Here is a 57671-nt window from a genome sequence, read left to right as displayed (position 1 = left end):
GCTTCGCCGCCAGCACATCACATACCGCGTCATTTCCCACCATTATGGATCTGTTCGGATTGATATGATTTCTGTCCAGAAGCTGCTGATAGAACGCTGCATCCGGCTTCATTGCACCGAAATCCGAAGAGAGCGATATATCTGTAAAATATCCCTCTATGCCAAGTGACTGAACCTCAGGGAAGGTGAAAACTCTCTGTGCATTTGACAGAACGTATAATTTCTTTCCGGCCTGCTTGAGCTGTTCGAGCATATCCGTCACGCCGTCATACAGTCTTATATATCCTGTAGACGCCTTGCGGAACTCCTGAGCCGCAGCCACTGTCAGCTCTGCACAATCGGACGGTGTCTGATCTTTTTTCAACGTGAGCTGCTCAAATACCTCAAGTATCTGTATCTCAGGGAATTTGAACCTCTTCTTTGCCATGGCCTGTTCTGCGCGTCTGATCTGTCTCTTGTACCTTGATCTGAGTCCTGCCGGATTGTATTTCACTCCGTGCTGCGCATAGAACTCACACATATGTTTCCACACAGCGATGTCCTCCTCATCAGTGTGAATGTCTATCAATGTTCCATATAAGTCAAATATAATATTGTCGTACACGTCATACCTCCGGGTAATTCTTTATTTTTTAGCGATAGCAGGCTCTCGCACCGCCAATGTATTTTGCACGGGTTCTCGCCATAACCACATGTGCACTTCCAACCATGCTGTGCTCAGATCTGACCGGAACGGCCACCGGCGCAAGATGCATGCCTATGAGAGTATCTCCTATATCAATGCCTGCCTGTGCCTGTATAGCCTCGATAGCCACTGGCTCCTTCATATCTGCGTATGCCGCTGTGGCAAATGAACCGCCCGCCTTGAGCTGTGGCACAACATTGACTATCGGTATCCTGTTCGCCTTTGCATATTCCTTCTCAACTATTATTGCCCTGTTCAGATGTTCACAGCACTGCGCCGCCATGTAGACACCTGTGTCTTTGAGTTCATCGAGTATTGCTCCCGCTATACATTTGCCGATCTCCTCACTGGAGAATGAGCCTATCCTCATATTTGCAACTTCGCTGGATGAGCAGCCGACCACCAGTGCATCGCCGGGTTCAAGTCCCGCAACTGCAAGAAGATCCTTCACAGCGCCGCGGACCTCATCTTCGATCTCCTTCAAATGGTCAAAGGCTTCTGTTGAAACGCCCTGTCCCGCAGGTCTGAGTCCTTCCTCAATGCTCGTAGGTTCAGCTTTCTCCGGCTCAGAAATATCCTGAACCTCCTCATATTCATCCTTATCTATGGACACCGGCACACCGGTCTTGCCGAGCACAGTCACGCCGCCGTACCATGTGCTGTCCACCTTGAGCACATCGCCCACTTCATATTCCATTGAGTATTCATCTTTCTTTTTTATTATCTTCACCATCTTTGCCATGTCACAGATCTCCTTTCCTGTACATTTGCATTTACATGCGCTTTATTATCTTATATAGAAGAGAGCCATACATAACTCTCATAACCTCTTCGTATTCGTCCCGTGTCACGTACTCTCCGTAGGTCATCATCTCATATGTAACACCGGCTTCTCTGACCTGGTAATCCAGGCAGGACAGGCCATTGCGCTCGTAGAACGCCTTTCTCCGGCACCTCTGGTCGTAATTCGGCGCATTCTCATCAAGGGGCTCGATATTCAGAAACAGCTTCTGATCCGGATACTCTGTTCTCACCCTTTTTAATATTGCAGAGCCGTATCCACCATCTCTTGCCGATTCATCTATCGCAAGGAACATGAGCGTTTTCACCCTGTCATCACCTATCACATATGTCAGTCCGACAAACCTGCCTGAGTCCACAACCGCACGAAACCTCGCCTTTCCCTGTCTGCATCTTCTGGTGAGCATCCACATAGGAGGTCTTTCTTCCCTTGGGAACGCAGTCACGAACAGGTGCTTTACCTGTTTTCTATAATCATCAATATCAACAAATTTTAATTCCATATTATAACCTTCCAAACTCAGTCGTTCTATCTGTCAACATATTTTATCTGGACATCTCCCGATGTGGTATCGACAATGCACTTGTTTTCATTTTCCATATGGGACTCAGGTATGTCCACCTCTCCGCTCTTGCTGTTCACAAGGAAACGTTTCTCCGACAAGAATGATATATCCACGTTACCACTCTCCGTCGCAAACCAGAGCATATGTCCATCGCACGCATCTACATTTATATCTCCTGAAGATGTCATGAACTGTCCAACCTTTGCCGCCTTTATATTATACCCCTCAAGCAAACCCTTGCCCGCAGATATTATGACATTGTCGCCGTGGACGTTCATTATCGAAAAGTCGCCGCTGCTGCCATTCACCTTCACACTATCCGCATCCACAGAAGCCATGGTGACCTCACCGGAATCTGTGACGACATTTACATTTTCTGCGGTTATATTGGACAGATACGCTCCGCCATTCACCTCAGTTACTTCAAATGTCCCACAGGATATCTGCACACTGGACACCAGAGTTCCCGTCTTCGAGGTCATGGATATATCTCCATACTCTCCCTCCGGTATACTCACCACGACATAAGGATCGTCTCCAAAGCCTATGTCTGAGCCAAATATCCTGTTGTCGGCACAGGTCATGACCAGCGCATCATCCTGCACCGTCACGGAATGTACGACGTCGGGCGAATCAAAATATGTGATGTGACATTTGTCATCGTCGGATTCCACCAGTTTCACATCCATGTCGTCTGCCACCTGTATGTTAATGTCCCGGAACTTCTCAGTTATGGTCATCTCTTTTTCTGTGTAAGAGCTTTTCGCTTTTGCCTTTTTTTCTTCTTTCATCGTCATACGCGCCTGTCTTCCAAGCCCGGCGGATATGATCACCGCAGTCAGCATGACTCCGACCACCAGAACAACTATGGCCCGCATGATCCATTTTGCAACTTTCAAATGCATTTACCTCAATACAAATATGTTTTACATCCACCCCATTATATATACAAAACGGATGTATTGCAAATCCTGCAATACATCCGCGTGTTGTAACTCTATAATTCTATATATCCAGTGCCATGTGGTTCATTATTTCTTAACCACAGTATTTTTTGCAGCACTCCATGTTGAATAATATGTCACCTTGCCGGTATCCTGTGCCCAGGCGGTCACTTCCGGCATATTCACCGTGGCCAGCATCATAGCCGCCGACAGTGCAAATGCCATAAATCGTTTCATCCTTCTCATAAGCCTCTCCTTTTATTCACATAATTTTTTTGACAACATTCCGGAAAAATTATACCGCCGATGGAACCAGGCCCCTCCACTATCTCTGCCTAAAATAGAAAAAATCCACAGGTCGGCTGACATTTGCCAGATATCCTGTGGATTCTTAGACTTCATTATCACTATACAATTATTTCCCCAGCGTGTTCGCCCTGTTGTCGATATTCTTCTGGAAGTTGATGACCTTATGGTCGTATGGCTCATCCATCAGCTTGGACTGGATCATAAAGTCCGCTGTGGCTTTGTTGTTCGCCATCGGTATGTCGTACACCTGAGCGATACGGAGCAGAGCCTTCACATCCGGATCGTGTGGAGCTGCGGTCAGGGGATCCGAGAAGAAAACCACGAAATCTATCCTTCCCTCAACAATCTTCGCACCTATCTGCTGGTCTCCTCCAAGCGGACCGCTGTTGTAGCCCTTCACCTGAAGATTTGTCCTGTCTGTTATCATGCGGGCTGTAGTTCCCGTTCCACACAACTCATGCTGGCTCAGTATGTTCCTGTTGTCCTCGCACCATCTGATGAGCTCTTCCTTCTTCGCATCATGGGCGATAAGAGCTATCCTTTTCTGCTTTGGTATGGTCATTGTGATGTAATCTGCACTCATGTCTGTACCTCCTGTTCCTGCTATTTGCGAGCAATACTCCCATACCCTTACTCTACCCAATCCATCCATCATTTTCAATATAAAACACTATAATACAGAAAAAATTTACTGCATTATTACATTTGCAATTTTGCCGAACTTTCCTCTGTTTTTTCTCCCATCTGTGTGGTATTCTCTTATAGGACGCTTTATAAATTTAAGTATTCTTACTTATTACATTATTTCATAAAGAGATACACAGACAAAACCATATGTCTGTTCAATTATAGTTTAAGGAGATTCACAAGATGAGAAAAATTGGCTTTGACAATGACAAATATCTGTCCATGCAGTCTGAGCATATCAGAGAGAGGATCGGACAGTTCGGAGACAAGCTGTATCTGGAATTTGGTGGAAAGTTATTCGACGACTATCACGCATCCAGAGTCCTTCCAGGATTCGCTCCGGACAGTAAGCTTCAGATGCTTCTCCAGCTTGCAGACCAGGCTGAGATGATCATATCTATAAATGCTGCCGACATAGAGCGCAACAAGATCAGACACGACCTCGGCATCACTTACGATCAGGATGTCATCAGACTTATAGGCGTATACAAAGAAAAGGGACTGTATGTGAGCAGTGTGGTAATCACCAGATACGCTGGACAGTCTTCTGCGGATGTTTTCCAGAAGAAGCTTGAAGCAATAGGGATCAAGGTTTACCACCACTATTCAATCGACGGATATCCAAACAACGTAGAAAAGATCGTCAGCGATGAGGGATACGGCAAGAACGAGTATGTTGAGACTACCAGACCTCTCGTCATCGTCACAGCACCTGGCCCTGGAAGCGGCAAGATGGCTACATGCCTCTCCCAGCTCTACCATGAGAATAAGCGCGGTGTGAAGGCTGGCTATGCAAAGTTTGAGACATTCCCTATCTGGAATATTCCTCTCAAGCACCCTGTAAACCTGGCATACGAGGCTGCAACTGCCGACCTCAACGATGTGAATATGATCGATCCGTTCCATCTGGAAGCATACGGTGAGACCACAGTCAACTACAACCGTGATATAGAGATCTACCCTGTCCTTGCGGCTATGTTCGAGGGAATCTACGGACACTGCCCATACAAGTCACCTACAGACATGGGTGTCAACATGGCAGGAAACTGCATCGTTGACGACGAGGCTTGTCAGGAGGCTTCAAAGCAGGAGATCATCAGAAGATATTATCAGTCCGTGAACAGATTTGTCAGAGACGAGGCTACAAAGGATGAGGTCTACAAGCAAGAACTCATCATGAAGCAGGCAAAGATCACCGTGGATGACCGCGCCGTTGTCCCTGTTGCTAACAAGCTTGCCGAAGAGACCGGTTCTGCTGCCGCTGCACTTGAGCTGCCAGACGGAACCATCGTCACAGGTTCTACCTCAGACCTTCTCGGACCTTCATCAGCAGTCCTCCTGAATGCCATCAAGATACTTGGCGGCATCGACAAGAAGACACACCTGATCTCAAGAACATTTATCGAGCCTATACAGAAGCTCAAGACTCAGTACCTTGGCAGCAAGAATCCAAGACTCCACACAGACGAGGTTCTCATCGCCCTGTCCATGTGTGCAGTATCAGATCCAAATGCCAAGCTTGCTCTGCAGCAGCTTCCAAAGCTTGCCGGATGCCAGCTTCACACATCTGCCATACTGTCGGCGGTTGATATGAACACATTCAAGAAGCTTGGAATCGAGTTCACGAACGAAGCGGTGTATGAGGGTAGGATGTAAGCGCATAATATTTTCGCATTTTTATGAAAAAACGGCAGAAAGATACAAAATAATTTAAAATTGTATCTTTCTGCCGCTTTTTTGCTGTTTAGCGATAATTTTGTGATATTTTGAACATCCAGCTACTCTTCAGATAAAAACAGTGCGTTATCTCTTCTCCTTATACATCATGAGATGTGCCACCATAAGAAGTGCACTGGATATCCAGATCGACTTGAACCCCAGATGCAGCGTGCACACGCCGCCAGCTCCGGCGCCAAGTGCGAATATGATGATGATTCCATAATAGTGCATGGCCTTTCTGAGTGCCCCAGGCTCTTTGTCCCTGAGGTATACCGACAGACTCTCCGTTCCGCTTCGGAGATTTCCTATACACATCGTGCTGGCATAGCCGTAGCCATTTACTTTTCTGAAAGTCTGAACCTGCATGGAGCAGGCAAATGACACAAGCATCGTGGCGAGCAGATTGAACCTCACCGGTATGAATCCAACCGCAAACAATATCACGATCTCCACCAGCACAACTATCTGTCTCCAATGTATGCGGGATGCATTCTTGTATCTATGGCTTATCCTCTCCGCCACCAGCACGCCAAGTGCAAATGCGATCAACGGAAAAAGGTATCTCAATGCAATCTTAAAATCTCCCATCATAAGATGCTGGCTCATGAGAACCACATTTCCTGTCTGGGCGTTGGAGAACACCTCATCTCTGGCATTGTATGTATATGCATCCTGAAAACCTCCTGACAGTGCAAGTATGGCACTTAACAGAAATGTCTCGGATGTCTGTCTGAGTTCTCTGTTCTTTCTTAGCATACGCATCGTCTCTTTTCTATCTATATTTAATATTTGCAGTCTGTCTCATGCAGTAGGTAGTTCCCTGATACAAACTGCAATCCAATTAAACAAGATAACACAAATTCTTTATTTTACAATATGTATTCTTTTATAAACATTCTGTTAAATATCCTTGGCTGTTATTGCATTTTTTACCATAACAAATTATTATACTTACACAACTTGACAAATGCAGGTTCTATGCTATTCTATAGTCATATGGAGAGTCCTGCCAATTATATAAGTGGACATTCAGCAGAATAGCGTCACCTTTCAGGTGAACTATAAAAAGGACTATGTACGCATAGTCCTTTTACATTTTATAAGGAGGCATATTGAAACACGAATTAAAATTATATTGGATAGATATGAAATATATCCGCAATCTACACGCCAAAGATGACAGAATATACAACTCAAGTCCACAACTAGCTAAACATACTCGACCATATATCGGAATTATAGTCACTTGTAATGGTCAAAAATATTGTATACCATTAACATCCTTCAAACCAAAACACGAAAACATGTCTGATAGGATTGATTTTTCTCGAATTATTATAAATAGCAAAATCATCGCCGCTCTCAATTTCAGCAGAATGATTCCAGTTGAAACATCCCAATTATCAAGAATAGATACCAAAATAAGAAAGCACGATACCTCTGAAATTGCCAAAAGAAAGCAACTCTACAGGCAGGAGCTCCAATGGTGTAATGAAAATTACGACAAAATAGTCAACAAAGCCAACGTTCTTTACAACAAATACATGTCCGGCGAATATTTTAAACGAAGGCATGATTGCTTAAACTTCGCAGAATTAGAAAAGATATGCAAGCACTATAATTCACAATAAAAACCGCCACAGTCGGAAACCCATCCGGCTGCAGCGGTTTGCTATCCTTTATATTACAATTTACATTGCCTTCTTATATATCTCAGCGATCTCCTCCTGTGTGAATACCACAGGGTTGTTAGCTATGCTGGCTGCCGAAACCTTCATACAGTTCTCAGCCATCCAAGGAATATCCTTCTCCTCTATGCCGAGGTCTGAAAGCTTGACGTCAAGATCAAGATTCTTCAGAAGAGTTCTGATCTTCGGTGCCAAATCATCCGCCGTGATACCTCCAAATATTCTGGCGATCTTCGCGAACTTGAAGTGATCTCCCTTGTAGGATGCCTCGATGATAACTGGTGTCAGAGCTGCAAGTCCCTTGCCGTGAACTATGTCCTTAAGGCCGCTGGCCGGATGCTCCATTCCGTGAGCCAATGTGACTCCGGCTGTGTTGATGACCATACCGCCTATGGTGCTGGCCAGTGTTATCTTCTCCCAGCTCTCCTGGGTTCCTCTGCCCTTATATACATCCACAAGATTGTGGGCGATAAGATCAATCGCATACAGTGCAAGCGCATCTGTAAATGGCTGCGAGATCTTTGATGTGTATGCCTCCATGCAGTGGCACAGTGCATCAAATCCAACTGCCGCAAGCACATGCTTTGGCATGGTCTTCATGCAGTCCGGATCCACGATGGATACCTTTGCCACGATGGCATTGCATCTGAGTGACTTCTTGTCGCCATTTTCCGGATTGGTGAGAACCGCAAATCCATTTCCCTCTGAACCTGTTCCACAGGTTGTAGGAATAAGTACAAGTGGAAGTGCCGTATCGCTGACCTTTCTGCCAAATATGTAATCGTTGATATCTCCATCATTGAGTGCCAGGAACGCTATAGCCTTTGCACAATCCATGATGCTTCCACCACCTATGGCAACGACCACATCACAGCCATTTGCTTTGGCAAATTCTGCACCTTCCATAGCTGTTGTAGTGAGCGGATTCTGTGCAACCTTATCAAACAGTGCAGTCTCAAGACCTGCTGCTTTCAGACTGTCATTTACCTTGTCATACAAGCCTGACTTCTTTGCACTGCTACGGCCTGTGACGATGAGCGCTTTCTTACCATACGGCTTAGTGAGTTCACCGGTCTGGGCAACCTTTCCGGTACCAAATGCAATATTTACAGGAAGATTGTAGTTGAAGGCAATAGGCTGAACAAATTTTGTCTCATCCTCCTCAGCCATAACAAGCTCGATAGCAGCCTTGACCTCTTCCTCTCTGTTCTCTTTCTCATCTACGATCTCATCATCAATGAGGACATCGACATGTGAAGCGAATTTTTCTTTATATTTAAGCTTACATATTATGAAGAATACCACACCAAGAAGTGACCAGCCACCCGCCATAGCCCATTCCTGCCATACGAGTGCACTTCCTGAATTTGGAACTATGTACATCACAACCATAAAACCAGACATGAGAACTGCCAGCGCACCAACGATCTTATAATGCTTAACCTTATATGGTCTCTTCATATCCGGTGCCTTCTTCCTGAGTATCAGGAACGAAATGGATACCATGCAATATGCAAGACAGCATCCAAAGTTACCTGCGTCAACTATCCATACCAGCATCTTACGGCCTGCAAGAGGTGCGAGAACTGAGAGGAAACCGATAAGGTAAAGTGCATTTACAGGTGTCTTGTGCTTCTTGTGAAGCTTTGCAAATGTCTTCGGGATCATGTATGACTCTGCCATGGAGTACATTGCACGGCTTCCTCCGATGAGGAATGAGTTCCAGCTAGTAACGATACCGCACATACCTCCTACAATAAGAACTTTCGACATAATACTGCTGTTGAACGCCTTTGCCATGGCATCCGCTGTAACAAGACCTGATCCATCCATGGATGCAGCTACCTCAGATGAATTCATGACATAACCTACACCTATGATGATAAGCGCATAGAAAAGAACCGCAAGAACAATTGAGAGTATCATGATCTTACCGATTTTCTTGAGAGGTACATTGATCTCCTCTGCAGCCTGTGGGATTACGTCGAATCCAATGAAGAAGAATGGTGTGGTAACAGCAACTCTGAGGATAGTCTTAAATATCTCCCCTGTGGAGTCTCCGTTGAACATCTGTCCGTCAAGGTTTGAAGCATCTCCTGTCACAACTGATGCAACTATGAGAAGAATACCAACACCGCCGATCACAACTGTAAGTATGGTCTGCAGAAGTGCTGCTGTCTTCGCGCCCTTTATATTGATATATGTTATAAATATCGCAACTATTATTGCAACCGCAAGCCACGATGCATAGATATCAAAACCTGCCACCGTGTACAGATATCCCTGAAGGAACTTTGGATATATATAAGTGATGATGGTTGGAAGTGCACACGCCTCGAAACATACAACACTGACATATCCAAGTACGATAGCCCATGTACATATGTAAGAACCTATAGGTCCCATAGCCTTATAGCTGAACACATGCTCGCCGCCGCACTGAGGCATGGCCGCTGTAAGCTCTGCATATGTGAGTCCAACGAAGAATACCATAACACCGCCAAGTGCAAATCCGATGGCCGCTCCTATTACTCCACCTCTCGTGATCCAGTCGCCTGAGGATACTACCCAGCCCCAGCCGATCATGGCTCCAAAGGCTATCACCAGTATGTCCCAGGCAGAAAATACTTTATCAAATTCTGATTTTTTTCCTGCCATAATATCATCCTTTCTAATACATCCAAGCACACCATCCACAGTTTGTTAAAATGTTAAAAAAATGGCGTCAGGAATCACACTTTCCGTGTTCATCTGACGCCATTGTCATTTTCTATATTCGCGATGTAGTTGGAATTGCATATATATGTTAATTCACAATTTCTTTTATGCTTAATCCTCAAATCTCAGATCTATCATCTGAAGTATGTACTTTGCAGTTTTCTCAAGGCCAAGTACACTGGAGTCTATCATCATGTCTCGCATGCTGCAGTCTCTCATATCTCCACCTGTCATGTAGTTATATCTGGAACTGAGCATTCCATCGTTGTACTTGACAAGCTCAGCCGCCTTGTCATGATCAAGCCCCTTCTTCTCCATGACATACTGTATCCTCTTTTCTGTAGGTGCATATATGAATACATTCAGACAGTCATCTCTGTCCTTGAGTATATAATTGCTGCACCGTCCTATGATGATACAGGAAGATTTCTCTGCAAATTTATTGATAACCTCAAACTGCTTATAAATAACCCTGTTTGTAAGGTTTGCATATCGCGGTCCAAAGCTTGTATCAAATTCATACTTGACTGTCTCGCCCTGATCCGCCTTCTTGACAAGATCTCTGTCAACGCCAATCTCCTCAACGACCTTATCTATCAGATCTCTGTCGTAATACTCAACTCCCAGAGATTTCGCTACCATCTTGCCAATCTCTATTCCACCGCTGCCATATTCACATCCAACGGTCACAACAAAATGTTTCATCTACATCGCTCCTTCCAGGGGCTTCGCGTTTCCCCTATTTACTTAATTCTGCCACTGCATCTGTGATGATCTCAACAGCCTTATCACACTGCTCTTCGTTCACGATAAGTGGTGGGATCATACGGATTATATGAGCTCCGATGGCTGTGATCAGAAGCTTTCTGTCAAGACATCCATGTTTTACATCCACACCGCCGATCGTATCATCAAACTCAACACCAACCAGGAGCCCCTGATGTCTTACTTCCTTTACATGTGGGATCTTCTCAAGCTTTGCTGCGAAGTAATCTCCCATCTTCTTTGCATTTCCTGCAAGATCTCTGTCAAGCAGCTCATTTACCTCTGCAAGTGCTGCTGCACATGATACAGGATGTCCACCAAATGTTGTTCCATGTGAACCAGGTGTAAATGCCTTTGCAACCTCAGCGGTTGCACATATAGCTCCAATCGGCATTCCGCCGCCGAGAGCCTTTGCCATGGACACGATATCCGGCTTGATTCCGTAATTCATGTATGACATGATATTTCCTGTTCTGCACCAACCTGTCTGAACCTCATCTATAAGGAGAAGCATGTCATTCTCATCACAGAACTCTCTGAGTCCCTTCATGAATTCCATTGTTGCAGGATGTACACCGCCCTCGCCCTGTACAGGCTCAACCATGATCGCTATAGTGTTCTCTGTACATGCATCCTTGAATGCCTGAAGGTCGTTGTAAGGTGCATATGAGAAGCCGTATGTCATAGGACCAAATCCCACCTGGCAGCCATTTCCCGGCTGACCTGTTGCTGACATGGCGCCGAATGTTCTTCCATGGAAGCCCTGCTTTGCAGTCACGATATGGTAACGGTTTGGACCATACTTCTCAATACCATACTTACGGGCCATCTTGATCATAGCCTCATTGGCCTCTGTTCCTGAGTTCTGGAAGAATATCTTGTCCATTCCAATAGTCGTACAAACCTTCTCAGCAAGCAGTGCCTGTGGAATTGTGTAAGGATAGTTGAATGTGTGCATGATGTCACCGACCTGATCCTTGACAGCCTCAACAACCTTCTCATTGCAGTTACCTGCGCTGTTTACTGCGATTCCGGCGTAGAAATCAAGATATCCGTTGCCGTTCTCATCATATATGTACATGTCCTTTGCTGTCTCAGCGAGGAAATCGAAACGCTCATATGTCTCGATCATGTACTTGCCTACCTTGTCCTTAATGTCCTGAAATGTTAATCCTGTGTCTTTTAATTTCATAATCCTTACCTCCACTACATTTTGTAAAATCAGAAGAATCATGGTGCCGGATCGTTTTTGTCCCCAAGCATCAAAAAAGGCAAAGGAGACTGCGGACGAATGTTCGTCCAGGCTCCTTTGCCTTAAATTCTTGTTCTTTATATTTGACACACTTAAGATACCACTCAATATAATACATGTCAACACCTTTTCTTAATTTTCTTAAGATTGGCTTATTATCTGACTTTATTTGTATTACCATGCACTTCAGAACATTATTTTATTGAACATTTTGTGCATTATATTGGACAGATGATAATCTTTTACAACCACATTGTATGTACATTATTTTACACTTAATACCGCTCATATTTCCATGTTAGTGATAGTCCAGGAATACACATATACAGCTCACCTTTTCATTCCCATCGTTGCTGTACACATGAACCTTATCAGTCTCAAACCTGTATATCTGGTTCTTGCCGACCTTCTGTTTTGTATCACCTGCCTCAACAGTCAGAACACCCTCTGTAACCGACAGGTATTCTCTTGTCTTCTCACCATGGGAGCCGCTGACATATGTGCCTCCCGGCTCAATGTCTATACGATATATCTCCACCTCATGGCTGTCCTCATACGGAAAACACGTCCACACTTTATACTGTCCCTTTGCCTCCTTGATTGGAACAAGCTCCTCTGGATTCACAAGACAGGCCTCCATGGGCGGCGGATCAATAAGTTCATGAAACTCAACTCTGAGGCCGCTGGCTATCTTGCCCATGACACCCAGAGACGGATTCGCAGTGCCCTTCTCAATCTGCGCCAGCATGCTCTTGCTGACACCCGTCTGCTCAGACAGCACATCCAGGCTCATACCTTTGGAGGTCCTCATTCTATTCAGATTCACAGCAACATTATGTGATAAATAATCCATCGTACCCCTCCCGCTCAACATTATCACAAGGCATTTCCCGCTTTCGCGGGTCCTCCTTGTGATATATTACTGAGCGGGCGCATTCCTATGCACTCCGTGCGGCGCCCGCATTATCTCAAGGCATCTCCCGCTATCGCGGGTCCTCCTTGTGATATATTATGTCGTGTATCTTCTAATTTTTCAAGCGTCTACTTAGACGCCGCCTCCACTGCTGCCTCGAAGATATCCAGGCCGGCGGCAAGCTGCTCATCTGTGATGACAAGCGGTGCAAGGAATCTTATGACATTATTGTAAGTTCCTGCGCCCTCAACCAGCAAGCCACGTTTCCAGCACTCGGTGATGACCGCAGAGGTAAGCTCAGGAGCAGGCTCCTTGGTCTTCTTATCCTTGACAAACTCTATTCCTACCATTCCACCGAGTCCTCTGACATCGCCAACGCACTCATACTTCTCCTTGAGCTCATTGTATCTTGCCACAACCTTCTCACCAATCTCACATGAACGTCCTGCAAGATCATCTCTCTCCATGATCTCGATAGTCTTGAGGGCTGCTGCACAGGCAAGCGGATTTCCACAGTATGTACCGCCTATTGTTCCAGGAGCGACAGCCTCCATGATCTCTGATCTTGCGATGATGGCTGACAGCGGAACACCTGCTGCTATAGACTTGGCTGTTGCTATGATATCAGGCTGTACGCCTGCCTCCTGCCAATATACACTGGCAAATATTCTTCCTGTTCTGCAGAAACCGCTCTGTACCTCATCCGCAATAAGAAGGATTCCATGGTCATCACAGAGCTTTCTGACAGCCTTTACCCACTCGATAGGTGCAGGTATGAAACCACCCTCGCCCTGAAGAGGTTCAACAACAACTGCCGCAATGGTATCTGCCGCTGCGCACTGTTCAAATACATCTGTGAGCGAATTCATATAGTAATCAAGAGCTGCCTCCTGTGGCATTCCCTCAGGATTCCTGTAGTAATATGGGAACTGTGCCCTGAACACTCCATTTGCAAGCTCACCCATCCCCTTTGCATAAGCCTTCTTGGATGTCATGGCCATTGTGTAATGTGTTCTGCCGTGGAAAGCTCCCGAAAATACGATGATATTCGGTCTCTTTGTAAAGCTCTTTGCAACCTTTACAGCATTCTCATCAGCTTCAGCACCACTGTTTGCGAAGAACACCTTCTTCTCGTCGCCCTTTACTGGTGCAATGGACGCAAGCTTCTCAGCGAGTGCCACATATCCCTCATGGGTTACCACATTGAACATGCCGTGGAAATATTTGTCAGCCTGTGCCTTGACAGCCTCAACGACCTCCGGCTGTGAGAATCCGATATTCAGGACTCCGACACCACCTATCCAGTCTAGGAACTTGTTGCCATCCACATCCTGTATCATGGCACCCTCACCCTTGTCTATAACAACCGGATACGCACACCTAATGGCAGATGGCACTGCCTTCTCTCTTCTCTTTATTACCTCCGCTGCCTTTGGTCCCGGCAGTGTCTCTGTGATTATCTCTGGTAAATCTGTTCTAAGCATAATTTTGTCCTCCTTTATTTTTTCAACCAGCAGCCTGTGCACCAGTGTCAGGCTTCCTTTCTGAAACACCGGCTGTCTTTTTTACTCTGCATATAGAATCGCACAACCGTAGGTGTTATGCCATATTCCCCAGGCACAAAATATTAGAACGCATTTGTGCTCATAGCACATTTTCCACCATTGACACAGGTCTGATATGCAGTAATAATAATATATAATGTGCTTTTCGCAAGACTATATATGTGCGCGTAATACAGGAGGGAACACTGACATGGCCATTTTTCTGAGAGATTTGTACTATGATACCAAACGAAAATACAACCTTAACCTGATATCCGGTGGAAAGGGAATGGAGAACATCGTAAGCTGGGTATACATATCAGAGGATATATCCACATCCACATTCTTGAACGGAGGGGAACTCATCATCACAACCGGCGTGACCTCCGGTGAACGCGAGGACTGGCTCAGGGCATTTATCAAAGAGCTCATAAAGAGGGGAACCTGCGGACTCATTCTGAATACCGGCAGATATATATTTGAGGAGGACATAACCGATGAGATCGTCAGACTGTGCTACCGCTATTCGTTTCCTCTTTTTACCATGCCATGGGATACAAGGATATTCGATATCACCCACGACTACTACAACAGGATATTTGAAGACTCCAGGGATGATGGCAACATGACCGCAGCATTCCAGAATATCCTCATGGGGAATTCCCTGACCGATGAGCAGACTGACACAATAAAAGGCTCCGGATTCAACAATGGCTGCTACAACGTTCTGTCCATCGATACAGAAGCAACAGATGAGTTCATGTATATCCTGCAGAAGGTCTGCAACAATACAGATCTTGTCTTCCATGCATTTGTATATGATGGCAATCCGACAGTTATCCTGAGATGCCCTTCCTCTGGATCCATCGCAGACAAATGCAGTGACATCGCAGAGGCTCTGGCGGCAAGATTCCCGGACCGCAGCATACATATGGGTTCCGGAAGCCCGGTTCTGTCCCTGACAGAACTCCCCTTGAGTTACCGCCGTGCAGTTTCTGCAAGGGAATTTACCGCAGACAACATATATTGTGATTACAACAGTCTCGGATTCCTGCGTATTCTTCTGGAAGTTAATGATGCCCAGCTCATACACTCATTTATCGCAGAGCAGCTCGGTGGTGTCATAGAGTACGACAAAAACCATCACTCAGCTCTGACGGACACTCTGTACGAATATCTTAAGTGCAGCGGCAGTGTTCAGCACATCTCTGAGAAAATGTTCTGCCACAGGAATACGATAAATTACAGGCTCCGGATAATAAAAGAAGAGCTGGAATATGATCTCTCCAATGCGGAGGTCAGATTCCAGCTCATGGCTGCATATAAGCTCAGAGAGATACGAAAAGTATAACTCTCTCCAATTATATCCATTACATAAAATGTGCATACACCGATGCAAGTATAACCGTAAGTATTCCCGTAACTGCAATCGACAGACTGCTCATGGCTCCCTCAACCTCGCCGATCTCCATAGCCTTGGCAGTTCCGATGGCATGGGCTGATGATCCCAGGGCAAGTCCCTTTGATATAGGTTCTTTAATACGGAATATCTTGAACACGATCTCTCCGATTATATTGCCGATCACTCCGGTCACAACTATGACTGCAACCGTGATGGTCACATATCCGCCAAGCTCTTCCGAGACACCCATTCCGATAGCTGTGGTTATGGACTTCGGAAGAAGTGTCACATAATCTTTATGGGAAAGTCCCATGACCTTGCACAACACAAGGACTGTAGTCAGACTCGTTATAACTCCGGCAACTATACCGCCGAGCACAGCCTTATAATTGTGCTTTAAAAGCTCCCACTGCTCATAGAGTGGGATTGCAAGACACACTGTAGCCGGTGTGAGGAACCAACTCAGATACTTTGCGCCTTCATTGTACACATCGTAATCCACATCAGCCACAACCAGCACCACTATAGTCACTATGATGGACACCAGCAGTGGGTTAAGTATAGCTATCTTAAGTTTCTTTTTAAGTACACTTCCAAACATATATGCCAGAAGGCTTATAGTCACCCCTGCAAATATGGACGATTCAAACATATCACTCATTTTCAGTCTCCTTCTTCCTGTCTCTCCTTATTATAAGCTGTGATACCCAGCCTGAAGCAAGCATGACCGTTATGACGACAACCACCGTTATGACGCTGACTGGCACAAGCACAGGCTTAAGCGTTCCCCACGACGACATAAGGCCCACACCAGCTGGTATGAACATGACCGGCATGATCTCTATAAGAAACTTGCCCACACTCTTCACATCTTCCAGCTTGAGGATCTTGGTCTGTAGGCAGATAAACATGATAACCATACCATATATACTCGCCGGAATCGGTAGTGGAACTATGTACTTAAGTATCTCACCGATAAAGGATATGGCGAGGATTATAAGAAACTGCTTCAAATATTTCATCTTTTTTGTCTTCCTTCTATATATTTATCATACACATATGGAGCAACGATTCACAACCTTGGTATACATGCCTGTATACAACCTCCACATATCGAGCCTTTTTCATAAAAAAGGAGGTTCGATACACAGATATAGTTACTCTGTATATTCAAACCACCCTTTAACCCTTTGATTATTATATTCTCACTTTGATTTTATTCAATAGAATATTCTGCATTTTTTTAATTTTGATAAATATAACAATTTTTTTAATTCAATCTGAAAATATTTCGTAAATATTTCTATTGACTATTATTTTTGCAGGAATCTCATCCTATGAATTTTTCATGATCACTGTGTTCACAATATCCGCTGCGTGCTCGCACACATCCATACAGTTCTCTATGCAGGCATATATGTTTTTCCACACGACCACAGTCCTAAGGTCACTCTCACCGTACAGTCTGTGCATATTCTCCACATACAATCTGTCTCCCTGCTCCTCAAGATCATTTACCCTGATTATGCTCTGCTCAATGGTCTTTGAACTCTTGAATCTCTTCAATTCTCCGATCACATCCTGCAGTGCCTTGATGCACTCGAGGAGCAGTTCTACCATCTGGGGTACATCCTCTCTGATAGTATCCACATTGCACATATAAATCTGCAGGAACACATCCTCAACAGCATCGGTAATATCATCCAGATAGTTAGACAGGGCAACCAGATCCTCCCGTTCTATAGGTGTTATGAATGCCTGACTGAGCACAGTCATCATCTTATGTTTCTTGCCATCGGCCTTCTGCTCAAGCTCATGCATACGATCAAGGTCTTCCTTGATGGTGTCCACCGAAAAATCCACGACTACATTCTTCAGAAACTCCGCGGCCTGATACGAGATCTCCACACATGTATTCAGATTCTTAAAATAAAACTCGTCCTTTTTCTTCTTCACAATATTCTCTCCTTATAATCAAAACTCTATATTCGTAGGTGATTGAAAAACTCATAAGCTGTAATAGTGTAAGTGATTTTTGCATTACCAAATCAGGGGAATACGCAGCCGCCGGTCCTTAGGTGGCGCCTGCATTTTCAACCACCTACAACCTACCCCAGCCACACGATCAGCAGCTTTGCCATGCCATATCCTATGACACCACAGCCCGGGAATGTGAGCACCCAGGCAAGCACCATATCGCGCACCACCTTGAGGTTGATCGCAGATGCCCTCTTCTCAGCACCCACGCCCATGATGGCTGTCGTCTTCACATGGGTGGTGCTGACCGGGATTCCACATACCGTCGAGAGCAGGATACAGAGTGCTGCCGACAGATCAGCCGCAAATCCCTGGTATTTCTCAAGCTTTACCATATCCATTCCAACAGACTTGATGATCTTCTTTCCTCCAATTGATGTTCCAAGTCCCATGACAACCGAACAAAGTATCATCATCCATATTGGTATCGTTACATTTTCTGCACTGCTCTGTCCATTTACGAGAAACAGCCCAAGCAGGAGAACTCCCAGGAACTTCTGGCCATCCTGGGCTCCGTGCATGAATGCCACCGCCGCCGAGCCGGCCACCTGTGCTTTTGAGAAGAAAGCATTTGTCTTTCTTCTGTCAAAGCGGTAACAGATAACCGTGAGCAGCTTGCACACCACAAATCCGACTGCGAATCCGAGAACAGTCGACAGCACAAGACCATATATTACTTTTATCCACTCTGAAGGATTTACACCGTCCAGTCCTCCCTGAAGTGCTATGGCTGCCCCCGTAAGTCCGGCAATCAGTGCATGGCTCTCACTTGTCGGTATGCCAAATGCCCATGCACCGATTGCCCATATTACGATCGCCGTCATTGCCGCACATAGAGCGATCATCGCTGAGTCTGTGTCACCGCCGAAATTCACCATGTTCTTGATAGTCATGGCTACCTTTGAATTGACAAGCGACATGATAAGAACCCCAAGGAAATTGCAGGCAGCCGCCATAATTATCGCCTTATCCACATCTATGCATCTGGTAGACACACACGTCGCTATGGCATTTGGTGCATCCGTCCATCCATTTACCAGAATTACTCCAAGTGTCAGCAGAACGGCGATCAAAAGCGCCGGATGGCTCACAACCTGCTCTGCAAAATATGAAAATGTAATATTCTCCAGCATGTCTATCTCCTCTTGTCTTGTATGGCCTTAATGATCTGTATTATCGCAGTTGGTGCAAATGCAAGTCCCGCTATCTTCAGCACATCCGCCGCTCCAAGACTTACCACGCTGAACAGACTGTGAAGTCCCGGTATGAACAGGACCGCAGCCAGAAATGCCACTCCGGCTAAAAATGCATATACGCTGTATTTATTTGATCTAAATCCAAGCTTAAACATCGACTCCTCACTTCTGCAGTTAAAACCGTGGAACAGTCTGGCGAGTGTCAGTGTTGCAAATGCCATGGTAGTGGCTTTTGCCGAACTCACCGGCAGGCCAAGATGGAATGCTGTCATGGTCGCTATAGCGATGAGAAGGCCCTCCGAGAGCATCTTTGCCATAAAGTCAGATGTCAGTATTCCCTTCTTAGGATCCCTCGGTTTTTCTGAGAGCAACGATGGATCAGCCGGCTCCATTCCTATCGCGAGCGCAGGAAGAGAATCTGTGAGCAGGTTGATGAACAACAGATGTACAGGTGCAAACGGAACAGGCAGGGCCGCTATCGAGGTATAAAGCACCGCCAGTATTCCAGCTGTGTTTCCCGACAGCAGGAACAGTATCGCATTCTTTATGTTCCTGTATACATTTCGTCCATTTGACACCGCCTTGATGATGGTTGCAAAGTTGTCATCTGAGAGGATCATAGCCGCCGCATCCTTGGACACCTCCGTGCCGGTTATTCCCATGGCAACACCTATGTCTGCCTTCTTGAGTGCAGGGGCATCATTGACACCATCGCCTGTCATGGCTACTATATTGCCGTTCTTCTGCCATGCATCGACTATCCTTATCTTATTCTCCGGTGACACCCTGGCATATACAGATATCTTTGTTATGTCACGTGCAAGCTCCTCATCAGACAGAGCGTCAAGCTCCTCTCCCGTGAGTGCCATGTCCCCATCTTCGTATATTCCGATCTGCTTCGCTATGGCAACCGCTGTGATCTTGTGGTCTCCGGTTATCATGACCGGCTTTATGCCCGCACGCCTTGCATCGGCAACCGCTGCCATAGACTCCGGGCGTGGCGGATCCACCATGGACACAAGTCCAAGGAATGTAAATCCATACTCAGTATCAACTCCCAGTACCTCATCACTTTCCTTATATGCAAATGACAGTACACGGAGGCCATTCTCTGAGAATGCCTTGTTCTGAGCCTTGATCTTCGCTTTTTCTTCATCTGTCATAGGCTTTACGCCATCGCTGTATCTCACGCTCACGCATCTGTCAAGCAGCACATCCACAGCACCCTTGGTGAGTATGGTCGGAACCCCATGAAGCAGATACTTTGTACTCATAAGCTTTCTGTCCGAGTCGAACGGAACCTCCTCCATTCTGTCCATGCAGTCCCTGAGTACATCCTCCTTCAGACTCCATTTTACAGTCTCCGCAGGAACAGAGATACCTGTACCATCCGTCTCCATGCCTGGCATCATGTGGACCTGACGGAACATCTCAAGCAATGCATATTCCGTCGGATCTCCTATTCCTTTTCCATCCACTATGCTGGAATCATTGGTGAGAACCGCATCATATAGCAGATATCTGTGGAGCTGGTTATGGGAATCAAGCTCCTCCGGCTTGTAAAGTTTTCCATCCAGATATATCTCCTGCACGGTCATCTTGTTCTGTGTAAGTGTTCCGGTCTTGTCTGAGCAGATGACTGACACGCATCCAAGGCTTTCAACCGCCTTGAGGTTCTTGATGATCGCATTCTCCTTCGCCATCTTCTGGGTGCCAAATGCCTGCACGATGGTAACTATCGAACCAAGAGCCTCAGGTATAGCTGCAACTGCAAGGGCAACTGCGAACATCATAGAATCAAGCACCGCCATCTTCCTGTAGATGCAGAGGACAAATACTAGCGCGCACACAATCATGATAAATGCCGCAAGTCTTGCACTGAACTTGTCAAGGCTCTCCTGAAGCGGAGTCTTTCTCTCCTTTGCAGCGTTCATCAGTCCTGCTATCTTACCTAGCTCCGTATCCATTCCTGTTCCAGTCACAAGCACCTCTGCTCGTCCGTATGTAACAAGACTTCCTGAATACACCATATTTATCCTGTCTGCAAGTGGCACAGAACCTTCTATTATTGCATCATTCTTTTCCACATTTGTAGATTCTCCGGTAAGTGAGCTCTCATTTACCTGGAGTGAGAAGTTCCTGAGTATCCTTCCATCGGCAACTATCATATCGCCCGCCTCGAGCAGCACGATATCACCCGGAACTATCTCGCGGGACGGAAGCTCCTGCTTCACACCATCTCTCATAACTTTTGCATTTGGGGATGAAAGCTGTTTCAAACTGTCAAGCGAACGCTCAGCTTTCACATGCTGCACCGTTCCAAGCACAGCATTCATGACGAGTACCGCCAAGATTACTATGGTACTCTCGATATTGTCAGAAAACATAGAAATGACCGCTGCTATGATCAGTATGATCACCAGCAGGTCACAAAACTGGCTGAGGAACACCTGTAATGTGCTCTTTCTCCTGCCTTCCTGGAGAACATTTTCTCCCTTCTCATTGCGGATCTCCTCTGCCCGCTCCATCGACAGTCCGCGGCTGTCTGTCTTGAATTCTTTTAGTAATTCATCACCGGAACAGTTCCAAAAATTTTTCTCTGTCATACACACCAGACTCCTTTTCTTCTTAATCTCTGTAAACAGGTTGTGTGTGTCATGCAAAGGAAAAGGAACGAGACCTTCATTGCATGATAAACACACAATAAAAGTCTCGTTCCTTTCAAGTTCTATATACACTACTATATATACTCCGAAAGCGTGCGTCCCGGTTCCCTGCACAGGTATGTCCCAGCCAGAAAACGTGATGACGAGATCGCACAACATCTTATAACCGATGTGAACTACTCCCTGATATTTTCGACATAATAACACGGGAACCCTTTGATTGTCAAAGGATTCCCGGCTAGTATTTGGTAAAGAATTTATAAACTTTTAATTCAGCGCATCATATCCGCTCTCCTTTGTACGGATCTTAGTTGCAGTACGGATCTCATAGCTGAATATCTTGCCATCTCCAACCTCACCTGTATATGCCGCCTTCTGGATAGCCTCGATGGTCTTCTTCTCCCATTCCTCAGATGACACAACTATCTCAAACTTGATCTTCGGCTGCATCACCACATCTACCTCAGTACCACGGACAAGCTTCTTATATCCTCTCTGTGCTCCGCATCCCATAACCTGAGACACTGTAATTCCATTTACATCTATAGCGTTCAGTGCTTCCTTGACGTCCTCAAAGACCTCCTCGCGCACGATAGCCTCAACCTTTATCATCATATCAGATCTCTCCTTCCTTATTCTAAAATCTATCTATACCAATAAACATGCAATTCGAACCTCATAACATATACCTAGTTGAGATTGTTTAGCTAAACAATCTCAACTATCAATACATATCAAGTTCGACATTGCTGTCCTACGAATCAAGTCCATTGAATGTTGGATATGCACTCTCACCGTGCTCTGAGATATCCAGACCTACCTTCTCTTCTCTGTCTGTTACACGGAGTGGTGTGAAGAGTCTCACGATCCCAAGACAGATAAGTGTTCCGACTATGGCTACCGCGATCGTTACAACGATACCTAAAAGCTGCACCAGGAACAGATGTACATCGCCAAATACCAGACCATCCCAACGAGCTACACTGTTGATCGAGCTCTTTGCAAATAAACCTGTTGCGATACCTCCCCAGATACCTCCGATACCATGACATCCAAATGCATCAAGTGCATCGTCTATCTTCAGCTTACCCTTCAGGAATGAGATTGTAAAGCAGCAGATCGGGCTGACAAGTGCACCGATGATGAATGATGACCAGATCGGTACGAATCCTGCACCAGGTGTTATAGCCACAAGACCAACTACAAGACCTGTTGATGCACCGACCAGAGTAGGCTTTCCGTCCTTTATAACATCTATTATCATCCATGAGAGCATTGCGCTGGCACTGGCAATCGCTGTTGTCATAAATGCATGTGCTGCAAGGCCATTTGCACCGAGGGCACTTCCGGCATTGAAACCGAACCATCCAAACCAAAGAATGAATGCACCGAGTGCGACAAATGGAATGTTGTGAACTCTGTATGCTGTGTTCTCGTATCCCTTTCTTCTTCCAAGGATGATAGAGAATACAAGGGCGCTCACACCTGAGCTTATATGCACTACATTTCCTCCCGCGAAATCAACTGATCCGATCTCTCCGAGGAAACCACCCTGGCCCCATACCATGTGAGCCATTGGGTAATAAACGATGATCGACCAGAGCATGATGAAGAAGAACAACGCCTTGAACTTCACACGTCCGACCAGTGAGCCGGTGATAAGCGCCGGTGTGATCATGGCGAACATCATCTGAAATGCAACGTATACAAGGTGAGGTATATTGTCCGCATAAGGACCAGCCTCATCCATCTTTATCCCGTTAAGTGCAAACCACTTGAGATCTCCTATAACACCTCCGTGGTTCGTGCCAAATGAGAGTGAGTAACCGAACAGCACCCACATGACAACTGAAAGTCCCATGATGGCTGTACATGCCATGATGGTATTTACAACATTTTTCCTCCTGACGAGGCCTCCGTAGAAGAATGCAAGTCCGGGTGTCATGAAGAACACCAGAGCCGCACAGATCATAATAAAACCAGTATCTCCCGTATTCATAGTTTCTTCCTCCTTAACCTTTATTCACCCGAAGGATGCGATATCTCATTCTCCCGGTACTACATACGCGAAAAGGCGCCAAACGAATCTTTTCGATTCATTTGACGCCTTTGTCGTGATTTATAATAGCAGACTTCAGAAAATAATGCAAGAGGTAATTTTAAATTGTTTTTCTCAAGCTGTTTTGTTGTTTTTATGAAGTTTCTTAACCAAGTCTTTGTTGTCGGCTCAATTTCGATATACTGGACTTTTTTACGGCGTGCTATCCTATGCCACCCCTGTAGACTCCATTCCAATCTTGCCAGCTGCTGCCATACTTGCATTTGCCGTAACCGGCATATGTTCCTTACATGCAATTGCAACATCACGCATGGATGGCACTGACACACTCTCTGTCTGCCAGAACCGCTCTGTAACCACGGATATTGCATGTGTGATATGTCTGTAATCATTCTCGCATCCCAGAGCCTCACTGACATATCTGTAATGAATTTCCTCAAGATATTCAACTATATCTATTCCATCATCAATACTATCTAAATTTACATTATCGGATGATATCATCTGATTCACATAGTCATGCAGCTCTGTCTCGTATTGGCAGTGTTCTCTAAGATTCCCAGAAAATATACTGTTGTGCGGATATGTGAATGAATCCGCCACATAGTGAACAAGCTTTCCGAGAAGAAAGCTCTGTCTGACAGTTCCCATTCCGCCTTTCTCAAGTTTCTTTGTAAGTTTTTCCATATACTTCATGACATTTTCGTAATTGTGTCCTCTAAGTTTCTCCTCGTCACGGATGCTGCCCCTGAAATAAGTCAGCATATTGATATCCGGCTCTATGCTGCCAAATATGAACGCCGCCTTCTGCAGCTTAGATGCGCCGGCATCCATGTGATCCATAATATATCTGCTCAGATTCATATGGTCTGCTGTTCTCATATTTAACGCCTCCTGCCTGTTCTGCCATCAAGCACAGCTTGATAAGCTTCTCATGTACAAATGTATCCTCTATATCTTTTTCGTTGTATATAGTGTAAACGATAGATATAAAATCCACAGGAAGAAACTATAAATACTTTCTAAATAGACCGTAAAATATTCAGAAATTCATGGCAATTAAGAGAGTTCCAGCAGTGATGCATACCACGCCAACAGCCGCTTTCTTGGTCAGCTTTTCGTGGAACACGATTCCTGAAAATGCAATGGTGATGAGCATGCTCAGCTTGTCTATCGGTACTACCACGCTTGCCGGTCCGTCCTGAAGTGCCCTGTAATAACACAGCCAGGATGCTCCCGTGGCTATTCCGGAGAGCGCAATAAACAGCAGCTCCTTCTTCTCTATGCCCTTTATCTCATGCTGTTTTCCTGACACAAACACCATAAGCCAAGCCATGACAAGAACCACCGTTGTCCTGATCGCCGTGCCCAGATTTGAGTTGATATCCGATATCCCTACCTTGCCGAGTATCGCTGTCAAACTGGCAAAGACAGCTGAGAGCACCGCGTACAGCAGCCAGCTGCCATGCAAAAGTCCCATTCCCCGCTGTTTCTGTGCCACACTGCCACCGTCTGTTGACATATATTCGACATCTTTCCCTGACATCTCCTGATCATCTGCAGTTTTCTTTTTGGTGATCATAAGCATGGTGCCCACACCTATCATAACTATTGAGATACCCTTAACCCAGGTGATCCCCTCATGTAGGAATATGAGGGCAAGCAGAATCGTGAGCACGGTGCTTGATTTGTCTATGGGAACGACCTTGTTGATATCCCCTTTCTGCAGCGCCCTGAAATAACACAGCCAGGATGCTCCAGTTGCAAGGCCGGAGAGGATCAGAAAGAGAAGTGTCTTACCGCTGATATGTGTGTCTGCAGTCCAGGCTCCTGTGACAAGAACCATCAGCCAAGCAAACAGCAGAACCACAACTGTCCTTATAGCCGTCGCCACATCAGAATCCGTCTTTCTTATACCGCATTTTGCAAGTATCGCCGTGATCCCCGCAAATGACGAAGAACTCACTGCAAATAATATCCACATTTTACGCGCCTCCCATTTATATGTGACCGTAAGCCATACTTACATTTATCATTTTGTATCATCTTTACTATAGGGTAACACTATTTTGGCTCCAAATCCATCCTTGCGGCAACCCCGCTCAAAGCCGCATAAAAGGCAGGCTCACATAAGGACACTTTCAAAAAGTGACCGATTGAGAGCAGCACAACGCCACAGAGATTTAAAACTCTGTGGCGTTGTGCTTTTTTATAGCTAACAGGAAAATGATTAGAAAAAATTTTGATCTTTGATTAAGGTTTCGGACGGCAAATTGGCACAGGCTGTGTTTTATACTCCCCAAAGCAAAGCCAAGCACCATACCGCAGGCGATAATGAGTCCGTACCAAGCGATATTCAGCCCTTCAATTCCGAAAAGATTTTCTATTGCATATCGGTTCAAATCCTTGTTCCCTCGCTTTTCTCAGTCTACCCGCAGCATACGGTAACCGACGCCGATATGCGTCTGAATGTATTGCGGACTGTCCTTTTGCGACTCCAGCTTTTTGCGCAGGGTCGCCATAAACACCCGCAGAGAAGCAATATCTTTTTCCCAGCTGCTGCCCCAAATCTGCTGCGTGATATAGGTGTGCGTCAGCACCTTTCCGACATTATGAGAGAGCAGACACAAAAGCTTGTATTCAATCGGGGTCAGGTGTAATTCCTCCCCATTTAGATAAGCGCAGCCGGCAGCATAATCAATTTTAAGCTTGCCGTTTTGGAAAACGGGTGAGTCGGCGTCGCCGCTTGCCTGAAGCAGCAGCAGCCGTCTTTGCGTGACCCGAAGGCGTGCCAAAAGCTCCTCTATGGAAAAGGGCTTTGTCAGATAGTCGTCCGCCCCGGCATCCAGCGCCGTGATTTTGTCTTTATCCTCGCTGCGCGCACTGATCACAATAATGGGCATATTTGACCATGAGCGGATGCTTTCGATCACCTGTGTGCCGTCGATATCCGGCAGCCCCAGATCCAGCAGAACGATATCCGGGTTATGGGAGGTCGCTTCTATAATAGCGCTGTGTCCGTTCTCCGCGGTCAGGTAGCGGTAATCGTGCGCCTTTAATGTTGTTACGATCAGATTGCGGACGGGACGGTCGTCCTCCACAACGAGAACAAGGGGTTTATTCATTCAGAGTCACCTCGCTGAGCGGTAAAGTAAAGGTAAATATGCAGCCGTGCGGTACGTTATCCGTAAGCGTCAGCGTTCCGCCATGCAGCTCTACGATAGATTTACACAGGGTAAGCCCGATCCCGAAGCTTCTGCGGCTGTCTGCGACGGTATTTTTTCCGGTGTAAAACATCTCAAAAATATGCGGTTTCATATCGTCTGCAATTCCGTTTCCGTTATCGGTGACTCGGATCACGGCATCACCGCCCTGTTTTTCGGCACTTACGCAGATCTCGGAGCCTTGTTCGGTATATTTCAAAGCATTATCAATAAGGTTGACAATGACCTGCACGATAAGATGTGCGTCCATACGGGCAAGGATCAAATCGTCGCACCTTACCGTCACCTTGTGTCCGACGGATTTTTTCTTCAAGTGCGAAACGGCTTCGTTGACCACTTCGTCTACAAGCTGGTCGGTAAGCTCCAGCTTCAGGCGTCCGTCATTCAGCCGTGTAACATACAGCAGATTTTCCACCACGCCGATCAGCCATTCGGAATCGTCATAAATATCTTTATAGATCTGCTGCTTGGTTGCTTCGTCCAGGCAGTTTCCGTTATGCAAAAGCGTGTCCGCATTACCCGAAACGGAGCAAAGCGGCGTGCGCAGATCGTGTGAGATCGACCGCAAAAGGTCGGCGCGCAGCTGCTCGCTTTTTGCAAGATCTGCCGCCCGTTCCTTTTCGGCGGCGTTGTGAGCATTATCCATTGCCAGCGCACATTCGTTCACAACCGACAGTACAATGCTGCTCTCAAATGAATCGGGCTTTTCGGGTTTCATCGGTATCCCGATTACACCGTAGACTCTGCCACCTGCACGGATCGCAAGATAAAGACATTCGGATTTGCCAAACTGTGCTGTCGCTGCTCCTGCACGGCGACCGTTTTGAAGCACCCATTCTGCGGTCTGCCGCTCTGCATCGCTTAGCAGCTTTTCAGCGTGTGTATCCTTTTTTTCGGCATACAGCCGCCCGGACAACATTCCGTTTTCGCCTTTCGTATAGGCAACAATACTGCGGTCAAGCAGCCGCGAGAGCTGCATACAGGTCACGCTTAAAACATCATCGTTGCTTTTTGCTTTTTGCAACAGACGGTCAGTGTCGAACAGCACCTGCACACGGAACGCGGAGCGAGCCGAGAGCCTTGCATGATCTTTCAGCTTCGAGGCAAGCGTGCCGGTGAGAACGGAAGACGCCAGCATGACTGCAAAGGTAACGGGATAGCCTACGGCATATGTCTGAAAGGACAACCTGGGTTCGGTAAGGAAAAATCCGAACAATACAACACTTAGAAGTGAGCCTGCCATACTGCAAAGGTATCCTTTGGTCAAAACGGAGATCATCAGCACACCTAGGATGTATACCGTAACGATATTGGTATCGGGAAAGTCGAGATGGTCGAACAGAAACCCGATCGCCGTACATACGGCAAGCGCCAGGACGGTCACGGCAATATCCCGCAGCGACGGTATCTCTGCACCTAAGAACAGACGGCGTCTGTGCGGCTTTGTGTAGTTCAGTGCATCGGGAATAATATGAATGTCAACATCGGGGGCGGAGGAGATCAGCTTTTCAGTGAGAGTCGGTCTTCCGAACAGCCATCTGCGTCTGGCACTGCTTTGCCCGATCACAATTTTTGTGACATCGGAAAGCCTGACATATTCCGAGATCTGCAGCGGTACATCCTCGCCGTGCGTCATAACGATCTCGGCGCCGAGCCTTTGCGCGAGCTGTATGTTCTGCGAAAGTCGGGACTGATCCTCATCATTTATGACCGTATCCGTCTGCACATAGATGGCGGTAAATCTTGCATGAAGGGTCTTAGCCATCTTTGCGGCGGTGTGTATGATCCTTGCATTGGATGGCGAAGAGGATAGGCAGACAAGAATATGCTCGTCTGTATCGAATTTTGACTGTTCGTTTTGTACTTTCATCGGTTTCACCGCCATTTTTATTTTATTATTATACAGTAAAACTGTAAAAAAATCTACCGCAGTCTAAAAATCATTCTTCTGCCCATCGGAAAGAATAATATCGACATTTCCGTGCGTTTCACGAAAACGGCGGATCTCACATAATATTTCACTTTCGGACAGCCCCTGCGGCAGCAGAATTTCGGAAGGCTCACGGGATTCGTTTTCCTTTAACAATGCTTTTCTGTTTTCTTCAAGAAATCGATCCAGCCTGCTCATAAGATAAAATCCGAAAGCAAATATGCCAAGCAGGCTGACGATCAGCAATAGTTCAGCCATCCTCACTCACCTCTGTTAAATGCGAAAACACTTTTGCAGTTCTTTGTAAGCACCGAGAACCAAAAGAGTGGTCTTGTTCGTAAGAACGGTTTCCGGTGAAACTGCCATATTTATCTTTCCGTTCTCCTTGGTCGCCATGATATTGATGCTGTATTTTCTGCGGATATCCAGCTCTCCGACGGTTTTTCCGATCCACCCCTCCGGAACCTCTACCTCAAAAATGGCATGAGCCTCATCGACCTCGATGTAATCCCGTATGTGATCGGCGGTGTACCGAATAGCAGCCCAATTTGCTACCTGTTTTTCTGGGTAAACGACCTCGTCCGCTCCGTTACGCAGAAGAAATTTCTCCTGCACATCACGCTCGGCACGGGATACAACTAATTTTGCGCCGAGTTCTTTCAGCAAAGAAGTGGTTTCCAGCGAATTTTGAAAATTTCCTCCTATGGTGACTATGCACACATCAAAGTTTCCGATTCCGAGCGACTTTAAAAATTCCGTGTTTGTGCTGTCACCTATCTGTGCGTTAGTAACGATCGGCAGAATTTTATTGACCCTTTCTTCGTTGCTGTCTACCGCCATCACCTCATGCCCGAGCTTATTCAGCTGCAAAGCGATATGCCTACCGAATCTGCCGAGACCTATCAACAATATGTTTTTCATAATATAATAACTCCTTTATCCGACTGTGATATTTTCGAGCGGCAGCTTTGCACCGCTCTGATTTTTATTGGAGATCGCCGCATAAATCAGGGTAAGTCCGCCGACTCTGCCGAGATACATCAAGACGATCAAAATAAGCTGAGAAAGAACACCGAGCTGCGGTGTGATCCCAAGGGTAAGCCCGACCGTTCCGACAGCGGACGCCGTTTCGTAAAGGCAGGTGCTAAGCGGCAGACCTTCTGCCGTGCTGATAACAATGCCGCCGACAAAAAACAGCAGGAAATACATTACGGCAACGGCTGCGGCGTTTTTCACTGCCGAACCGTCAATGCGCCTGCCGCAGACTTCGACATCGTCCTTTTTGCAACAGACGGAGAATGCACTCAGAATCAGAACGGCAAGCGTGGTCGTTTTCATACCGCCTGCCGTGGAGCCGGGCGATCCGCCGACGAGCATCAGCAGAATCATAATTGCCTTGGAGGAACCGGTCATAGCGGGAAGATCGGCGGTATTGAAACCGGCGGTTCTCGGTGTGACAGACTGAAAAAGCGACGCAAGAATCCTTTCGGCGAGCGGCAGTCCCGTAAAATCGCAGAAGAAAAAGAATACTGCGGGAGCGATAATGAGGATTGCCGTTGTTACCAATATGACCTTGCTCTGCATCCGGTATTTTTTGAAATGCCACTTGTTTGTGCAAATATCGTCCCAGGTCAAAAATCCAATACCGCCCACAATAATTAAAAGCATAATTGCAATGTTTATTGTAGGCTCTCCGATGTATCCCGTAAGAGACGGGTATTTGTTTTCTGCGGTGCCGAGTATGTCAAAGCCGGCGTTGCAAAAGGCGGAAATTGAATGAAATGCCGCCATCCAAATTCCCTTGATACCGAAGTTTCTGCAAAATGTCGGCAGCATGACAATCATTCCGATAAGCTCGATCAAAAAAGTCCCCCGTACAATAAAGCGGGTCAGGCGGACGATCCCGCCGACCTTCGGGGCAGAGATGGCGTCCTGCATGGTACTGCGCTGCATCAGCGATATTTTTCTGCCGGACAGCATGGCGAAAAATGCCGCAACTGTCACAACACCGAGCCCGCCTATCTGGATCATCAGCAGTATTACCGTCTGCCCAAAAGCGGACCAATAACTGCCCGTATCCTGCACGACCAGCCCCGTAACGCAAACGGCCGAGGTCGATGTGAACAGCGCCTCGTGAAACGGCGTAACAACTCCGGCAGTCGATGAAAACGGCAGCATCAATATCAGTGCTCCGAGCAGAATAACCCCGGCAAAGCCCAAAACGATCAGCTTAAAGGATGACAGTCGCTTTTTTCTATGTGTAATTTCAGACATATATACTTCTCCTGTTTTTGTTTGTTTATAAAGAGTATATTATGAAATATAAAAAAACGGTGTAATGATCCGGTGTGCTGTATTAAGATTGCATTAAGATGCTCATTCTTTGAAAAAACAGTGCAGAGTATAGCAAACGCCGAAGGTGCTATATCCATTCTGACAGAACGCGGCATCATATCATGATCAGACATTCGAATAAAATATCCCCATATAATTTCTGGAAATAAAAAATTTCAGAATTATATGGGGCATTTTATGTCTGTTCTATATTTCTACTAATAAATTATTCACACAAACATATATATCATAGATAATCATACACTTTACAAAAGTCCCTTAACGTCCTCCGCGACCATCTCTGCATCAAGACGATTATCCTTAAGAACCTCTTCGACATCGTACCTGTCAAGGAATTCCTTCTTAAGACCATAATTCAGCACCTTCATATCTGAATCGCCATAGAATCTTGCAATCTTCTCACCGAATCCGCCGTCCAGTATACCATCCTCGATGGTGACGACAACTGAGTGGTCTGCCTTGAGGCTTTCAAGAAGTTCCTCATCGAGACCTGTGATATAGTAAGGATTGATGACAGTGGCATCTATACCAAGCTCACTCTTCATCTCGTCTGCTGCAGCATTTGCCATACTGTAGAAGGTTCCAAGGCCGAGTATGGCAACCTTGCTTCCCTTCTGTGTCACCTCATATTTATTCAGATCTCCAAAGTTCTTCGTCACAGGGCTTCCACTTACCATTGCACCGCCTGGGAGCTTGATGGCCACAGGATGCTCATTCTGCTCTATGCTCCAGTCAAGCATAGCAATATACTCTTCCTTTGTTGTCGGAGCAAGATATACAAGATTCGGGATATTTGAAAGCATAGGGATATCCTGAAATCCCAGATGTGTCACATCATTCATTCCATATACAGATCCTGCAAATGTCACTATAGTGGCTGCATTGTTGTTGATACAGAGATCCTGGGATATCTGGTCAAATGTTCTCTGCACAAATGAGCTGTACACACCGAACACCGGTTTTCCGCCGCCTGCTGCAATTCCCGACGCAAGTGCCACCGCTGTCTCCTCTGCGATTCCCACGTCGACAAACTGCTTTCCGGCCTCACGTCTCTTATCCTCTGTAAATCCTATAATCGTCGGTGTTCCCGCTGTGATGGCAACGACCTTTGGATCCTTCTTCATCTTGTCAAGCAGGTAATCACAGGACACGCTTGAGTAGTCCTCCTCGTCACCTTCAAATAATGATCTTCCTGTCTCTATGTCAAATGGTCCGCTGTAGTGCCACTGCTCCTTGTGCTCCTCAGCTGGGGCATAACCCTTTCCCTTGAGGGTTCTGATGTGGACCACAACAGGCTTCTTTGAATCTTTTACCTTCTGGAATGTGTCTATGAGGGCTGCCACATCATTGCCTTCATGCACGTAATAATAATCAAGTCCCATGGCGCGGAACAGATTGCACTCTGCTGTTCCATTAGTGTCTCTGAGTAATTTGAGATTTGTATAGAGTCCTCCGTGGTTCTCGGCTATGGACATATCGTTGTCATTTACAACTATGATAAGGTTGCCATCCAGTTCTTTAGCGTAGTCCAAGCCTTCAAGGGCCTCTCCTCCTGACAGGGAGCCATCGCCTATCACCGCTATCACATTGCCCTCTGCCCCCTGGAGATCCCTTGCCTTTGCAAGGCCTGCAGCCAGACTGATGGATGTTGAAGTATGTCCAACCGTGAAGAAGTCGTGCTCGCTCTCATGCGGGTTGCTGTAACCAGTCACATCATCATAGTTCTCCTCATAGAGGTATGCATCCTTTCTTCCAGTAAGCATCTTGTGCGGATAGCTCTGGTGTGACACGTCATACACAATCTTATCCTTAGGTGACTCAAATACATAGTGAAGTGCTATGGTTGCCTCAACCATACCAAAGTTCGGTCCAAAATGTCCGCCGTGCTTGCTGGCTCTGATGAGAAGTGCATGTCTCATCTCGTCTGCAAGTGTTCCCATCTCGTCTACTGTCAGTTTCTTTACATCCTGTGGTCCGTTGATATTTTCAATATACATTTTTTCTTTATCCTCCTGTTTTTACATAGTGCATTCGCCATCGGTAATTTTCCCGTCCCATACAAGCTTGCCGGTCTTCACGGCCTCCTCATATTTGGATATCTTGTAATGTAATCTATCCATGGTGGCTTCAATCTGTTTTCTCTGCTCCTCAAGTTTCTCATACTGCTCCTTAAGGAGATCCAGCCTCGCGCCAAATGTAGCATCTCCCATCTGGAAGAGTTTTACATATTCAATAAGCGCCTCTATCGGAACACCAGCATTTCTCATGCATACAGTGTGTTCAACCCAATCGACATCTTTTTCCTGATAATCCCTGTTGCCACTAGCATTTCTAGCGACAGGAGGGATAAGCCCGACTCTCTCGTAATACCTGAGCGTATCAGCGGTGATATCAAACTTTTCACTTACTTCTTTGATAGTCATATTGCCACCTCTTTCCTAATTTCAAGAAAACCTTTCTATTTATAGCTATATGCACTCACACAATACCTATATGTTACATTGAATATATCACTTGGAGCTCACTCCAAGTCAACCCCCAATTTTCTCCCCCCTGGGGACGGAGGTACCTGCCCCATACAGTGTCCCCCTGGGGACGGAGGTGCCTAACCCCATACAGGATATAAAAGAGGCGGGCAACGTAGTTACCGCTGTCCGCCTTTATATACATGAATATGTAAATTTTTATGCTACGCACTGATTCCAACTGTCGAGCAGATGTTTACTGCAATGATATCATCCACTGTTACACCAAAGATGGCGGCCAGAATGATCAGGTTGTCTACGGTTGGCATAGCCATACCCTTCTGCCACTTGTATATCGCATTTGGAGTGGCAAATCCAAATATATCCTGCAGATCCTTTACAGAAAAACCTGCATTCTGTCTAAGCTTCACAATATTTCTGCCTGTTCCTGTCATGTCAATTGTTGGTACATTACACATAATACTTCCCTCCCAAAATTCTCATCTCATCTGCATTGTTAAAATTGTGGACCGCGCAGAGCGCATCCCCTGGCGCCCCTAACGATCCGACACATACAATCTCTGCCATGTCTATCCCTTTCTTTTATCTCTAAGTTCTGGCAGATTTCTTCTTCAAAAAGACGAGTTCAAAAACACGAAAAAAACGCCCATCCACATGAATACTTCTACAATACTCACATAGATGGACGTTTTTTCGCACATCATGATTCCAATCTATAAATGCTGATAGATCTGGCTGATCTCAGTCTATCGAAACCTATCTGATCTGTTATGTATTTGCTCAGATCATTCAGGTCAGCATATTTGTATGATCATGTTCCGTACGCTCTCGCCCTGTACCATATGAGTACATATGTTCACGCAGCTTATCATCTGTATATAAAGTATTCCCTGCCACATCACTATTAAACTCCCGGGTTATGTATTTAGCGAAAACTATACTTAACATGATTCTTTCCTTTCCTGACTACCCTTCCGGGTTCCTTTTCCTAAGTCATTTTTTATTGGTGTGTCCTGATTTTCTTCTTTTATTTGACCACCTAAACTGTACTCTACCACAAATATAATTATTTGTCATTACACTACTGGTAGAAAACATACATTTTTATGGCCTTTTTATATCATTTGACATCTCTTTTCTGGCCTGCAACGTCACCGCCTCATCTGCCATCACTTTTCCAGTCTGCGATGTCACTGCATCTTCAGTCGCTGTTTCTTCTGCCACTTTCTCTTCCGCAGCTGCCAGCTCCCTCACTATCCAGGTCATGATAACATCCACCAGATACTCCTGCTGTCTTGGACCAAGCTCCACTCCCGGGGCAAATGTATGCCACTTACGTATGCATTCCCGGCAGCATGTAGCCGTGGCATGCTGTGCCACAAACACCGGATGTCCCCGCATGGGAGTCTGCTTTCCGTCATTTGGTATGAATGCCGGAGCTTCCCTCTGCGCTATGAAATCCCGTGCATGCTGTCTTATGGTATCCAGCCCCTTTTCATGTATATAGTCGATATCTTTCTGTGTCAAATGAAATCCACTGCGAAATTTCGACCTTCCCAGACGCTCAAAAAGCCGGGCGTACCATTCTTCCTTTGTCAACCCTATCATCTCCATTTATAAGTGCCATCGTATTTCCTCCGTATGAAAACTGATTATAGAAGCTGATTAAGCCTCTGTGTCTAATATATATCTAATCCGTACATTTTCCAAGTTCATTGTTCACTACCTCACGAATCTTATAAAAAAAATTTTTTAAAGACCATAAAAAAACTCTTGATACTCGTATATATATTGAGAGTTAATGATATACCAGTTACAATAAATCATCGGGACGATACGATGGGCTTTACAATAAGGAGGTTTCAACTATGAAAAAACGAATGACAGCTTTACTACTCAGCGCCTGTATGTGTGCAGGTCTTGCCGGCTGCGGCACAAATACACCGGGGAATAATCCCGGTCACACCAAAACTGATTCGTCGGTCACTTCCCTCACTGACAACATCACTGTGACTTCGGTCAAAACGGATATAACATCATTTGACCAGCTAAAGAACGGAATCAATGAATTCTCTATGAATATGTATTCTGCACTTCCAGCTGACAAGAACATATTTTACTCACCTTACAGCATTGCAAGTGCACTGTCCATGCTGGATGTAGGTGCCGGCGGTACAACAAAAAATGAGCTAGAAAACGCTCTCGGCATAACAGACCTTGATGAGTGGAACGATGAGATGAAGGCATATCTGTCAAAAGACTGGTCTCAGAATACATTTGTCAACACAGCAAATTCAGTATGGATGAACAAGGGAACGACTTGGGCGGCCAATATAAATTCCGACTTTCTTACACCTGCCAAGGATTATTACTCCGGTGAAATCTACGAGGCCGACTTCGATGGTCAGGCAGACAAGGTCGTTCAAAATGTCAACAACTGGGTGAGTGACAACACCAACAAGATGATCCCTGAAATCTTAAAGGAGATTCCTGGTGGAACCGTGATGATGCTCATAAACGCAGTTTATTTCGAAGGAAAATGGGATACTCCTTTTACCGAGGATAAAACTTTTCAGAGCAGTTTCTACGGAACCGATAAGGAAAGCGTTGTTGATATGATGCATCTCTACGGTGAGCACTTCGCATACATGGACAACGGCGAGATCAAGGGAATCACACTTCCATACGACGGCGACAATGTTGTCATGAAGGTGTTCATGCCAACCGCCGATGACGGAGACATAAATAAACTCTTTGACAAACTAAGCAACGAAGAAAAACAGAAACTCATCGACTCTCTGGATGATGCCAGCAACGTAGAGATCGATACCCTCCAGCTCCCAAAATTCACAGATGAGCAGAGTATCGACGGTCTTGACGACATTCTGAAAAACATGGGAATCCAGTCGGCATATTCGGAGAGTGCTGACTTCTCCAAGATCGCCGATGGCATAGCCGTTTCATCAGTCAACCACAAAGCAAAGGTGATCGTGGACGAGAACGGAACCAAGGCCGCAGCAGAGACAGACATCATGATCAAGGAAACAGCAATGATGCCAAGTGAGGAAACATATAACTTTATTGTGGACAAGCCATTTGTGTATGTGATTGAAGATCAGAGCACTGGCATGATCCTGTTCATGGGCAGGGTGAATTCGCTGTAATTTTTGATTATCGACACATACTAGGACTTGCTTCAGCAGCTTTTACTCGCAAAGGAATGGAACATTTTCACTTTTCTTTGCGAATATCAAAAAAGCACACAAGATCTCAAAATCTTGTGTGCTTTTTTCTATAGACCCACTATTCCGACTTTCTCTCTGAATTCTCATTGGATTCTGTCGTGTCACCTGTTTCTCTGAGATTCTTCTCCCGTATATACTGGATCGCCTCTTTTACAGCTACTTCCTCCTCATCCTTTGCTATCTTTCTTGCATAGGATACAGTCTTTACTAGGTTGGCTATGAGTATAATGGCAAGCGGAACAAGAATTATGGGTACAAATATAAGTGGATTGGACACAAGCCTCACTATCTTGCCAAGTATGAGTGATGACCACACCACCCTGCCAAGCAGATCTCTTGAGTCCACATCGTAACGGTCCACCACATTATTGGCATCGCCTTTTGTAATATACCTGTAATTATTACCATCCGTCTCTATCGAGACAACTCTATGTGTATTTACCGCACCAGAAAGAGCCGGATCCGATGAATAAAATGATATGACATCATTCTCATGTATGGATGCCGGATCTGTCTGCTTAACAAATGTCTGGTCTCCCCCATTTTTCAAATAATACAATATTGTATATCATAATGACGTATTATTATATGGGAAAATGACAAGTATTCATGTATTAGTAATCTGTTTTTGTGCATATTGCAATATTGCATATGTGCACTATGTTCTACATTCTATCGTCTTGTGAAAATATCGGACCTACTGAGCGGTTGTCACACGGCACCAGTCAAGTACAGCCGAGTAAGAAGCCATCACACTCTCATGCATCTTGCAGATCATATCCACATCAAGTTCTTTAACCGCATTCTCCAGCTCCTGCGCCTCATCGCCCAGCTCCATGGCTCCGATCGTTCTGGATGTACTTTTTACCGTATGTATCAATATCCTGTAGCCGTCCCAATCTTTTTCATCAAAAGCCTTCTGTATCTCTGTGCGCTTGTCGTCAGCTGCGTACATTGAAATTATTTCCTTCAAAAAGCTTTCACTGCCCCCGCAGTATGTAAGACCCTTCTCATGGTCAATGTTAACTTCTTTACAGGATGTGTCTGAATCCTGTTTTCCCATAACGTCTAAATCCAACACATCCCTCACCAGCTTCTTTTCCAAAGTCGTCCCCCCCATCTGTATTTAACCGATAACTCCGTACAAGGTCTCAAGGAAAACTATTGGAAGAAACGGCTTCGTAATATAATCCTCAACCCCCATCTGTCTCGCTCTCTCTATCAGCTTATAATCCTTATAAGCTGTTACGAATATAACCGGTACGTCTGTGATCTTGCGTATCTCTTCCAGCGTCTGGAATCCATCCATGTCTGGCATCTCGATGTCGAGCAATATCAGGTCTATCTGCTGATTTCCCACTATGTCTATGGCCTGCTTTCCGCTCTCTGCCGCAATAACCTTGTAGAGAGGCTCATTTTTGCAGATATTCTCTATAAGTCTGATATTTATCTTCTCGTCATCTACAACAAGGATATTGCTTACCATCTTCTCGGCTTGTCTCATGTGGTAGTCTTCATCCTCGTCTATCATCCTGAGCATGACTTCTGCAATGTCCGGATCGAACTGACTGCCCTTGCCCTTCTCCATCTCATCGCGCACTATCTTCTGCGGCAGGGCGTATCTGTAACTTCGGTTGGATGTCATGGCATCATAGCTGTCTGCCACCGCTATAATCCTTGCACACCTTGGTATATTTTCTCCCTTGAGCCCACTTGGATATCCTGTTCCATCGTATCTCTCGTGGTGATACTTCGCGCCCACCGCCAGGTCCGGAAATGCATTTATATTCTTGAGAATATGGTATCCATTTACACAGTGAAGCTTTATCATGGAGAATTCTTCATCTGTAAGTCTTCCCGGCTTGTTGATTATGTTGTCAGGAATACGTATCTTGCCCATATCATGAAGCAGTGCTATCTGATATATCTCGTCCTGCTCCCTGATTGTTCCGCCCATCCGCTTCACCAGCTCACGGCTGTATCTGGCGACTCGCACAGAATGGCCTTTTGTGTATTTGTCCTTTGCATCTATCGTCTTGGCAAATGCCTGCATAACCATATTATTCAGGTCTGTGAGTTCGTTATTTGTCTCATCGAGCCGGCTCATGATCGCATCCGTACTATTCTTGGATCTGGTACAGAAGAACACTATAATTATGTATAGAACTATTCCAACGCCTATATCGTGGCCTATCAGTTTTCTTATTCCGTGGTACAGCTTCTCATTCGTGATGACCATGACCACATACCATTCATCTACTATGGAATAGCTGAAAACTGTCACCTTCTTATCATTAACAACTGTTTGAAACGGTTCGCCGTCATTGTCCGCTATCCCCTTCATGAGTACAGACATTTCTCCCTGAGTGTAGTTCTGGCCTACCTCTTTCTTGTCCGAGTGGGTTATCACCAATCCTGACTTGTCGCAGACGAATGCATATCCCTGACCATTTAATTTGATATTTTCCGTCTCTGACTGTATTGGATCCAGTGTTACATCCAGAGATATTACACTCTCGCCATCGTAGAGTAACTGGCTGACTGACATCAGAATATCTCCTGTCTGCGCATCGATGTACGGCTGGCCCAGGGTTGGCTGGCCGTCTGCCGCCACTGCTGCTTTGTACCATGCGCGCTCCTGAGGCACATAATCACCGCCGGGAACCCAGCCTATGCCATCCAGGTATTCGCCGTTTATAACGCCATATACACCTGTGAACGCCGCATCTATATCCTGGAGATAATAGGCTGATTCATTCGTGAGAAAGTTCAGGATATCCTGCCCCGGCCTGCCTTCTCTCATCATATGCTCCACAGTGATCTTCGTAACTTCCACCGCATCCACGGCTCGATTCAGATACGAATTCATATATTCCTGCTCCTGCTTAACAGTCTCTGCCGCCAAAGCCAGAGTATCATTCACTGACTTCCTATAAAATGTCATGATCGTACACAACGACAGTACCACAATCGCCACAAAACTCACTATCAGTGTCAGTATATAGTGCCTCTTGCTTACATTCTTCATACCGAATCCCCCCATTTCACGCACATTATTCCGGTCCCAGATCAGCTCAGGTTTATACTTACATATAGATATAATTGTAACATACTACCAACATTAATCAAATATTTAATGGGGACGGAGGTGCCCGCCACCTCCATCCCCAGAGATAAATGACACCCGTTAGAGCGCGCCCATGGCGCGCAAACAAAAACGACCTCCTGGCGGTTTCCCACCAGAAGGTCGTCAATTCCTACCCCGAATAGGCAGGCCATTGCATACATGTTGTCAAATGTAGGAAGGCATTCGCCCCTCTGCCACTTGTAGATCGATACAGGTTCATTGAACCCGAGAAATGCCTGCAATGCTTTTACGGTGATTCCTTTCTGCTCTCTCACTTCTTTGATCCTCTTGCCTGTTGCGCAAAGGTCGATCATTGGAAAATTGTTCTGTGTCATAAATGATACCTCCCATTGTAAATGCTATAAACTATCTGACTACCAATATCTCCAATAGTCTTATAACTGGGTCAATATCCCGAACACTAATAATAAAATATGTCAGAAGGAATCTACAGATACTATAACACAAATAAACCACAGGTTAAAAGTAAACCTGTGGTTTAAAATTTTTTATTCAGTTTTCCCGTTCTGCTTCGCAAGCTTGTACTGGGTCATCTTCCTCTTGGAAGCTATGCGCTTATGCTTCTTTGCCTCAGCCCGCTCCGCAGACCGGTCAGGAAGAATGCCACAGGCCTCAAGGGCTCTCGGCCATGGCCCAAGGTAGGATTTTATCCAGCCAACCTGCTCCGGTGTAAAGTCTGACTTTTTCGGATATCTTCCAAGTGAAATATATGCGTCCAGAAGCATCTGACAACATTCTTCACGTGTATAGCCAGCTCTCTTGTTCTCCATACCTCTTTCCTCCGGATCATCTCTGCGTTTCTATGGCCTGAGAATTATTTTACTTTGACAGACTTCACTGAGCTGCCAAGTCCCATGTATCTCTTGCCATTTATTGTCTTGTAAGCTCTTACTCTCACATAGTATCTCTTGTTCTTTGCTAGATTCTTGATAGTTGCACTGCCATACTTTGCGCTCACATACTTTGTCTTTGCAGACTTAAAGTTCTTGTTTGTAGCATATGTTATCTGATATCCGGTAGCACCGCTTACCTTCTTGTAGGTCACCTTAAGACTTCTGCTGCTGTTTGATGCAAGCTTTGTTATTGATGACTTTGCAGGGGTAACTATCAGAGTTACGATTCCGCTTGCCTTGTTGTAATTGCTGTTGCCTGAGACAGTGATCTTTATCTGTACTCTGCCCGGCTTCTTGGTTCTCACAAGACCTGACTTGCTGTTCACTATCGCAATATTCTTGTTTGTTGATGAGTAAGTTACAGTTCCCTTACCGGCAGCCTTAACGGTTATATATCTGTTGTATACATATAATGTGTTGCCTGTCACTGTCTGGTCTGCCTTATTGATCTTGAAGGTCTGCTCAACACTGCCTGTATAATCGTTCTTACCTGTTATAGTTACCTTGGCTGTTCCGGCGTTCACGTTATTTGCATACGATGCTGTATAATCAGCCGCCTCAAGTTTCTTACCGTCAACTGTTACTGTAACCTCAGGCTTCTGTGCCTTGCCTGTATATGTCACATCTGCAACTTCTATAACTGTGTTGTCCTTTGTGAGTGTAACCTTTGTATCCGGCTCCTCTGGCTCTACAGGAACCTCCTTGACTGTTATCTTGATAACGATCTGTCCAGCCTTGTAGTTCTCTGTTCCCTCAGATGAAACTGTGATCTCAGTCTCACCGACAGCCTTGACTGTCACACGTCCTGTCTCAGGATCTACCTCTGCCACCTCTGGTGCAGATGATGCAAATGTAAGTGTACCCTGTCCTGTAACCTTGAGATCAAATGGCTCTGCATTTTCAAGAACCTCGATCTCAGTCTTTTCTGTAGTTATCGTCTTTGTAGACTTCTTTATCTCGAACTCGCCCTGAATTGTACCAGAGAACTTACCAGTTCCCTTTACTGTACAAGTACCCCTTCCGGCATTTACGTTATCACTGTATGTAACCTCATAGCTGCTTGGATCAAGCTTCTTGTCATTTACATATACGGTAACTTCCGGTGTGAGCTCCTCTCCAGTGTACTCTGCGTCTGCTATCTCAAGCTTTGTATTGTCCTCAGTGAGTGCTGTCACTGCCATGATCTTGTACCATGCAGTCCTTCCACCTCTTGATGTGATCCTGCACACAACATCATTTGTCAGGTTGATCTTGGCTGAAAGTCCGTCAACCACAACATAATGGCCATCCGCAGTTGTCTTGTATGTCATGTCAAGCTTTACAAGATCTGCGCTCTCCGGCAATACAACACCGACCTCAAATGGATCAGCCTTTGTTCCTGTTCCATTCAGAACTTCTCCATTTGCCTTGTATGTGTAGATAGAATTCCAATTCTCATCGTATTCTGTCTCTGTGGTAAATGTTATCTCTGTTCCATCTATTGTCATGGACTCAAATGTAGGAAGTCCTGAGAATGATGCTGCTACATCTGCTCCTGTGAGCTCATAGTGAAGCTCGATAGTGTCGTTATCCTTTGCATCCAGTGAACCAAGCCCACCGTTGTCAAAGTCGTCTCCGTTGTATGACAGCATCCATCCTGACATTGAGTAGTCAGCAACTGATGCAAGTCCGTTTACAGATACGATATATGGGCCATAAGCTGACTCTTGAATATCGTAGGCTATTCCGGCATTATCCAGTGCACGCTTTACAGCGTCAACCGCTGAAGCTGCCTCAACCTTTGTGTTCTCAAGGATAACTCCATCCTTTGATGCACCATTTATTCCGGCTGCACTTGCTGTGTAGTCATATACACCTATGTTGAAGATAGTAACTCCGTCAATTACAGTTCTTACCTTCTTGTATGTCTCTACAAATTCTCCATCTTCTGCTGTCAGAGGAACATTTGCCATGATCTCTGCTGCAGGTGCCACGTTCAAGATGGCCTCTCCGTCATTGATCTTGGTAACTGTGTCAACTGTGAGCTTCTTGACTGCCTCTATATTAGCAGCCGATACATATGAAGCCTGATTCTCTGTGATGCTCTCATCTGCTGCGGCTGTGCATGAATATGCAGATCCTGATATTGTCAGATCCTCTGAATAACCTGCAAATACGCCTGTTGTGGCTGCGTCACTGCCATTTACAGTTCCTGCGCTGTAGCAGTCTGTGATCTCCACGCCTGCGTCATTTGACGTATTACCCTTGAAAACACCTGCAATACCGCCTGCATTTGTCTGGCCTGTGATCGTTCCTGCATTGTAGCATAAAATGATCTTGCATCCAGGATCCTGTGGATAGTATTCATTGTGGCTTCCGAGTATTCCACCAACATTTGTCTTGGCTGTGATGTCACCATAGTTTGTCGAATTCTGTACGCAGATATTTCGGCTGCTCATAGATCCTATGATTCCGCCGACGGTACCACCGTTTTCTGCCTTAATAGTTCCATGATTTACACAGTTCTCAATCACTGTGTTGCTTATTTTGTTCGTGTTACAGTATCCTACCAGACCACCTATCGAAGCTGATGTATTTGTGCCTGTGTAAGTGATATTTACTTTAGATGTACAACCTGCTACTCTTGCCGGTGCATCTGTGGTTCCCTGATACAGGTATCCCACAACCGCTCCTGCTGCAGTCTTGGTGCTCATGATGATAGTTCCCTCTACTGTGAGGCCGCTGATCCTTGCACCCGCCTGTCCAAATATTCCTGAGTAGCCTATATCATTCTGATACAGATTGCTGATAGTATGTCCCTGGCCGTCAAATGAACCCATGTATATGGCACCCGATGTACCTATTGGTGTCCAGCTATATCCTGCAAGGTTGATATCCGCTGTGAGCACTGCATTTATGTCGACCTTCTTATTGACATTTACCTCATTTTCAAACCAGTACAGCTCTGCACCTGTGCTGATCTGGTATACTCCGTCAACCTGTTCGGGCTCGGTCTTGCTCTCGCCATCCCAAGCAGTTGCACTTGACGCTGTGAGGCTGATGGTCTGTGACATCTCGCCGGAAGTATCCTCCGGGATCTCAAATGTTCCCTCGGCATACATGTATCCGGCACACTTCATAGTGTAATTGTACTGTCTGCCTGCAAGACCATTGAAGCTGCCGTCATTTACTGTTACGGCATTTCCTTCAGTATCCTTTATGCTTACCTTATATCCTTCTACTGCTTCGTTTGTAGCACCATCCACTACATCAAGCTTTACCTGGACAAAGTCTGTCTTTGCCAGCTTAAATGACATATCCGGGAGACTTCCAAGGTATGCCACACGTACGCTTGCTGCCATCTGTACAGGCTTTCCTGTTGCATGGCGGACCTCTCTGTGTGAACCGTATGGCGAACCAAATCCGCCCTCATACAGAACTCCGCTCAGCGTGTACTCGTCACCTGCAAAATACTGAGGTATCTTGACTGTAACTGTCTGGGCAGCAGGATATGATGCAAATGCATACTGGTTGCTTGCTCCTGAGAATTCATTTCCCTCACCATCTGACAGTTTTATAGTTCCGGCCATGTTGTAAATTCCTGCAAGCTTGTTGGCCGGAATATACAGACCGTCGTATGCCTTCTTGCCATCCTCTGTACGCTTACCATATGAAACCTCTATGGTATCACCGGCTCTGAGTTCATCTGCTGAGATCTCGTCACCATCAGCGTTCTTATATGTGTATGATACCGGGACTTCCTTTGCACGTACTACCTGATATGTGCTAACTCCGTCCTTTGTCACCTTTATTATGTTTGATCCCTCTGTGAGACCGCTTACAGTGTAGCTTCCATCATCATTCTTCTTGACATCTGCTGTTGTAAATCCACTGTATGTAAGCTTGTTTCCCGTGATCTGTGGATGAAGAACTGATACTGCCACTCCATCCTCCGGTGTAAATGTGTACTCTGCACCGGCTGCTCCCTCAAGATAATACAGAACATCGATCTGTGCATCCAGATTGTCTACAGCAGTCTTAGCAGTCTCTGTGTTGCGTCCTGCATTTAATGTCATATTTGTCTGAATGTCTGAGCCGTCATTTCCTACAGTGAATACGACTACACCTGTGTTTTCAGGCCAGATCGCACTGAAGAATGAACCGCCCATACCAGGCTTGTTGATCTCTGCATCATAGGTTACGAGAAGTATCGCTGTTCCCTCTGACTTTGCCTCGATCTCTGCTATCTCTGAATGCTCGCCAGGTACAACGCTGATCACATCACTTGATGGGTTACCATTCTCATCGATAACTGTGTAGTGATAATCAGGCTCTGCTGATTTTGCATTCATGATACCCTCTATAGCCTGCCAGTTACGGAAGCACTCAAGGTGATACTTGTCACCCTTCTGCATTGACACATAGCCCTTCTCATTGGATGTCATGTAGATATCTGCGACATCTGAGCTGTTGGCTGACATGTCATGTACAACTGTGCCAGGGCCATATGTGCTGTCGCCGATGTACATATCCTCGGCTGTTACCTTGTACTCAGCATCTGTGGTTGTGGAGAACCAGTTCCAGTATGTAACTCCCTCTCCACCAGTTACACGGTAGTAATATGTGATACCACTTCCAAGCTTATACTTGTATGTGTCATATCCGGCATCCTTGCTGTCTATCTTGATGCCAGCCTCATCCTTATATATATAGTATGTTGAAAGTGTACCAACTCTGAGCTCAGTTCCCTCTGGAACTGTGAACTCTACTGTCTTTGCCGCTGCAAGAGCTACTGAATAACCGTAGCTTCTGTTGGATGTAAGTGTGTTTGACACAGTCTTAGAGATATAGTCATCTGCTCTATCTCCAACCGGATCATATGTCACTGACACCATATCAGCATAGTAGAACAGTCCTGCATACTTTGCCCAGGAGTCATCTGACCCCTCCCTGGTCTTTACAAACTCTGCATGTCTGTCCACATTGTCAGGAGACATAACCTTACCTGTGACGGTATAATCAACGTCTTCCTTCCAATATTTTTTGTTGCCATCTACAGTGTCATAACCTGTACATGCTATATCTGTGATGCTGTATATGCTGTATGACTGCTGTGGATCGTCTGTGACTACGAGATCTATAGATCCCATATCTGTCTTCTCGTCACCGCTCTTCTGATATGCTGACAGACGGTATGTACCCGGCTCAAGCTCAAGGGTATACTTGCTGCCATCAGGCTCTCCAACTTCAATCTCATTGCCCTCTGAATCAGCCAGAGTCATGTAAGGAGCAGAATAATTCATGGTTACAGATACTGTATTTCTCTTGTCACCCCTGATCTTCTTCTCAACTGCCTGAACCTCATCTGCAGTTGCAGTGAGATCTGTCATGACCGCCTGAACCTCTTCACGTAGAGCCTCGTCCTTAGCTATCTCATCTGCATGCTCTGCATAGAGCACATAGAGCTCTGTCTTGTCCTGAGTCTCATAGTATGCATACTCAGAGTCAAATGTATTCTTATCCGGATTGTAGCCATATCCCAGATCTGCGCCATAATCTGCGAGCGTGAACTGCCAACGGATAACGTGTGTATTGTCTACTCCGGCTGCAGAATCTACCTGATATTCTCCTGCGCCGACATTTCCCAGTATATTGTCAACTGTGTTCATCCAGCCAGACATGCTGAAATAATCAAACTGGCCAAGATCTTTTCCTGTCTTGTCCTTAAGCTCAAGTGCCTTTCCATTCTTCTTCTGATAAGCATCCTTAAGCTCCTGTGGAACATTTGCAGCTCCCTTATCAATGCCCTTTATGTTGGCAAGATAATAATCGGAACTATTGTATTTGTCTGTTCCTGAAGGTTCTGTTTCAAGTCCCTCTTTCTTGAAAAACGCGTAAGTAGCCTGTGATACGGTAAGCTTAGACAGGTCGATGTCTATGCCTTCCTCTTTCCAGACTTCACCGATCTCTTTGTAGGACATTCTCTCCGGCTCGATATAGAAGCCCTGACCAAGAGTAAATCCCTCAAGAGACAGCACAACGTACTCAGTGCTGTAATCAACTTCGCCATCACTCTCTGCGGCGGCAGCCTGAACATAGCCCCAGCTTGCATTTGAAGCAAATGGTGCCACTAAAACTGCGCATGCCAATAAGAATGAAAGCATCAATGTCCTGATTCGTTTCATCTCCTATTTTCCTTTCTTTATTTAATTGTAGGTTATAAAGCAGGGAATATGTATTCTGCTTTTCCCACGCCCAAAAGCTAACAGATGAACTGTCGTGTCATCCGCATCCGGGTACTCCGCATATCCCGGCTGTCTGTGTCTGTCAGACGCCGTCACGCGGCCGGAAATCTCATAAAATCTGCGGGCATTCTGACTGAAAGACACAAGTCTTAACACAGTAATGGCGGTTGCACCGGAATCTCACCGAATTTCCCCCTGATCGGATGCTTTTCAGGACGGCATCCGAGCAGATTTTCACTATGAAATCACAGGGTTTATAGTAATTGTGAATCGGGTAATTGTCAACTCCAAGTACCACTTAATGTACTTTTTTGTCATATTTTATTAGTAAGGTGAGATATGTGTTTTATCCATATCACACATTTCTGCATAATATGTAAGTAGAGAGAAATTACTGAGAATACCTTTGGATTTCATTCTGCTGTCCACAGCATACATTTGGTTTACAAAAGCCGGGTATCCCTATTTTATAGAGATATCCGGCTTTTCTTCTGGCTCTTATTCTGATTACTTTTTAGTTACGGAAGCCAGCTTATTCTGACCTCTTTGAGCTGTCCTGTTGTATCGTCAAACTCAAATGTATAGCCGCTGCTTCCCATATAAACCTCAGAATCTACACTGTACTTGACTATCTTGCCATCTACTTCTGCATTCTCACCGCACTTTTCAAGCAACTGATCCTTGGTGATAGTTGTAGGGAATGAGAAGTTCACCTGCTTTGCGCCGTCAAGCATCATCTCACTGATCTCTGCATTCATGCTGGCATCATAATCCGGGTTTGGCACAAAAAGGTGTGAATACCTTACATATGAGAGAACGCAATCCTCTGCCTTCCGCTCACTGTCAGTAAAGTTGCCAAACATAAACTGCATCGTTACGTAGTCATTGATTTCTGCTGTGTATCTGTCAGTTTCGTAATTTTTATTTACATTGTTGCCACTGTTATTGAGAGAATTCTGCTCAAATGGTATTCCACCGTCTATAAGATCCTTCAAGGTGGACTCACCTAAAGTGAATTTCTTTCCATTATATACAAATGACCTATTGTCAAGATCTGCGTAATTCTCGCTGAGTCCCGATGCCAATGTGAAATCCTCATATACAGGCATCGTAAATTCTGTGGATTTCTCACTGTCATCACTGTAATCGGTTTCATCTGCATATGAATCATCAGATTCAGTATCACCTGTATCCTCAGCCTCAGATTCCTCCTCCGTTGCCACTTCTGTTTCGGTTACCTGCTCTGTTGACTCCGTCTCTCTGGTGGATTTGCCATCATTTCCACATCCAACTATAGAAATTCCCATCACCACCGTGATAAGTCCTGCAATCAGCATTTTCTTGTTCCTCATATAATAATCCTCCTTAAAACCTAGTGGCTTTATTATTAAGAATGTCACTATATTTTATCAAGCCGTAATCGGTTGCAACGGGGCAACTATGGGTAGCGAACCGAAATCATAGGTGTTTTCGTCACTTTTTTGTAATCTATAGTGTTTATTTCTCCGTAATGTTCATGAAACTATAATAAGTGTCTCTGTCCATGGCATCCGGATTATCATCGGCAAATCCGCTGACTGTATATATGTTCCCATCCTTCAGATCAGCATATGCATTAAAATAGTATGTGATATTTCTCTTGCCGTCCTTTATATATAAGGTCGAATATGTGTAGTAATAAAATGTCACACCATTTACCTCACACTGACCTTCCTCTGTTACCTTTGATATTCCGGCCCCGGTCTTTCTGTCTGCCATATCAGATGCTGTCATCCAACTATACGGTACGATCGAAGTCACAACCGTGATCTTATCACCGTCTGAATAGTATGTCTTACCTGACAAATCCTCATTCTGAAGGCTGTATTTTTCAGGGATTTCATATGACACGGTAGTATCTCCATTCACGACACTGTCCACTACTCCCGTCTCCATAGCTTCGTCCTCCTGCCAGTATGAGCCTGTCATATCATTTGCCTCATCTGTGGGAACGGCCCCCGCAACAATAGCCACAGCTTCATCGGCAGCCTTCTCATATACCTCAGCTCTCTCCGACCCGCTCAGCGCATCTATATCTATCTCATCAAATCTTATCGAAGTAAAGAAACGCTGCCCTTCCCCGGCATCACATATAAGCTGATAAAAATATGATCTGTCGAACTTCGCACCTCGTTCATTTGCAAGACTCGCTATGTATCTGATATATTCCTTCCCCTGTATCTCGAACTTCTCAGGCTCCAGCTCCATCACATAACCTGCGTCCTCAATATTTTTCTTGCGCTGCTCTCTGTTGTCCCAGAAATCCGCCATCGTCTTATCCTCCACATCGATCTGTATCAGATAATCATCACAGCTTCTTATATTAAGGCAGCCACTCTCATGTATGATTGCCTGTCCTACCGGATTCACAGAGAAGGCATATCCCTTGAACACTATATGCCAAGGCTCTGTCTCATCGTCAGCTATTTTATTTCCATCCTGTTCAGTTTCACTTTTTTCTTCCGTCTTCTGCGCACTGTTCAGATCAATAACGCCCATAAACTCAAGAGCGACAAATGCAGCTCCCGCCAGTATGCATGCTATTACGATCGCGCAGACAATTTTTTTACATTTTTTCATCGGCTGTCTTATCCTCAAGTATGATCTGAAGTGTATCTTCTTTCTTCATCCTTCTTATCTCAAGCCCAATGAGGGTCAGAAGAATAATAAACACCAGCATGACAAATGCTGCGGCAACTATGGTTGATGTCTTGTAATTCAGAAACAGTCCATTACCGTCCGCCCCTGTGTACAACTGTATGTAATCTCCATCTCGTACCCCCGGTACATCAAGCCACACAGTATCCATGATCTTTCGGCCATTGTCATCCAAATATGCCAGATCAGCTTTTGTATACTGCTGATACACCTTCTCCACGCGCACATTTCCGTTCTTATCTGAATGGCTGGTCCACTCGTTCCTCACAAACAGCACCGCCACCACAATTACACAGAAAACGCATATGGCTGCCATCACGCAAAATAATATTTTCAATCTGGCAAGCCTGCCTTTTCCCCTGAGATTCTTCAGATGGACAGCATTATTCGCTGAAGTCCCATCCCCGGACACCTCTTCCGGCGCCTCCGGCTCATCACCCTTTCCATATATAAGTTCTCCAACCTGTACATCCAGAATCTCACATATACACACAAGCCTGTCCAAATCAGGATACGCCTTATCCCTCTCCCACTTGGACACAGCCTGTCTGCTGACTCCCATCTTTTCCGCAAATTCCTCCTGATTCAGCCCGGCTTTCTTCCGGTACTCCTGAATCCTGGATCCTATAAGCAGCATTTGTTTTCCTCCTTATCTCCATCTGTTATACTGTTTTTTTCAAACAATTAATCCATGCTTTTGCCAAAGTTATATGCCCCTCTTTTGTAGGGTGTGATCCGTCTAATGTTTCATAACGTAAATTCTGTGATGCCAGATCTGCAACTTCAATTCCCGCAATTTCTGCAGCAATTTTTATTGCCGCATTGTATTCATATATCGATACACCAGCCCATTTATGTGGAAATTTCCAACTATTATCGCCTTTCATATAACTTTCCATCAATGTCCCACATATAATTCTACTTTTCGGATAATTCATCTTTATCTTTTGCAACATATTATAATAGGACGAGAAAAATGAAGGGCTTCCCAACTTATCATTTGTAATATGAACACCGTTTCCAAAATCATTAAACCCTAAATATATTAGAATCATATCAGGTGTGTACTGCTCTGTATGCAAATTTGATGTACGCTGATCACAATTTCCACTAGGGAATTTTTCACCTGCAACCTTACTTCCAGAATAAGAATTATTAACACAAATGTAGGCGTTAATGAACTGGTTTACCTTTGCCCACCATGTATCATATACCGATGTCATGTCATTTCTTAAAGAGTTGTACTCATCATAAAACACCTTATATCCAATCGGATTATATCCTGAATATGTACTTATAGAATCACCCAAAATAGATACAAATTTTACTTTATTTTTCATTGAAGTCCCCTCTACTTTCCTCTCTTCTTCAAAGTTTCTCGACGTTCTAGTCTATTCTTAACCTAATCGGCCCTAATCGTAACATTTCTACTCAATGGGCCAATCGATAACGCTTTTAACACAATATCCTGACACACTTTCGCTGACGCCTTATCTCCCTGATAACCATTTTCATTTGCTTCTTCAATAAGCTTCTGTATATTTATCATCATAAAACCTCCAATCTAAGTGTCTCCATTACCATGTTTGACTTTGGTAATTCATACGCATATTCTGCAACTAAAGTCATATCCAGTTCATGAACAATCTTTCTATAACTTGCAATTAATTCTTTGTACAAATCAAAAGAAAATTTTCTTTTATTCCGTATCAGTTCCACAAGAAGACGCTCTTTATCATAAATTACAATATCCACACCATCATAATTCATTGTAGTTTTGCCCATATCAAATGCTTCGCTGTTTTCATAAAAATGCTTCACTCTTTCATCGCTGATTTTTCTTGTATTTTTCGGTGTCGCAACATAATAAAAATTTGGTATGGTATCCGTCAATCCATAGTAATAAAAGGCACTATTCAGAGTTATAATTGCATTGGGATATTTCTTAGAAATAATCTCCAGCTCCGGCACATATCTCTTATCAGAATAGATGCCTTTTTCTTTTACATACAGTTCCCCTTCTTGAACACATTTTTTAATTTTATAATCCGTTCCATATTTTTCCAAACACTCCTGATATGACAGCAACATTTTCCTTCATATGTTTTTCTGATTTAGCACCGTTTATCTATTTTGTTCCATGCTCCACAATCATCTCAACATTCTCAAATACATCGACAAACACCTGCTTTGCTCTTTCTAAAAGCTTACGGCATATCTCTGGTTCCTCAAACAAAAAACTAACACGCAGTTCTACGCTTTTAACATTTGGGTACTTTTCTTTATATTGTCCTGAATCTATGTACCAGATATAGGTATTGAGTTTATCTTGCAACAGCAATAAATGTCGATTCATATCTGACCAGTCCATTCCGTCTGTAAGAAGAAGTAACAAGCTGGAGGTGTCTTGTTCATATGCCAAGCCATCAATGGTATCTGTTTTTTCAATATTAAACTTATCATCGTTATTCTCTAACTCCATATCATCACCTATTTCCTTTATTGTATCCTCCGTATGCATTGATGTCGCATTTTTCGAATACACTTTTGATTTCCTGCTCATTTCCAGCCTCTACCAATTGCTCAAAATCCTTCGGCAGCGTCTTTCTCTTTGCTATAGTACCATTCTCCTTTCCGAATTCAGAACTATATCAAAATAGCTTTCATCATTTTTACTTAAATATAGATTCAATTCCTTTTAAATCATCTATTTTTATAATAGGAATAACAGCTTTATCGTAATTATCAAATCCATTGAACAAACTTATTAGTTCGTAACCTATCAACCTCAATTCACGAGCAATCACATTGCTTTGTAAAATATCATAATTGATTTCTTCATGAATCTCCTTCCCATTTAAACAGTAGTTTTGTAATTCTTCCTGATACATCCGATCCAATAAAGTCAAATCTAACTGTTTCTCACATCCAATATCGGATAATATACGATTAATCCCCTTCGTAAACTGCTCCATAGACACCTCACCATCCAAATGAAACAGGAACCCCCGATCAATTAATGCATCAACCCATGCATCATAGAACTCATTAAATGCATCTTCTGTATTATTTTCCATTAATAATCGATACTCAGGCAGAACTGTGATGTCATATCTTGAATTAGTGATAATCTCATTAAAAAACTTATACAAATTTATGTCAGTTGTCTCTTCTTCATAAACAATGTCATAGCCATCATAATCACAGGCAATATCAAATAAATCTTTCTTTTTTTTCGTACCATGTAATAACTTTAAAAAGCTCATGATCCATCCTCCGCTTAAACTAATATCTCTGCCTAACTGCTTCCTCGTATCTTTCAATGGGGCCCATTTGGTTCATTCCCGTCAAGTAGCGGCTTGTGCTCTAACTCTGTAGTCATCTTATTGCCTCCAAAACCACAAAAAAGTATATCTTTTCTAAATCACATTGTAATTATATCATTCAATTTTTTCAATTCTTCTTCATAGGCACAATCTGTCCAACAGGAACTAATATTTTTTCTTTTACATATTTCTGCCTTTGCATCTCCAAATGCGCTTCTCGTTTTTTCAAGATTTTTCTCTCGTACATTCTGCCCCGCTGCGTTCCTTCTCCAACCACAAAAATATACCTTAGCTTCTTCTTCAATTTTTCTTTTTTTAGAAGCAATTTTTAATGTCTCTTTATAATCTGGGCGCATCATAAATTCTTTAGGAATTCTTTTATTTAACGCTTCAAAAAAGTCTAGCGGAACAAATTTATGCGTTGGATCATATTTTATTTCAAGATAATCTACCAATTTTTTATAATCATCAATAAAACATTTGGCCTTATACCCTTTCTCTATTTCCAATTCAAATACCACCGGATATAATCCTAAAGTTGTCAAATACAAGCGGTATGGAATTATATCCGTCAAGAAAATACAACTAAAAATTTTTCCATTAAACCCAAATGGAAATGTTGCTCTCTCTTCTCCCTTTTTCATCATGTCTTTATGCAGGGTTCTTAATCCAGTAAATTCAAACATTTTCATCCAATCACCTTCGTTCTTATACCAATATCAATTTCATTATATCACTTTGGCGAAAAGTATCCTTTCGCCAAAATGTATATCTCCTGTTCCCCCAAGCCTATCCCCTGGGGTAAACCTCCACTTATATCATCACTCTACGGAAACAGAAACGCACATCTATTTTATTCCCCAAATGGCAAAATCCTTTGATTTATTGAGCTTTTCTCGACAGAAGGCAGACTGTTTCAACGATATTACCTTTTTCCCACAAGAGCCGCCTTACCTCTTGACCATCCCGATATATTGGGAAATTAAACTCTATTAACTTCAAAGGCTGCTCTGACTCCCCATTTGGATATATCTGAATTTCTTTTATGAGATAAGTAATAAGGCTTTTCTTTTCCTCGTCACTTATTATATCATAGAGCTTTCCGAAATTCAGCATAAGCTTGTAAATATTGTCCAGAGTGATTGTTTCCATTTCGATAGAACTTTTTCTCAGCTTTGCATCTTCAATCCGTTCTTCCAACTCGACAATCGTATCATACAATCCATCAAGTCTTAAAGTCATGTCGTGGATTTTCCTTTCTCTGAAACGAGCATCAATAGGCAGATTATCAATCTCTCGTTCCAGACGGGCTTTATTCAAATCTACTTCTTTCAGCTTACTCTCGTAATTGGCAAGTTCCTTATCAATAGCTGTTGTATCGGTCTGTACGCCAATACGCTTTTCAATCTCTTTTGCAAAATACTTATCGCTTACCAATTCCTTAACAGCTTCAATTACAAGTGGCTCAATATCTGTTTTTCTTAGCGATGCTTTATAATCACAATGATGTCCTCGCTCCTGCTTATTTCTACCACAAATATAATAGTAAACCTCTTTGTATGTGCCGTCTTTATTTGTCCAAGCGTGTTTGTTCGTATACATTGAACTTCCACAAAGGGGACACTTTAATATCCCCGTCAAAAGGTGTGACCTATCCTTACCGATTTTGGATGGCTGTTTAATTCCTGTTGCCATACGCTTTGCGTGAACCTTTTGCCACAATTCCTCGCTGATAATTCCTTCATGTTGTCCATCTTCCAGAATGTAATCCTCTGCATGAACCTGCTTATATTCATTTTTTGTACCTTTTACCTTTTCTCGTGTTCTTCTGCCATAAGCAATCTTTCCACAATAAACAGGATTGTCTAATATCAACCGTATAAAATGACTGCTCCAAGTTTCCAATGTGCCGTTCTGACGAGGTATCTTCTTTATACCTTGAAGATTAAGATATTTTGCTACTCCGCCAAGTCCTATATCAGAATTAGCAAATTTATCAAATATAATTCTGATTGCTTCAGCTTCCGTTTCTTCTATCAAGAGCTGATTGTCTTTCAGATAATATCCGTATGGTGCAAATCCACCATTCCACCCACCTTGTCGTGCTTTTTCTCTCCGTCCATTCATTGTCTGTTCAATGATATTTTCTCTTTCTATTTCTGCAACCGCAGACAAAACAGAGATTAAAAGTTTTCCACTTGTCTGTGACGAGTCAATTCCTTCTTCAATACAAATAAGATTTATTCCATAAGATTGTACAAACTCTAATGAATTTAGAATATCCGCTGCATTTCTTCCGAAACGGGAAAGTTTATAAACCAGAATATAGTCTATCTCCAATCCGTTTTTTATATCGGAAAGCATTTTCTTAAATGCGGGTCGTCCTTCAATAGATTTTCCTGATTTACCTGCATCCTCATAGATACCGACAATTTCCATTTCTTCTCGGTCAGCAAAGCGTTTTAAGCTGTTCTTCTGTCCTTCAAGGCTATATCCGTCCACCTGCATCTCGGTACTTACTCTTGGATACAGGACACATTTCTTTCCTTCTCTGTTCATCGTACCACCTCCATAATTTTATAGGAAAATGTGATATGTAAGGCTGCGTAGCTTACGCAGCACAATCCAATTCCTGCAAAACTGTCTTTCCGTACTTTTCAACTATCTGTACCATAATATTGATAAATGAATTGAATACTTCGTTTTCATCTTGCATCTGTTTACTTTGCAATTCGGAATTTTGGATATATTTTTCATTTCCCATAATGAGTACCTCCGCTATAAAACAAGCGGCTGTACTCTAATTATAGAAATACAGCCGCATTTTTACCAATGTGCAAATTTATTCTTCTCGCCCTTTTTACACATCTGTTGCCTTTATTTTCTCCAATGCAACACTAATGGCAAGAGCCTTATCAACCCTTGCCACCATATCATCTGGTATCATTCCTAAGTACTGTTCTAATCGCTGTTTATCAATCGTTCGTACCTGTTCAAGCAAAATAATTGAGTTCTTATCCAATCCCTCAAAGTTATTGATTAGAGTGTGTGTCGGCAGTTTTGCTTTGGTGTTTATTCTGCTTGTGATAGGTGCGACAATGACCGTAGGACTGTGCTTATTACCGACATCGTTTGAAATAATAAGTACAGGTCGCCTGCCACCTTGCTCCGAGCCAATAACGGGATTTAAGTTTGCGTAGTAAATATCCCCACGCTTGATTTTTCTTTCCATTATGTTTGACCTCCCAATTTTATTTAGGCAGGTATGTTCTGCCTATGTAGGCAGCCAAATAAAAGGAAGTATTTATGGTCTGGAGAAGATTAACAAAATCTCTGTTCTTGTGACCGCCTTTCGTCTGGCTGAATATGATAGGAGCATTTCAATTTGTCCTCGACACCCCGAAATGCTATGGGAAGTCGCCAAACGGTCAGCAGCGAACTGACACCACGGGAGTTCCACCCCAACTGTCGGTCTGACAGAGCCGCCCTCATTGCCTGCGACGGTTTTATCACGCTCGGACTGTGACTGGACGGGAGTATCATTATCCTCTTTGTGGGTTATGGCGAAATCGGGAGTTGCCCGATATTTTGAGTCGATAAGATTGGCTCACCACCTTTCAATCGCTCGCTGCCTGTCGGCAGGTCTTGGCGTACCGCTGCACACACTTATGCTCATCACAATCACAAAGAGAAAGTATTTGGCGAATGGGTATTCACTTGTCAAGGAACGCCCCCCGTTTTCGCCACACAAAGGAAAACAGGGTAAGAGGTTTTTGTCCTCTCACCCTGTAGCCCGTGGGAATATTCGATTTTCCCCTCTACTCAAAAAACTTTTTTAATTTTTCTTTGAGCCTGTCCATTCGTCTGTAAACAGCTTTTTCAGTAATATTCAGACACACCGCAATTTCACGGGTTGAATATCCTTGTATCTTCATCAAAGCACTCTGCAATGTAAGCCTGTCTACCTTAATCAAGATTTGATATAGGCATTGATTTTCAATGCTGTCCAGAAAATCCTCAACCGTTTTCACTTCGGGTTGCGTAGTATCTTCGGCAAGTTCATCAAGATATGTACCTGTTTCCTGCACTCGCTGATAATACCGTCTGTCGGAATTAAAAATCGCCCAATCGTGAATGATATGTACCCTCTTTACTGGACAACCAGTAAGGAGGGTATTTTTATGCGTTATAG

At 44.5% G+C, this 57671-nt stretch carries 52 protein-coding genes, 1 pseudogene and 1 riboswitch (1 of these 54 running past the window's edge); of the genes and pseudogenes, 4 read left to right on the top strand and 49 right to left on the bottom strand.

Translation table 11 applies throughout. The features are described from left to right. From DXD11_RS12375 to DXD11_RS12355, 6 genes are all read right to left on the bottom strand, one after another. Positions 1-604 carry the 5' portion of an HAD family hydrolase gene (locus DXD11_RS12375; protein ID WP_158579443.1) on the bottom strand. Its footprint begins 143 nt before the window's first position, so only the first 604 of its 747 coding nucleotides appear in the window; the start codon lies at positions 602-604; its stop codon lies beyond the left edge, outside the window. Between the two features lie 28 nt (positions 605-632). Beyond that, complete coding sequence (locus DXD11_RS12370; RefSeq protein ID WP_117550523.1) at positions 633-1169, bottom strand: TIGR01440 family protein; 537 nt, start codon at positions 1167-1169, stop codon at positions 633-635. A gap of 289 nt (positions 1170-1458) precedes the next feature. Beyond that, positions 1459-1989 (bottom strand): GNAT family N-acetyltransferase, encoded by a 531-nt coding sequence (locus DXD11_RS12365; RefSeq protein WP_118758525.1) that lies wholly within the window; start codon positions 1987-1989, stop codon positions 1459-1461. A 26-nt stretch (positions 1990-2015) separates the two neighbouring features. Continuing rightward, entirely contained in the window at positions 2016-2951 is a 936-nt protein-coding gene (locus DXD11_RS12360) for a DUF4097 family beta strand repeat-containing protein (protein WP_158564601.1), read from the bottom strand. 132 nt (positions 2952-3083) lie between these two features. After that, positions 3084-3242 carry a hypothetical protein gene (locus DXD11_RS14255; protein ID WP_158564602.1) on the bottom strand — a complete coding sequence of 53 codons (159 nt, stop codon included), beginning with the start codon at positions 3240-3242 and terminating at the stop codon, positions 3084-3086. 169 nt (positions 3243-3411) lie between these two features. Continuing rightward, positions 3412-3888, bottom strand: coding sequence for a methylglyoxal synthase (locus tag DXD11_RS12355; protein ID WP_055147786.1), 477 nt, complete (start codon positions 3886-3888; stop codon positions 3412-3414). 287 nt (positions 3889-4175) lie between these two features. Between DXD11_RS12355 and DXD11_RS12350 the strand changes: the two genes are divergently transcribed. Beyond that, positions 4176-5648 (top strand): DUF1846 domain-containing protein, encoded by a 1473-nt coding sequence (locus tag DXD11_RS12350; RefSeq protein ID WP_015534206.1) that lies wholly within the window; start codon positions 4176-4178, stop codon positions 5646-5648. Between the two features lie 147 nt (positions 5649-5795). On the opposite strand, the gene DXD11_RS12345 is transcribed toward DXD11_RS12350, so the two are convergent. Further along, positions 5796-6467, bottom strand: a complete 672-nt coding sequence (locus DXD11_RS12345) for a YoaK family protein (RefSeq protein ID WP_055224431.1) — start codon at positions 6465-6467, stop codon at positions 5796-5798. A gap of 356 nt (positions 6468-6823) precedes the next feature. On the opposite strand from DXD11_RS12345, the gene DXD11_RS12340 reads away from it, so the two are divergent. Continuing rightward, on the top strand, positions 6824-7342 hold the full coding sequence (locus tag DXD11_RS12340) for a type III toxin-antitoxin system ToxN/AbiQ family toxin (RefSeq protein WP_118649377.1): 519 nt from the start codon (positions 6824-6826) through the stop codon (positions 7340-7342). A 60-nt stretch (positions 7343-7402) separates the two neighbouring features. Here DXD11_RS12340 and DXD11_RS12335 read toward each other — a convergent pair whose 3' ends face one another. The 5 genes from DXD11_RS12335 to DXD11_RS12315 all read right to left on the bottom strand — a co-directional run bounded on the left by DXD11_RS12335 (position 7403) and on the right by DXD11_RS12315 (position 14531). Next, a complete protein-coding gene (locus DXD11_RS12335) occupies positions 7403-10057 on the bottom strand; it encodes a bifunctional amino acid transporter/iron-containing alcohol dehydrogenase (protein WP_118758524.1) in 2655 nt (884 codons plus the stop codon). A gap of 171 nt (positions 10058-10228) precedes the next feature. Then, positions 10229-10822, bottom strand: a complete 594-nt coding sequence (locus DXD11_RS12330) for a cytidylate kinase-like family protein (RefSeq protein ID WP_022058945.1) — start codon at positions 10820-10822, stop codon at positions 10229-10231. Between the two features lie 34 nt (positions 10823-10856). Next, complete coding sequence (locus tag DXD11_RS12325) at positions 10857-12074, bottom strand: aspartate aminotransferase family protein (RefSeq protein ID WP_118758523.1); 1218 nt, start codon at positions 12072-12074, stop codon at positions 10857-10859. 358 nt (positions 12075-12432) lie between these two features. After that, positions 12433-12987, bottom strand: coding sequence for an XRE family transcriptional regulator (locus DXD11_RS12320; protein WP_022058947.1), 555 nt, complete (start codon positions 12985-12987; stop codon positions 12433-12435). Between the two features lie 188 nt (positions 12988-13175). After that, positions 13176-14531, bottom strand: coding sequence for an aspartate aminotransferase family protein (locus DXD11_RS12315; protein WP_118758522.1), 1356 nt, complete (start codon positions 14529-14531; stop codon positions 13176-13178). 271 nt (positions 14532-14802) lie between these two features. On the opposite strand from DXD11_RS12315, the gene DXD11_RS12310 reads away from it, so the two are divergent. After that, entirely contained in the window at positions 14803-15942 is a 1140-nt protein-coding gene (locus DXD11_RS12310) for a PucR family transcriptional regulator (protein ID WP_158576513.1), read from the top strand. A gap of 19 nt (positions 15943-15961) precedes the next feature. Here DXD11_RS12310 and DXD11_RS12305 read toward each other — a convergent pair whose 3' ends face one another. The 18 genes and pseudogenes from DXD11_RS12305 to DXD11_RS12215 all read right to left on the bottom strand — a co-directional run. Beyond that, a complete protein-coding gene (locus DXD11_RS12305; RefSeq protein ID WP_015534210.1) occupies positions 15962-16654 on the bottom strand; it encodes an LrgB family protein in 693 nt (230 codons plus the stop codon). Next, positions 16647-17015, bottom strand: coding sequence for a CidA/LrgA family protein (locus tag DXD11_RS12300; protein WP_118758521.1), 369 nt, complete (start codon positions 17013-17015; stop codon positions 16647-16649). The genes DXD11_RS12305 and DXD11_RS12300 overlap by 8 nt, the downstream gene beginning before the upstream one ends. A 313-nt stretch (positions 17016-17328) precedes the next feature. After that, positions 17329-17949: a DUF47 domain-containing protein gene (locus tag DXD11_RS12295; RefSeq protein ID WP_158579442.1), complete on the bottom strand. Its 621-nt coding sequence runs from the start codon at positions 17947-17949 to the stop codon at positions 17329-17331. 152 nt (positions 17950-18101) lie between these two features. Then, positions 18102-19163, bottom strand: coding sequence for an inorganic phosphate transporter (locus tag DXD11_RS12290; RefSeq protein WP_118649383.1), 1062 nt, complete (start codon positions 19161-19163; stop codon positions 18102-18104). A 2-nt stretch (positions 19164-19165) separates the two neighbouring features. Continuing rightward, positions 19166-21832: a cation-translocating P-type ATPase gene (locus DXD11_RS12285; RefSeq protein WP_118758530.1), complete on the bottom strand. Its 2667-nt coding sequence runs from the start codon at positions 21830-21832 to the stop codon at positions 19166-19168. Between the two features lie 327 nt (positions 21833-22159). Further along, positions 22160-22507 carry a P-II family nitrogen regulator gene (locus DXD11_RS12280; RefSeq protein WP_004850656.1) on the bottom strand — a complete coding sequence of 116 codons (348 nt, stop codon included), beginning with the start codon at positions 22505-22507 and terminating at the stop codon, positions 22160-22162. A gap of 139 nt (positions 22508-22646) precedes the next feature. Beyond that, complete coding sequence (locus DXD11_RS12275) at positions 22647-23891, bottom strand: ammonium transporter (protein ID WP_118649385.1); 1245 nt, start codon at positions 23889-23891, stop codon at positions 22647-22649. A gap of 267 nt (positions 23892-24158) precedes the next feature. Continuing rightward, on the bottom strand, positions 24159-24833 hold the full coding sequence (locus DXD11_RS12270) for a zinc dependent phospholipase C family protein (RefSeq protein ID WP_118649386.1): 675 nt from the start codon (positions 24831-24833) through the stop codon (positions 24159-24161). A 160-nt stretch (positions 24834-24993) separates the two neighbouring features. Continuing rightward, positions 24994-25935 (bottom strand): EamA family transporter, encoded by a 942-nt coding sequence (locus DXD11_RS12265; protein ID WP_118649387.1) that lies wholly within the window; start codon positions 25933-25935, stop codon positions 24994-24996. 439 nt (positions 25936-26374) lie between these two features. Next, positions 26375-27076, bottom strand: coding sequence for a response regulator (locus tag DXD11_RS12255; protein ID WP_015534217.1), 702 nt, complete (start codon positions 27074-27076; stop codon positions 26375-26377). Continuing rightward, positions 27069-29045 carry an ATP-binding protein gene (locus tag DXD11_RS12250; protein ID WP_118758519.1) on the bottom strand — a complete coding sequence of 659 codons (1977 nt, stop codon included), beginning with the start codon at positions 29043-29045 and terminating at the stop codon, positions 27069-27071. The genes DXD11_RS12255 and DXD11_RS12250 overlap by 8 nt, the downstream gene beginning before the upstream one ends. A 63-nt stretch (positions 29046-29108) precedes the next feature. Further along, on the bottom strand, positions 29109-29363 hold the full coding sequence (locus tag DXD11_RS12245) for a hypothetical protein (RefSeq protein ID WP_015534219.1): 255 nt from the start codon (positions 29361-29363) through the stop codon (positions 29109-29111). Positions 29364-29378: 15 nt separating this feature from the next. Continuing rightward, positions 29379-30026: a potassium channel family protein gene (locus tag DXD11_RS12240; RefSeq protein WP_015534220.1), complete on the bottom strand. Its 648-nt coding sequence runs from the start codon at positions 30024-30026 to the stop codon at positions 29379-29381. Between the two features lie 15 nt (positions 30027-30041). After that, a complete protein-coding gene (locus DXD11_RS12235) occupies positions 30042-31379 on the bottom strand; it encodes a TrkH family potassium uptake protein (protein ID WP_118758518.1) in 1338 nt (445 codons plus the stop codon). A gap of 326 nt (positions 31380-31705) precedes the next feature. After that, positions 31706-33457 (bottom strand): 1-deoxy-D-xylulose-5-phosphate synthase, encoded by a 1752-nt coding sequence (locus DXD11_RS12230; RefSeq protein ID WP_118758517.1) that lies wholly within the window; start codon positions 33455-33457, stop codon positions 31706-31708. A 21-nt stretch (positions 33458-33478) separates the two neighbouring features. Then, positions 33479-33883 carry a MerR family transcriptional regulator gene (locus tag DXD11_RS12225; RefSeq protein ID WP_004850681.1) on the bottom strand — a complete coding sequence of 135 codons (405 nt, stop codon included), beginning with the start codon at positions 33881-33883 and terminating at the stop codon, positions 33479-33481. 266 nt (positions 33884-34149) lie between these two features. Then, on the bottom strand, positions 34150-34404 hold the full coding sequence (locus DXD11_RS12220) for a helix-turn-helix domain-containing protein (RefSeq protein WP_015534224.1): 255 nt from the start codon (positions 34402-34404) through the stop codon (positions 34150-34152). Positions 34405-35167: 763 nt separating this feature from the next. Further along, positions 35168-35545, bottom strand: a pseudogene (locus DXD11_RS12215) (DUF4186 domain-containing protein); the annotation flags it as partial. Between the two features lie 269 nt (positions 35546-35814). Between DXD11_RS12215 and DXD11_RS12210 the strand changes: the two are divergent. Further along, positions 35815-37110 (top strand): serpin family protein, encoded by a 1296-nt coding sequence (locus tag DXD11_RS12210; protein WP_118758516.1) that lies wholly within the window; start codon positions 35815-35817, stop codon positions 37108-37110. A gap of 139 nt (positions 37111-37249) precedes the next feature. On the opposite strand, the gene DXD11_RS12205 is transcribed toward DXD11_RS12210, so the two are convergent. From DXD11_RS12205 to DXD11_RS12115, 19 genes are all read right to left on the bottom strand, one after another. Continuing rightward, positions 37250-37750, bottom strand: coding sequence for a signal peptidase I (locus DXD11_RS12205; protein WP_158579441.1), 501 nt, complete (start codon positions 37748-37750; stop codon positions 37250-37252). A gap of 138 nt (positions 37751-37888) precedes the next feature. Then, positions 37889-38296 carry an Hpt domain-containing protein gene (locus DXD11_RS12200; RefSeq protein ID WP_120000442.1) on the bottom strand — a complete coding sequence of 136 codons (408 nt, stop codon included), beginning with the start codon at positions 38294-38296 and terminating at the stop codon, positions 37889-37891. A gap of 21 nt (positions 38297-38317) precedes the next feature. Further along, positions 38318-40219 (bottom strand): HD domain-containing phosphohydrolase, encoded by a 1902-nt coding sequence (locus DXD11_RS12195; protein ID WP_118758513.1) that lies wholly within the window; start codon positions 40217-40219, stop codon positions 38318-38320. Positions 40220-40260: 41 nt separating this feature from the next. After that, on the bottom strand, positions 40261-40653 hold the full coding sequence (locus DXD11_RS12190) for a helix-turn-helix domain-containing protein (protein WP_243105868.1): 393 nt from the start codon (positions 40651-40653) through the stop codon (positions 40261-40263). A gap of 174 nt (positions 40654-40827) precedes the next feature. Beyond that, complete coding sequence (locus DXD11_RS12185) at positions 40828-41109, bottom strand: homing endonuclease associated repeat-containing protein (RefSeq protein WP_055271920.1); 282 nt, start codon at positions 41107-41109, stop codon at positions 40828-40830. A gap of 44 nt (positions 41110-41153) precedes the next feature. Continuing rightward, complete coding sequence (locus tag DXD11_RS12180) at positions 41154-47396, bottom strand: DUF4430 domain-containing protein (protein WP_243105867.1); 6243 nt, start codon at positions 47394-47396, stop codon at positions 41154-41156. 162 nt (positions 47397-47558) lie between these two features. Beyond that, a riboswitch (cobalamin riboswitch) is annotated at positions 47559-47701 on the bottom strand. Between the two features lie 273 nt (positions 47702-47974). Continuing rightward, positions 47975-48808, bottom strand: coding sequence for a hypothetical protein (locus DXD11_RS12175; protein WP_117875135.1), 834 nt, complete (start codon positions 48806-48808; stop codon positions 47975-47977). A 145-nt stretch (positions 48809-48953) separates the two neighbouring features. Further along, complete coding sequence (locus DXD11_RS12170; protein WP_117875133.1) at positions 48954-50075, bottom strand: hypothetical protein; 1122 nt, start codon at positions 50073-50075, stop codon at positions 48954-48956. After that, positions 50062-50790, bottom strand: a complete 729-nt coding sequence (locus DXD11_RS12165; RefSeq protein ID WP_117875131.1) for a helix-turn-helix domain-containing protein — start codon at positions 50788-50790, stop codon at positions 50062-50064. Before DXD11_RS12165 ends, DXD11_RS12170 begins: the two co-directional genes overlap by 14 nt. A gap of 25 nt (positions 50791-50815) precedes the next feature. Beyond that, complete coding sequence (locus tag DXD11_RS12160; RefSeq protein WP_117875129.1) at positions 50816-51493, bottom strand: GDSL-type esterase/lipase family protein; 678 nt, start codon at positions 51491-51493, stop codon at positions 50816-50818. A gap of 62 nt (positions 51494-51555) precedes the next feature. Beyond that, complete coding sequence (locus tag DXD11_RS14250; RefSeq protein WP_158547590.1) at positions 51556-51705, bottom strand: hypothetical protein; 150 nt, start codon at positions 51703-51705, stop codon at positions 51556-51558. Then, positions 51702-52220: a type IV toxin-antitoxin system AbiEi family antitoxin domain-containing protein gene (locus DXD11_RS12155; protein WP_243002940.1), complete on the bottom strand. Its 519-nt coding sequence runs from the start codon at positions 52218-52220 to the stop codon at positions 51702-51704. The genes DXD11_RS14250 and DXD11_RS12155 overlap by 4 nt, the downstream gene beginning before the upstream one ends. A 61-nt stretch (positions 52221-52281) precedes the next feature. Then, positions 52282-52716 carry a DUF6572 domain-containing protein gene (locus DXD11_RS12150; protein ID WP_117549554.1) on the bottom strand — a complete coding sequence of 145 codons (435 nt, stop codon included), beginning with the start codon at positions 52714-52716 and terminating at the stop codon, positions 52282-52284. 109 nt (positions 52717-52825) lie between these two features. After that, the gene (locus tag DXD11_RS12140) at positions 52826-53419 is read right to left on the bottom strand and encodes a hypothetical protein (protein ID WP_117875125.1); all 594 of its coding nucleotides are present in this window, start codon (positions 53417-53419) and stop codon (positions 52826-52828) included. A 158-nt stretch (positions 53420-53577) separates the two neighbouring features. Then, positions 53578-54165, bottom strand: coding sequence for a DUF6037 family protein (locus DXD11_RS12135; RefSeq protein WP_118649654.1), 588 nt, complete (start codon positions 54163-54165; stop codon positions 53578-53580). Between the two features lie 196 nt (positions 54166-54361). After that, positions 54362-56038 carry a recombinase family protein gene (locus DXD11_RS12130; protein WP_118758512.1) on the bottom strand — a complete coding sequence of 559 codons (1677 nt, stop codon included), beginning with the start codon at positions 56036-56038 and terminating at the stop codon, positions 54362-54364. 52 nt (positions 56039-56090) lie between these two features. Then, positions 56091-56243, bottom strand: coding sequence for a hypothetical protein (locus tag DXD11_RS14355; protein WP_182428532.1), 153 nt, complete (start codon positions 56241-56243; stop codon positions 56091-56093). A 96-nt stretch (positions 56244-56339) separates the two neighbouring features. After that, complete coding sequence (locus DXD11_RS12125; RefSeq protein WP_118320755.1) at positions 56340-56711, bottom strand: type II toxin-antitoxin system PemK/MazF family toxin; 372 nt, start codon at positions 56709-56711, stop codon at positions 56340-56342. A gap of 586 nt (positions 56712-57297) precedes the next feature. Then, positions 57298-57669, bottom strand: a complete 372-nt coding sequence (locus DXD11_RS12115; RefSeq protein ID WP_118758511.1) for an RNA polymerase sigma factor — start codon at positions 57667-57669, stop codon at positions 57298-57300. Positions 57670-57671 lie beyond the last annotated feature (2 nt).

It is taken from the genome of Coprococcus sp. TF11-13 (genome assembly GCF_003481085.1).
In the GTDB taxonomy this organism is placed as follows: Bacteria; Bacillota; Clostridia; order Lachnospirales; family Lachnospiraceae; genus Coprococcus; species Coprococcus aceti.
The sequence above is the reverse complement of the archived record's forward strand: the minus strand, read 5'-3'. Positions and strand labels throughout refer to the sequence as shown.

What these genes read in the sequence shown, in the direction of transcription:
- DXD11_RS14250 (WP_158547590.1), bottom strand. Translation starts at nt 51,705, where the DNA reads ATGATGATAAATATACAGAAGCTTATTGAAGAAGCAAATGAAAATGGT.
- DXD11_RS12250 (WP_118758519.1), bottom strand. Translation starts at nt 29,045, where the DNA reads ATGAAAGTACAAAACGAACAGTCAAAATTCGATACAGACGAGCATATT.
- DXD11_RS12310 (WP_158576513.1), top strand. Translation starts at nt 14,803, where the DNA reads ATGGCCATTTTTCTGAGAGATTTGTACTATGATACCAAACGAAAATAC.
- DXD11_RS12235 (WP_118758518.1), bottom strand. Translation starts at nt 31,379, where the DNA reads ATGTCTGAAATTACACATAGAAAAAAGCGACTGTCATCCTTTAAGCTG.
- DXD11_RS12125 (WP_118320755.1), bottom strand. Translation starts at nt 56,711, where the DNA reads ATGGAAAGAAAAATCAAGCGTGGGGATATTTACTACGCAAACTTAAAT.
- DXD11_RS12130 (WP_118758512.1), bottom strand. Translation starts at nt 56,038, where the DNA reads ATGAACAGAGAAGGAAAGAAATGTGTCCTGTATCCAAGAGTAAGTACC.
- DXD11_RS12225 (WP_004850681.1), bottom strand. Translation starts at nt 33,883, where the DNA reads ATGACTATCAAAGAAGTAAGTGAAAAGTTTGATATCACCGCTGATACG.
- DXD11_RS12270 (WP_118649386.1), bottom strand. Translation starts at nt 24,833, where the DNA reads ATGAGAACAGCAGACCATATGAATCTGAGCAGATATATTATGGATCAC.
- DXD11_RS12355 (WP_055147786.1), bottom strand. Translation starts at nt 3,888, where the DNA reads ATGAGTGCAGATTACATCACAATGACCATACCAAAGCAGAAAAGGATA.
- DXD11_RS12220 (WP_015534224.1), bottom strand. Translation starts at nt 34,404, where the DNA reads ATGTGTAATGTACCAACAATTGACATGACAGGAACAGGCAGAAATATT.
- DXD11_RS12325 (WP_118758523.1), bottom strand. Translation starts at nt 12,074, where the DNA reads ATGAAATTAAAAGACACAGGATTAACATTTCAGGACATTAAGGACAAG.
- DXD11_RS12265 (WP_118649387.1), bottom strand. Translation starts at nt 25,935, where the DNA reads ATGTGGATATTATTTGCAGTGAGTTCTTCGTCATTTGCGGGGATCACG.
- DXD11_RS12320 (WP_022058947.1), bottom strand. Translation starts at nt 12,987, where the DNA reads ATGGATTATTTATCACATAATGTTGCTGTGAATCTGAATAGAATGAGG.
- DXD11_RS12245 (WP_015534219.1), bottom strand. Translation starts at nt 29,363, where the DNA reads ATGGCTGAACTATTGCTGATCGTCAGCCTGCTTGGCATATTTGCTTTC.
- DXD11_RS12350 (WP_015534206.1), top strand. Translation starts at nt 4,176, where the DNA reads ATGAGAAAAATTGGCTTTGACAATGACAAATATCTGTCCATGCAGTCT.
- DXD11_RS12210 (WP_118758516.1), top strand. Translation starts at nt 35,815, where the DNA reads ATGAAAAAACGAATGACAGCTTTACTACTCAGCGCCTGTATGTGTGCA.
- DXD11_RS12285 (WP_118758530.1), bottom strand. Translation starts at nt 21,832, where the DNA reads ATGACAGAGAAAAATTTTTGGAACTGTTCCGGTGATGAATTACTAAAA.
- DXD11_RS12160 (WP_117875129.1), bottom strand. Translation starts at nt 51,493, where the DNA reads ATGAAAAATAAAGTAAAATTTGTATCTATTTTGGGTGATTCTATAAGT.
- DXD11_RS12275 (WP_118649385.1), bottom strand. Translation starts at nt 23,891, where the DNA reads ATGAATACGGGAGATACTGGTTTTATTATGATCTGTGCGGCTCTGGTG.
- DXD11_RS12190 (WP_243105868.1), bottom strand. Translation starts at nt 40,653, where the DNA reads ATGACACAGAACAATTTTCCAATGATCGACCTTTGCGCAACAGGCAAG.
- DXD11_RS12165 (WP_117875131.1), bottom strand. Translation starts at nt 50,790, where the DNA reads ATGCTGCTTATAGGATCCAGGATTCAGGAGTACCGGAAGAAAGCCGGG.
- DXD11_RS12280 (WP_004850656.1), bottom strand. Translation starts at nt 22,507, where the DNA reads ATGATGATAAAGGTTGAGGCTATCGTGCGCGAGGAGGTCTTTGAGGAC.
- DXD11_RS12175 (WP_117875135.1), bottom strand. Translation starts at nt 48,808, where the DNA reads ATGAGGAACAAGAAAATGCTGATTGCAGGACTTATCACGGTGGTGATG.
- DXD11_RS12180 (WP_243105867.1), bottom strand. Translation starts at nt 47,396, where the DNA reads ATGAAACGAATCAGGACATTGATGCTTTCATTCTTATTGGCATGCGCA.
- DXD11_RS12140 (WP_117875125.1), bottom strand. Translation starts at nt 53,419, where the DNA reads ATGAGCTTTTTAAAGTTATTACATGGTACGAAAAAAAAGAAAGATTTA.
- DXD11_RS12300 (WP_118758521.1), bottom strand. Translation starts at nt 17,015, where the DNA reads ATGAAATATTTGAAGCAGTTTCTTATAATCCTCGCCATATCCTTTATC.
- DXD11_RS12345 (WP_055224431.1), bottom strand. Translation starts at nt 6,467, where the DNA reads ATGCTAAGAAAGAACAGAGAACTCAGACAGACATCCGAGACATTTCTG.
- DXD11_RS12195 (WP_118758513.1), bottom strand. Translation starts at nt 40,219, where the DNA reads ATGAAGAATGTAAGCAAGAGGCACTATATACTGACACTGATAGTGAGT.
- DXD11_RS12335 (WP_118758524.1), bottom strand. Translation starts at nt 10,057, where the DNA reads ATGGCAGGAAAAAAATCAGAATTTGATAAAGTATTTTCTGCCTGGGAC.
- DXD11_RS12230 (WP_118758517.1), bottom strand. Translation starts at nt 33,457, where the DNA reads ATGTATATTGAAAATATCAACGGACCACAGGATGTAAAGAAACTGACA.
- DXD11_RS12185 (WP_055271920.1), bottom strand. Translation starts at nt 41,109, where the DNA reads ATGGAGAACAAGAGAGCTGGCTATACACGTGAAGAATGTTGTCAGATG.
- DXD11_RS12315 (WP_118758522.1), bottom strand. Translation starts at nt 14,531, where the DNA reads ATGCTTAGAACAGATTTACCAGAGATAATCACAGAGACACTGCCGGGA.
- DXD11_RS12135 (WP_118649654.1), bottom strand. Translation starts at nt 54,165, where the DNA reads ATGTTTGAATTTACTGGATTAAGAACCCTGCATAAAGACATGATGAAA.
- DXD11_RS12170 (WP_117875133.1), bottom strand. Translation starts at nt 50,075, where the DNA reads ATGAAAAAATGTAAAAAAATTGTCTGCGCGATCGTAATAGCATGCATA.
- DXD11_RS12240 (WP_015534220.1), bottom strand. Translation starts at nt 30,026, where the DNA reads ATGAAAAACATATTGTTGATAGGTCTCGGCAGATTCGGTAGGCATATC.
- DXD11_RS12290 (WP_118649383.1), bottom strand. Translation starts at nt 19,163, where the DNA reads ATGCTGGAGAATATTACATTTTCATATTTTGCAGAGCAGGTTGTGAGC.
- DXD11_RS12365 (WP_118758525.1), bottom strand. Translation starts at nt 1,989, where the DNA reads ATGGAATTAAAATTTGTTGATATTGATGATTATAGAAAACAGGTAAAG.
- DXD11_RS12150 (WP_117549554.1), bottom strand. Translation starts at nt 52,716, where the DNA reads ATGAGCAGGAAATCAAAAGTGTATTCGAAAAATGCGACATCAATGCAT.
- DXD11_RS12255 (WP_015534217.1), bottom strand. Translation starts at nt 27,076, where the DNA reads ATGAATAAACCCCTTGTTCTCGTTGTGGAGGACGACCGTCCCGTCCGC.
- DXD11_RS14255 (WP_158564602.1), bottom strand. Translation starts at nt 3,242, where the DNA reads ATGAGAAGGATGAAACGATTTATGGCATTTGCACTGTCGGCGGCTATG.
- DXD11_RS12305 (WP_015534210.1), bottom strand. Translation starts at nt 16,654, where the DNA reads ATGAGTGATATGTTTGAATCGTCCATATTTGCAGGGGTGACTATAAGC.
- DXD11_RS14355 (WP_182428532.1), bottom strand. Translation starts at nt 56,243, where the DNA reads ATGGGAAATGAAAAATATATCCAAAATTCCGAATTGCAAAGTAAACAG.
- DXD11_RS12330 (WP_022058945.1), bottom strand. Translation starts at nt 10,822, where the DNA reads ATGAAACATTTTGTTGTGACCGTTGGATGTGAATATGGCAGCGGTGGA.